The organism is Qipengyuania sp. L-5Y (assembly GCF_056859455.1).
Genome location: NZ_JBSXOM010000020.1, coordinates 56234 through 107627, shown reverse-complemented (window position 1 = coordinate 107627; position 51394 = coordinate 56234). Strand labels below are relative to the sequence as shown.

49 protein-coding genes (1 of these 49 only partly in view) are annotated in these 51394 nt (G+C 59.5%); 27 read left to right on the top strand and 22 right to left on the bottom strand.

The annotated features are described in order from the left end of the window. Positions 1-138 precede the first annotated feature (138 nt). The 5 genes from AC13F2_RS03110 to hppD all read right to left on the bottom strand — a co-directional run bounded on the left by AC13F2_RS03110 (position 139) and on the right by hppD (position 6100). Entirely contained in the window at positions 139-2016 is a 1878-nt protein-coding gene (locus AC13F2_RS03110; protein WP_482964264.1) for a sensor domain-containing phosphodiesterase, read from the bottom strand. A gap of 180 nt (positions 2017-2196) precedes the next feature. Continuing rightward, positions 2197-3375: an MFS transporter gene (locus AC13F2_RS03105; protein ID WP_482964263.1), complete on the bottom strand. Its 1179-nt coding sequence runs from the start codon at positions 3373-3375 to the stop codon at positions 2197-2199. A gap of 75 nt (positions 3376-3450) precedes the next feature. Further along, complete coding sequence (locus AC13F2_RS03100) at positions 3451-4329, bottom strand: mechanosensitive ion channel family protein (RefSeq protein WP_482964262.1); 879 nt, start codon at positions 4327-4329, stop codon at positions 3451-3453. 80 nt (positions 4330-4409) lie between these two features. Next, complete coding sequence (locus AC13F2_RS03095) at positions 4410-4982, bottom strand: VOC family protein (RefSeq protein WP_482964261.1); 573 nt, start codon at positions 4980-4982, stop codon at positions 4410-4412. Beyond that, on the bottom strand, positions 4979-6100 hold the full coding sequence (hppD, locus tag AC13F2_RS03090; RefSeq protein ID WP_482964260.1) for a 4-hydroxyphenylpyruvate dioxygenase: 1122 nt from the start codon (positions 6098-6100) through the stop codon (positions 4979-4981). The genes AC13F2_RS03095 and hppD overlap by 4 nt, the downstream gene beginning before the upstream one ends. A gap of 249 nt (positions 6101-6349) precedes the next feature. Between hppD and AC13F2_RS03085 the strand changes: the two genes are divergently transcribed. From AC13F2_RS03085 to AC13F2_RS03065, 5 genes are all read left to right on the top strand, one after another. After that, on the top strand, positions 6350-6586 hold the full coding sequence (locus AC13F2_RS03085) for an FtsB family cell division protein (RefSeq protein ID WP_346729454.1): 237 nt from the start codon (positions 6350-6352) through the stop codon (positions 6584-6586). 126 nt (positions 6587-6712) lie between these two features. After that, positions 6713-7789, top strand: a complete 1077-nt coding sequence (gene pdhA, locus AC13F2_RS03080; protein ID WP_482964259.1) for a pyruvate dehydrogenase (acetyl-transferring) E1 component subunit alpha — start codon at positions 6713-6715, stop codon at positions 7787-7789. 3 nt (positions 7790-7792) lie between these two features. Next, positions 7793-9178, top strand: a complete 1386-nt coding sequence (locus AC13F2_RS03075) for a pyruvate dehydrogenase complex E1 component subunit beta (RefSeq protein WP_482964258.1) — start codon at positions 7793-7795, stop codon at positions 9176-9178. Between the two features lie 16 nt (positions 9179-9194). After that, positions 9195-9857, top strand: coding sequence for a hypothetical protein (locus AC13F2_RS03070; RefSeq protein WP_482964257.1), 663 nt, complete (start codon positions 9195-9197; stop codon positions 9855-9857). Positions 9858-9886: 29 nt separating this feature from the next. Then, on the top strand, positions 9887-10345 hold the full coding sequence (locus tag AC13F2_RS03065; protein WP_196846107.1) for an EF-hand domain-containing protein: 459 nt from the start codon (positions 9887-9889) through the stop codon (positions 10343-10345). Here the strand turns inward: AC13F2_RS03065 and trmFO are convergent. Continuing rightward, positions 10342-11709 (bottom strand): methylenetetrahydrofolate--tRNA-(uracil(54)-C(5))-methyltransferase (FADH(2)-oxidizing) TrmFO, encoded by a 1368-nt coding sequence (trmFO, locus tag AC13F2_RS03060; RefSeq protein WP_482964256.1) that lies wholly within the window; start codon positions 11707-11709, stop codon positions 10342-10344. The genes AC13F2_RS03065 and trmFO overlap by 4 nt on opposite strands. A gap of 53 nt (positions 11710-11762) precedes the next feature. Between trmFO and AC13F2_RS03055 the strand changes: the two genes are divergently transcribed. Continuing rightward, positions 11763-12431, top strand: a complete 669-nt coding sequence (locus tag AC13F2_RS03055; protein WP_482964255.1) for a lysoplasmalogenase family protein — start codon at positions 11763-11765, stop codon at positions 12429-12431. 256 nt (positions 12432-12687) lie between these two features. On the opposite strand, the gene gyrA is transcribed toward AC13F2_RS03055, so the two are convergent. After that, a complete protein-coding gene (gyrA, locus tag AC13F2_RS03050; protein ID WP_103025063.1) occupies positions 12688-15528 on the bottom strand; it encodes a DNA gyrase subunit A in 2841 nt (946 codons plus the stop codon). A gap of 302 nt (positions 15529-15830) precedes the next feature. Between gyrA and AC13F2_RS03045 the strand changes: the two genes are divergently transcribed. Further along, the gene (locus tag AC13F2_RS03045) at positions 15831-17117 is read left to right on the top strand and encodes a tetratricopeptide repeat protein (protein ID WP_103025062.1); all 1287 of its coding nucleotides are present in this window, start codon (positions 15831-15833) and stop codon (positions 17115-17117) included. A gap of 56 nt (positions 17118-17173) precedes the next feature. Here AC13F2_RS03045 and AC13F2_RS03040 read toward each other — a convergent pair whose 3' ends face one another. Continuing rightward, a complete protein-coding gene (locus AC13F2_RS03040; RefSeq protein WP_482964254.1) occupies positions 17174-17902 on the bottom strand; it encodes an NYN domain-containing protein in 729 nt (242 codons plus the stop codon). 36 nt (positions 17903-17938) lie between these two features. Next, positions 17939-18577, bottom strand: coding sequence for a carbonic anhydrase (locus AC13F2_RS03035; protein WP_196846110.1), 639 nt, complete (start codon positions 18575-18577; stop codon positions 17939-17941). 98 nt (positions 18578-18675) lie between these two features. Here AC13F2_RS03035 and lipA point away from each other — a divergent pair, with 98 nt between their 5' ends. Together lipA and AC13F2_RS03025 are read left to right on the top strand one after the other, a co-directional pair. Further along, a complete protein-coding gene (lipA, locus tag AC13F2_RS03030; RefSeq protein ID WP_482964265.1) occupies positions 18676-19617 on the top strand; it encodes a lipoyl synthase in 942 nt (313 codons plus the stop codon). Then, positions 19617-20072 (top strand): type II toxin-antitoxin system RatA family toxin, encoded by a 456-nt coding sequence (locus AC13F2_RS03025; protein ID WP_482964253.1) that lies wholly within the window; start codon positions 19617-19619, stop codon positions 20070-20072. Before lipA ends, AC13F2_RS03025 begins: the two co-directional genes overlap by 1 nt. On the opposite strand, the gene AC13F2_RS03020 is transcribed toward AC13F2_RS03025, so the two are convergent. The 3 genes from AC13F2_RS03020 to AC13F2_RS03010 are packed head-to-tail and all read right to left on the bottom strand — an operon-like array spanning position 20069 to position 22261. After that, positions 20069-20569, bottom strand: coding sequence for a CinA family protein (locus AC13F2_RS03020; protein ID WP_103025058.1), 501 nt, complete (start codon positions 20567-20569; stop codon positions 20069-20071). The genes AC13F2_RS03025 and AC13F2_RS03020 overlap by 4 nt on opposite strands. Next, positions 20569-21114 (bottom strand): hypothetical protein, encoded by a 546-nt coding sequence (locus tag AC13F2_RS03015; protein ID WP_221598390.1) that lies wholly within the window; start codon positions 21112-21114, stop codon positions 20569-20571. Before AC13F2_RS03015 ends, AC13F2_RS03020 begins: the two co-directional genes overlap by 1 nt. A 4-nt stretch (positions 21115-21118) precedes the next feature. Continuing rightward, entirely contained in the window at positions 21119-22261 is a 1143-nt protein-coding gene (locus AC13F2_RS03010) for a bifunctional 2-C-methyl-D-erythritol 4-phosphate cytidylyltransferase/2-C-methyl-D-erythritol 2,4-cyclodiphosphate synthase (RefSeq protein ID WP_482964252.1), read from the bottom strand. 81 nt (positions 22262-22342) lie between these two features. Here AC13F2_RS03010 and dusB point away from each other — a divergent pair, with 81 nt between their 5' ends. From dusB to hflX, 7 genes are all read left to right on the top strand, one after another. After that, positions 22343-23362 (top strand): tRNA dihydrouridine synthase DusB, encoded by a 1020-nt coding sequence (gene dusB, locus AC13F2_RS03005; protein WP_301642906.1) that lies wholly within the window; start codon positions 22343-22345, stop codon positions 23360-23362. Beyond that, entirely contained in the window at positions 23359-24423 is a 1065-nt protein-coding gene (locus AC13F2_RS03000) for a two-component system sensor histidine kinase NtrB (RefSeq protein ID WP_482964251.1), read from the top strand. The genes dusB and AC13F2_RS03000 overlap by 4 nt, the downstream gene beginning before the upstream one ends. Before the next feature lie 6 nt (positions 24424-24429). Continuing rightward, entirely contained in the window at positions 24430-25842 is a 1413-nt protein-coding gene (locus tag AC13F2_RS02995; protein WP_482964250.1) for a sigma-54-dependent transcriptional regulator, read from the top strand. A gap of 85 nt (positions 25843-25927) precedes the next feature. Continuing rightward, a complete protein-coding gene (locus AC13F2_RS02990) occupies positions 25928-28147 on the top strand; it encodes a sensor histidine kinase (RefSeq protein ID WP_482964249.1) in 2220 nt (739 codons plus the stop codon). Positions 28148-28164: 17 nt separating this feature from the next. Continuing rightward, the gene (gene ntrX, locus AC13F2_RS02985; RefSeq protein ID WP_103025052.1) at positions 28165-29550 is read left to right on the top strand and encodes a nitrogen assimilation response regulator NtrX; all 1386 of its coding nucleotides are present in this window, start codon (positions 28165-28167) and stop codon (positions 29548-29550) included. 166 nt (positions 29551-29716) lie between these two features. Continuing rightward, complete coding sequence (gene hfq, locus AC13F2_RS02980; RefSeq protein WP_103025051.1) at positions 29717-30256, top strand: RNA chaperone Hfq; 540 nt, start codon at positions 29717-29719, stop codon at positions 30254-30256. A 17-nt stretch (positions 30257-30273) separates the two neighbouring features. Next, entirely contained in the window at positions 30274-31569 is a 1296-nt protein-coding gene (gene hflX, locus AC13F2_RS02975) for a GTPase HflX (RefSeq protein WP_272020537.1), read from the top strand. Here the strand turns inward: hflX and mazG are convergent. From mazG to AC13F2_RS02960, 3 genes are all read right to left on the bottom strand, one after another. Further along, positions 31566-32330: a nucleoside triphosphate pyrophosphohydrolase gene (gene mazG / locus AC13F2_RS02970; RefSeq protein WP_482964248.1), complete on the bottom strand. Its 765-nt coding sequence runs from the start codon at positions 32328-32330 to the stop codon at positions 31566-31568. The genes hflX and mazG overlap by 4 nt on opposite strands. Positions 32331-32389: 59 nt before the next feature. Beyond that, positions 32390-34366 (bottom strand): DNA topoisomerase IV subunit B, encoded by a 1977-nt coding sequence (gene parE, locus AC13F2_RS02965; protein ID WP_103025048.1) that lies wholly within the window; start codon positions 34364-34366, stop codon positions 32390-32392. 64 nt (positions 34367-34430) lie between these two features. Further along, positions 34431-35591 carry a penicillin-binding protein activator gene (locus tag AC13F2_RS02960; RefSeq protein ID WP_482964247.1) on the bottom strand — a complete coding sequence of 387 codons (1161 nt, stop codon included), beginning with the start codon at positions 35589-35591 and terminating at the stop codon, positions 34431-34433. A gap of 37 nt (positions 35592-35628) precedes the next feature. On the opposite strand from AC13F2_RS02960, the gene rsmI reads away from it, so the two are divergent. From rsmI to AC13F2_RS02940, 4 genes are read left to right on the top strand one after another with little or no spacing between them, the layout of a single operon-like run. Next, positions 35629-36483, top strand: a complete 855-nt coding sequence (gene rsmI, locus AC13F2_RS02955; protein WP_482964246.1) for a 16S rRNA (cytidine(1402)-2'-O)-methyltransferase — start codon at positions 35629-35631, stop codon at positions 36481-36483. Next, complete coding sequence (locus AC13F2_RS02950; RefSeq protein WP_482964245.1) at positions 36480-36830, top strand: YraN family protein; 351 nt, start codon at positions 36480-36482, stop codon at positions 36828-36830. Before rsmI ends, AC13F2_RS02950 begins: the two co-directional genes overlap by 4 nt. Positions 36831-36864: 34 nt before the next feature. Continuing rightward, a complete protein-coding gene (gene gshB / locus AC13F2_RS02945; protein ID WP_482964244.1) occupies positions 36865-37833 on the top strand; it encodes a glutathione synthase in 969 nt (322 codons plus the stop codon). 32 nt (positions 37834-37865) lie between these two features. Next, positions 37866-38471, top strand: coding sequence for a DedA family protein (locus AC13F2_RS02940; protein WP_196846125.1), 606 nt, complete (start codon positions 37866-37868; stop codon positions 38469-38471). Here the strand turns inward: AC13F2_RS02940 and AC13F2_RS02935 are convergent. Continuing rightward, entirely contained in the window at positions 38468-39364 is an 897-nt protein-coding gene (locus tag AC13F2_RS02935; RefSeq protein WP_482964243.1) for a tyrosine recombinase XerC, read from the bottom strand. The two genes, AC13F2_RS02940 and AC13F2_RS02935, sit on opposite strands and share 4 nt — an antisense overlap. Further along, complete coding sequence (gene hemW, locus AC13F2_RS02930; RefSeq protein WP_482964242.1) at positions 39361-40515, bottom strand: radical SAM family heme chaperone HemW; 1155 nt, start codon at positions 40513-40515, stop codon at positions 39361-39363. Before hemW ends, AC13F2_RS02935 begins: the two co-directional genes overlap by 4 nt. Before the next feature lie 214 nt (positions 40516-40729). Between hemW and AC13F2_RS02925 the strand changes: the two genes are divergently transcribed. Continuing rightward, complete coding sequence (locus AC13F2_RS02925; protein ID WP_234003276.1) at positions 40730-41140, top strand: CAP domain-containing protein; 411 nt, start codon at positions 40730-40732, stop codon at positions 41138-41140. 3 nt (positions 41141-41143) lie between these two features. Here AC13F2_RS02925 and rdgB read toward each other — a convergent pair whose 3' ends face one another. Beyond that, a complete protein-coding gene (gene rdgB, locus AC13F2_RS02920; RefSeq protein WP_482964241.1) occupies positions 41144-41770 on the bottom strand; it encodes an RdgB/HAM1 family non-canonical purine NTP pyrophosphatase in 627 nt (208 codons plus the stop codon). After that, positions 41767-42483: a ribonuclease PH gene (rph, locus tag AC13F2_RS02915; protein ID WP_482964240.1), complete on the bottom strand. Its 717-nt coding sequence runs from the start codon at positions 42481-42483 to the stop codon at positions 41767-41769. The genes rdgB and rph overlap by 4 nt, the downstream gene beginning before the upstream one ends. An 84-nt stretch (positions 42484-42567) precedes the next feature. Between rph and hrcA the strand changes: the two genes are divergently transcribed. From hrcA to AC13F2_RS02895, 4 genes are all read left to right on the top strand, one after another. Further along, complete coding sequence (hrcA, locus tag AC13F2_RS02910; RefSeq protein WP_475210643.1) at positions 42568-43611, top strand: heat-inducible transcriptional repressor HrcA; 1044 nt, start codon at positions 42568-42570, stop codon at positions 43609-43611. A 12-nt stretch (positions 43612-43623) separates the two neighbouring features. After that, complete coding sequence (gene grpE, locus AC13F2_RS02905; RefSeq protein ID WP_103025037.1) at positions 43624-44217, top strand: nucleotide exchange factor GrpE; 594 nt, start codon at positions 43624-43626, stop codon at positions 44215-44217. Between the two features lie 24 nt (positions 44218-44241). Then, positions 44242-45993, top strand: coding sequence for a DUF885 domain-containing protein (locus AC13F2_RS02900; protein ID WP_482964239.1), 1752 nt, complete (start codon positions 44242-44244; stop codon positions 45991-45993). 107 nt (positions 45994-46100) lie between these two features. Then, positions 46101-46391, top strand: coding sequence for a glycine zipper domain-containing protein (locus AC13F2_RS02895; RefSeq protein WP_196846133.1), 291 nt, complete (start codon positions 46101-46103; stop codon positions 46389-46391). A gap of 25 nt (positions 46392-46416) precedes the next feature. Here AC13F2_RS02895 and AC13F2_RS02890 read toward each other — a convergent pair whose 3' ends face one another. Next, positions 46417-46806, bottom strand: coding sequence for a vgr related protein (locus tag AC13F2_RS02890; RefSeq protein ID WP_482964238.1), 390 nt, complete (start codon positions 46804-46806; stop codon positions 46417-46419). 146 nt (positions 46807-46952) lie between these two features. After that, on the bottom strand, positions 46953-47432 hold the full coding sequence (locus AC13F2_RS02885) for a copper chaperone PCu(A)C (protein ID WP_482964237.1): 480 nt from the start codon (positions 47430-47432) through the stop codon (positions 46953-46955). A 177-nt stretch (positions 47433-47609) separates the two neighbouring features. Here AC13F2_RS02885 and dnaK point away from each other — a divergent pair, with 177 nt between their 5' ends. Together dnaK and dnaJ are read left to right on the top strand one after the other, a co-directional pair. After that, positions 47610-49544 carry a molecular chaperone DnaK gene (gene dnaK / locus AC13F2_RS02880; RefSeq protein WP_221598411.1) on the top strand — a complete coding sequence of 645 codons (1935 nt, stop codon included), beginning with the start codon at positions 47610-47612 and terminating at the stop codon, positions 49542-49544. 68 nt (positions 49545-49612) lie between these two features. Further along, complete coding sequence (dnaJ, locus tag AC13F2_RS02875; RefSeq protein ID WP_482964236.1) at positions 49613-50731, top strand: molecular chaperone DnaJ; 1119 nt, start codon at positions 49613-49615, stop codon at positions 50729-50731. 9 nt (positions 50732-50740) lie between these two features. Here dnaJ and AC13F2_RS02870 read toward each other — a convergent pair whose 3' ends face one another. Then, on the bottom strand, positions 50741-51394 hold the end of the coding sequence (locus tag AC13F2_RS02870) for a patatin-like protein (protein WP_482964235.1). Its footprint extends 1665 nt past the window's final position; only the last 654 of its 2319 coding nucleotides appear in the window; its start codon lies off the right edge, out of view; the stop codon is at positions 50741-50743.

Genomic DNA, 51394 nt, shown 5'->3' with positions numbered 1-51394 from the left:
CCTCCGCCACCCGATAGCCGCGCTCGGTGATCTGCGCCACTGCATCGCGCTTGAACTCGTCGCTGAAATTAGCCTTGCCCATCGTCGCCTCCTGTCCTCAAAATTAGGAAAGAAAGCGTCCACAAATCTAGGGGCTATTCAAAGCGATGCAAAGCCGGTTCCGAAGTCATCAAAAGCTATGTTGATTCCGCAATCCCGTAGCTCACTCAATGTTGTCAAAATTTGATCGTCCGAGCGCAGCGCGATCGTTTCCGTGATTTCTATTTCGATGTCTGATGGCGAGAGAGCGTGTTTCTCCAATGCATGACCAATCGTCTTCCCCAAATTGCCGTTAGTGAATTGGGCCGCGAACAGGTTCAATGCCATGCGCTGCACATCCAGGCCCTGCATCCGCCAGACCGCCATTTGTCGGCACGCTTCATCTATGACCCACTCGCCGACCTCATGAGCGACGAGATGTGTTTCGAGGGTGTTCAAAAAGTCCGCCGGGAAGAGCAGCCCGCGTTCCGGGTGCTTCCAACGCAACAGCGCTTCCACACCGATAAGCTCCTGATCGGACAGCCGGACCTGAGGCTGATACGTGAGTTCCCATTCCCCGCGCTCGGTCGCTAGGCGCAGCTCGTCTTTGAACGCTCGTCGCGCAAGTAATTGGTTGGCAATCGGAGGGTCAAAGACGCGGATGTTGTCCTGGCCGATCTTCTTCGCCTCGAGAAGGGCAAGATCGGCCCTCAGCAATAGTTCTTCGGCATCTTCGGCATGAAGGGGCGCGAGGCCAATTCCAATGCTCAGTCCGATTTGCATACGGTGTCCCGACAACACAAAGGGCTCTTTAAAGGCGTCATTCAGTAGCTTTGCCGTTGCCGTCGCACTGCTTTGTGCGCCATTCCCCGGAAGCAGGATTGCGAATTCGTCTCCCCCCAGACGTGCAACTGTTGCGCCAGGTTCGAGTAGGCCAACGAGGCGAACGGCGACGCCTTGGAGCAAAGTGTCGCCAACCGCATGACCGAACGTGTCATTGACTTCCTTGAAGCGATCAAGATCGATGGCGAATACCGTAGCGTGTCCGCGAGAGATCACCGCTTCCAGCTTTTTGGAGAAGCCATTGCGATTGGCTAGACCGGTAAGCGCATCATGATGGGCAAGGTGTTCCAGTCGAAGTTCGCGCTCCCGACGGTCGGTGATGTCGTGGATTTGGGCGCCGATTTCGATCCCATCGGGACCAAGCCAGCTCGCAAGTCTCATTTCGACAGGAAATTCACTTCCGTTCTTGCGAACAGCGACAAGCTCAATCGTCTTGCCCGACAAATTGGAGACACCGGTCGTGGAAACACGCTTCATTCCCGCGACATGATGTTCACGGAACCTTTCCGGGATGATGATTTCGATGGGTTTACCGATGGCTTCCGATGCCGAATGTCCGAAGATATCCTCTGCGGCGGGGTTCCAGTAAGTGATTTTCCCAGCTGCGTTCGACGTTATCAACGCCAGCCCCATAACTTTCGCAAAACTGCTGATTGCACGATCTGGCAGACTGGTGCGGCTTTCCTCCACCAAGGCAGTGGCTAGCGCGGCAAGATCTTCAAGCTTCTCACATGTGTTGGCATCAAAGCTTTCGCGCGGGCGGGTGTCGCCGATGCATAACACACCCAGGGGGTGACCACTCGAATTGAGGAGCGGGACCCCGGCAAAAAAACGTAGTTCCTCCTCGCCGTCAAAGGCTGGAGCGCCGGGGACGTGTTGATCGAAGCGGGCGTCCAGGACTATTAGCGGCTCGAGCGTACCGAGTACATGCGCGCACAAAGCGCGCGCCCTCTCAACGTTGTACATGTCGAGGCCATGGCCAGACTTGAACCCATGCTCATCTTCTAAAACAAGCGAAAGAATACTTATGGGAACGTCAAACACGTTCGAAGCGAATTTGGTGATCGCGTCGTAGGCGGGTTCCGATCCCGTTCCGAACTTCTCTTTGGAAGCGGGCGCTGCCAGACGCCTCTCTTCTATCGATTCTGCGACCACTGACGTTCCTAGTTTAAATGAGATCGTCGGAGCTTAACCTGCAGCATGTTAAGAGCGCGCTACTGCGGAACCGCACCGTTATACTTAAAAGTATGGTCAGGTCAGAACGTGGGTGCTCATTGAGTGGGACGGGTCCGGGTGTACGTGATCGGATGCGAGATCCAGAGGCGCCGTGACCATTTATCGGCCGAACCTTCTGGCAGCGGTCGCGAGAGAAGCTAGTGCAAGCGAGCACAGAGCAAGTAGGCCACAGGTTCCTGCCCATCCGAACGCGTCGTAAACGGCCGTGCCAGCATAGCTGCCGATGCCGCCACCGATGAACATCATGACAACGTAAACCGTGGTCAACCGCGTTCGAACACCCGGATCGAGTGCGAGGAAAGTCATTCGACCGGTTACATCGACACCCGGGCCCACGAAATTCGTGATCATGAGTGGGATTATGAGGGTCCAGAGCGAGCCGCCAAGGGGCCAGAGGAGCAAGATGCCCGCGAGTTGACAGAACGCGAAGATTGCCCGCGCCTTGCGGGCGCCGACTTCGTCGGCCCATCGGCCAAGCCGGGGCGTGGAAAAAATGGAGATCGCAGCAAGGCCCGCAAGATACCCGACCGTGTCCGTCCCATACCCCATTTCGGGAGAGGTCAAATAAAGTGCAAGGCCGAGCCATACGGCAATGAACTGACCGAAGTTCAGCGCCTGGATCGCGCCCGAAAACAGTATCTCCCGATGCTTGCCTATCAATGGGAATACTGAGACTAAGAGATTAAGATAGGACTGCCGGTCTCGTGCAGATCGTTCCCCACCTTCCATAAGTCGCGGCAAGGCGAGTGTGACAGCCAACATCAGTGCCGCTGCGATCCAATAGATCATTCGCCATCCGAAATGCTCGGCAACCACACCAGCACCCACCCGTGCAATAAGGATCCCGAGAATAACGCCCGCAGCCAATTTCGCCGTCACCTGACCCAGTCGTTCCGGCGCAACACGCTTCGAAGCGTAGGCCGGCAAAAGATAGGGCGCTATGGTGAAAAAGCCGAGCATCGTGGACCCGATGACGAACAGCGTGAAACCTTGGGCGATGGCCATCAGGGCGATCGAAGCGGTCTGACCAGCAGCAAAGGTGATCGTCAGCCTGCGGTTCGAAATACGATCGCCAAGCGGAAGGAGCAGGAAAATGCCTACGGCCAGAGCGATCTGGTTGAGTGCCGGGACTAAACCGATTCGGGAATGACTGACCCCGAAATAATCGGCCACTTCGGCGATTATCGGATGGATGTAGTAAGCGTTAGCAGTGACCACTGCCGCAGCAATTGCCAGTGAAGTTTCCTGAGCGCCGGTCAGTCGCGTAGGCTGGCTCACGCCCAACGTCCTGGTGCATGGGTCACCGATATTTCCCTGAATCTGACCGCGAAAGCCGGTCCTGTGTTCGGACCTTTATGGCGTCTTTTGCGTCGTGTCACCCAACTGACTGACAGGCACCGTCTCTTTGAAAGTATGCGTCACATAGGGGAAAGGAATTTCGATCCCGGCGTCATCCAGCGCGGCCTTGATCGCCCGGATAACCTTGTCCTTGCTTTCCCAACCCGCACGCGGCGTCGATCCGGCCCACCATCGGACGAGAAAGTCGACGGAACTGGAATTGAATTCCTGCGCAAAGATATCAACGCCCTTGCTGGCGAGCACATCATCGACACCTTCGACCGCCCGGCGGATGATATCGGCAGCATGATCAAGCTGCGTATCGTATGACACGCCGACTATGACCTGATGCCGACGCTGATCGACATCGGTAAAGATTTCGACCGGGTTTTTAAAGAGGATGGAGTTCGGCACGACTGTGAGTTCACCGGACAGTTTGCGCACATGCGTCTCACGTAATGTGATATGTTCGACCTTGCCGGTGATATCTTCGCATTCGATCACGTCGCCGATGCGCATTTTTTCCCGCAGCATGATCAGCACGCCTGCTAGGAAATTCTCGAAAATGTCCTGAAAGGCAAAACCAATCGCCACGGCTCCGATACCGAGCCCGGCAAGCAGGCTGGCCGGCGTGAGATCGGGGATGACCACCACCGCCGCGATAAAGATGCCGAGGGTCCAGATTCCGAGCCTGACGAGCGTATCGATAAGGTTCTTAAGGCTGCTGCGTATCTCGGTGCGTCCGACGACGGCGTCGGAAATGCGCACGGCGAATCGCGCAACGATCCACGTCATAAGGATGATGAAGAATGCAATCGCGAGGCTGGGTAGCGCCTCTACGAAGCCTTTGCCCATGGTTTGCAACTGCGTGCGCAGCGTTGCGATATAATTCACGTCGCGGAAAACTCCCTTTGCGAGGCAACGGGAGGCTTGCACAAAGGGTTCCGAATTGCCGGCTATGTCCTTTTGAAAGTCTAGCTTCCGGCGTGTTCCTTGCGAGCGATTTCATGCAGCCAATCCGCGTGCCTCGGAGCTTTCTTGGTCTGGCTCCATTCGTCCAGCATCATGGGGGCAACACGCTTCAATTCGGCGTACTGTTCATCGGTGCCGATATCCGTGGCTAGTTCTACCCGATGGCCATTCGGATCAAAGAAGTAGATCGATTTGAAAATGCCGTGGTGAGTTGGCCCCAGAACCTCGATGCCCAAGCTCTCGACATGCTTCTTGGCCGCGAGCAATTCTTCTTCGCTGCCAAGTTTGAAAGCGAGATGCTGGACCCAAGCCGGGGTATTTTCGTCCCGGCCCATGTCTTTCTGATTTGGCAGTTCGAAGAAAGCTAGGATATTGCCATTACCCGCATCGAGGAAAACGTGCATGTAAGGGTCGTAATCGCCCGTGGATGGCACGTGATCCTCTGCAAAGGCCGTCGTGTAATCCATGCCGAGTACTTTGCCGTACCAATCGACCGTTTCCTTGGCATCCTTGCAGCGATAGGCCGCATGGTGGACGCCAGCCAGCTTCACGGGATGAACAGGTGCTTCGCTCATTCTGCGGGCTCCGTCTCGACTGTCTTGGCGTCCTCAACGCTGAGGGCGCCGCGCTTAATCTGGTCGCGCTCCATGCTTTCAAACAGCGCCTTGAAATTTCCTTCACCGAAACCTTCGTCACCCTTGCGCTGGATGAATTCGAAGAACACCGGACCGACCTGCGCTTCGGCAAAAATCTGCAGCAGCAGACGCGGGTGCCCGCCTTCTGTCGTACCATCGAGCAGGATCCCGCGGGCTTTCAATTCATCCACCGGCTCCCCGTGATCGGGCAAACGGTCGGGCAGCATTTCGTAATAGGTCTCGGGCGGGGCGGTCATGAAGGGAACGCCAAGGCTCTTTAGATTATCCCAGGCCTGCACAAGATCGTCACAGATCAAGGCGATGTGCTGGATACCCTCTCCGTTGAATTCCTTGAGGAACTCTTCGATCTGGCCCTTACCACCTTCACCTTCCTCGTTAAGTGGAATGCGAATTTTCCCATCAGGCGCGGTCAAAGCCTTGGATGTCAGACCAGTATATTCACCCTTGATGTCGAAAAAACGGATCTCGCGGAAGTTGAAGAGCGTCTCGTAATAATCCGCCCAGTATTTCATGCGTCCGTTGTAGACATTGTGCGTCAGGTGATCGATCACGTTGAAGCCGGCTCCAACAGGCCACTTTTCGACACCATCGAGATACTCGAAATCGATATCGTAGATGGAAAGGCCGTCGCCTTCTGCATCCGCATAACGGTCAATCAGATAAACGATAGCACCGCCGATGCCGCGGATGGCAGGGATACGAAGCTCCATCGGGCCGGTTTCCACCGCGACAGGTTCTGCGCCTTTATCGAGAAGTTCTTCATAGGCTTTCTTCGCATCGCGAACTCTGAAACCCATGCCGCATGCGGAGGGGCCGTGCTCGCGCGCAAAAAACCATGCGGCGCTTCGCGGTTCGTAGTTGAGGATGAGGTTGATCTGACCCTGACGCCAGAGATCCACGTCCTTCGATCGGTGCGTGGCTACATGGGTAAATCCCATGGCCTTAAAGACCGGTTCGACGACGCCTTTTTCAGGAGCGCAGAATTCGACGAACTCGAATCCGTCGAGTCCGATTGGATTTTCGAAGAGATCGGTCATTTCAATCCTCTGGGATTTGCTAGGTGGTTTCAAAAGTAACTAATCACAGTCGCTCGTAAGCTGTCAAGTTTTCAACGGCCGTGCATGGCGGCCAGTTCCTTCCATGCGTCAAACGGATGTCGGCGATGAATTGTACTTGCGCGAAGCGGTTAACTGTGATTCTGTCGCCTCATGCGCCGCACAAATTCCCTAGCTTCGATCCGCCGAGTCAGGACCTCGCAGCATGCCGCTCTTGCTGCGCTCCTGGTCATGGGCGGATTGGCAATTGCAGGTCCATCCGGACTGCTTGCCTGGAGTGAGAATTTGCGGCTGCTCGATCAGCGTGAGGCCCAGTTGGCAAAACTGCAGGCCGAACGGCATGCGCTAGAGAACCGGGTCGCCTTACTCGATCCCAACGCCGCTGATCCCGATATGGTCGGCGAGCTGCTGCGTAGTCAGCTCAATGTCGTGCATCCGAACGAAGTCGTCATAAAACTGGAAGACTGAACGGAGCGAAGCCATCGCTTGCCGTAAGGGTTTTCGTATGCACATGCGCTCTGCCGTTGCGCGGGTCGCAAGCCTGTGCCTATAGGCGCAACTGACATCCTCCCCGGAAGAACAAGGACACAAGTCTTGGCCAAAGCCCCCCGGAGCAAGAAGCAGCCCACCAAATCGCCTGCAGAAGATCCCGACTTCGCTCTCCACTCCCTGCAAGAGGCATTGGAAGAGAATCGCCATTACGATGCCAGCAAGGAGCAGATGCTCCATTTTTACGAGCAGATGCTGCTCATCCGTCGCTTCGAAGAGCGCGCGGGCCAGCTGTATGGTCTCGGCCTGATCGGCGGTTTCTGTCACCTTTACATTGGGCAGGAAGCTGTTGCGATCGGCCTCCAGTCCGCGCTCGATGGTGACAAGGACAGCGTCATCACCGGATATCGCGACCATGGTCACATGCTCGCCTACGGCATTGATCCCAAAGTCATCATGGCCGAACTGACCGGCAGAGAAGCCGGCATTTCGAAGGGCAAGGGCGGGTCGATGCACATGTTCTCGACCGAACATAAATTTTATGGTGGTCACGGCATCGTAGGAGCCCAGGTTTCATTGGGCGGTGGTCTCGCGCTGGCTCACCAGTACAACGACGATGGCGGTTTCTGCCTGGCCTACTTCGGCGACGGTGCGGCCAACCAGGGCCAGGTATATGAAACGATGAACATGGCGGCGCTCTGGAATTTGCCGATCGTCTTCGTGGTCGAAAACAACCAGTACGCCATGGGAACCGCGGTCGGTCGCAGCTCTGCTGAAACAGAATTCCACCGCCGCGGCACAGCCTTCCGTATTCCGGGAATGGACGTGAACGGCATGGACGTTCTGGAAGTCAGGCAGGCTGCCGAGATCGCTTTCAAGCATGTTCGCGAAGGCAAGGGTCCGGTCTTGATGGAATGCAATACCTATCGCTATCGCGGGCATTCGATGTCCGACCCGGCAAAGTACCGTACGCGCGAAGAGGTCCAGGATATTCGCGACCACAAGGATCCGATCGAAGGGATCAAGAAGCTGCTACTCGAAAACGGCTCGACCGAGGAAGAATTGAAAGCGATCGACAAGGATATTCGCAAGACCGTCACCGAAGCTGCGGATTTTGCCGAGAACTCGCCAGAGCCCGAAGCGAGCGAACTCTACACCGACGTACTGGTGGAGGGGTATTGAGCCATGGCTATCGAACTGAAAATGCCCGCGCTGTCGCCCACTATGGAAGAAGGCACATTGGCCAAGTGGCTGAAGTCCGAAGGTGACGAGATCGTTGCGGGCGATATCATAGCCGAAATCGAAACCGACAAGGCTACGATGGAATTCGAGGCAGTCGATGAAGGGACCCTAGGGAAAATCCTCATCGACGAAGGTACCGAAGGCGTGAAGGTCGGGACTGTGATCGCCATGCTGGCTGGCGAGGACGAAGATGCTTCCGATATCGAGGCGCCCACTGAAAAGGAATCGCCGGAATCAGACAAGAGCGGCGGCAAAGAGAAATCTACCGATGCCAGCGAAGCGCAGCTGATGAAGACGCCGCGCAAGGTCGACGTGAAGGATCCGGAGGTTCCCGAAGGCACCAGCTTCACATCGGTTTCCGTCCGTGAAGCTTTGCGCGATGCCATGGCCGAAGAAATGCGCAAGGACGAACGCGTCTTCGTCATGGGCGAGGAAGTGGCCCAGTATCAGGGGGCGTACAAGGTCACGCAAGGCCTGCTGGATGAATTCGGGGCCAAGCGGGTCATCGATACTCCGATTACGGAATATGGATTTGCAGGCATCGGCACCGGCGCCGCAATGGGTGGTCTGCGCCCGATCGTCGAATTCATGACCTTCAATTTCGCCATGCAGGCGATCGATCATATCGTAAATTCCGCGGCAAAGACCAACTACATGTCCGGTGGTCAGATGCGCTGTCCGGTCGTGTTCCGCGGCCCTAACGGTGCAGCAAGCCGCGTAGGCGCACAGCATAGCCAGAATTACGGAGCCTGGTACGCGAGCGTACCTGGTTTGGTAGTTATCGCACCATACGATGCTGCGGATGCCAAGGGTCTGCTCAAGGCCGCCATACGCAGCGAAGATCCCGTCGTATTCCTAGAGAACGAGCTTGTTTACGGCCGAAGCTTCGATGTTCCCGATCTGGATGACTACGTGCTTCCGATCGGCAAGGCGCGGATCATGCGCGAGGGTTCGGACGTGACGATCGTTTCTTATTCGATCGCTGTGGGGCTTGCACTCGAGGCAGCGGAAGAGCTTTCGAACGAAGGCATCGAAGCGGAAGTCATCGATCTGCGTACCTTGCGCCCGCTAGACAAAGAAACAGTACTTACCTCGCTTGCCAAGACCAACCGACTGGTCATCGCCGAAGAAAACTGGCCGACCTGTTCGATTGCTTCGGAAATTGTGGCGATCTGCATGGAAGAAGGCTTCGACCATCTCGACGCGCCGGTCACCCGCGTTTGCAATGAGGACGTTCCGCTGCCCTATGCTGCGAACCTCGAGAAGCTTGCGCTGATTGACACGCCGCGGATCATCGAGGCCGTCAAGAAGGTCTGTTATCGCGACTGACGGGGAGGGCGCTTTCATGGAGAGTGCCGAGCTGCTCGACGAATGTCCCGAAGTGACGCGCGTCGCTCTGTCGAGCGCGAGCGCGCATCGGGACATTTGGCTGGCCGCCTTTGCCCTCGATGGCCGCGTCGGTCGGATGGTTCTTGGCGCAAGCGAGCCGATGCTCGGGCAAATGCGGCTCGCATGGTGGCGCGATCAGCTTGGCAAGGCGGTCCACGATCGGCCGCGGGGCGACCATTTGCTTGACCTGATCGGGAAGAACTGGAACCGGAACGAAGCCGCGTTAGTCGATTTGATCGACGGGTGGGAAGCATTGCTCTCGCCGCGACCGCTGGCAGAAACGGCGATCCTGGAGTTCGTAGCCGGTAGAGTAAGCCTGTCGCTGGGTTTGGCGAATCTGGTCGGAAAGATGGACAACGAGCGCGACGTGCGCCGCGCCGGAACGCTATGGGCGCTGGCTGACCTTGCCATCAACGCCCGCGACGAAGCCGAACTGACGAGCGCGGTGAAGCTGGGAGCCGCAGAGGGTGCGAATGGGCTGCGGCTTTCGCGCGACATGCGGCCGCTCGCTGTCATTGCCGGACTCGCGCGGCGGTCCCTGCATTTCCGTGGACGACCCATGCTGGGTGATCGCGCCAGCCCCTTGATTGCCTTGCGGTTGAGCCTGATTGGACGCTAGGCTCGCGCAGGGTTCAAGGGGGGCATTGAATGAACCGGATCGTGTTGGGGGCCTTGATCGCACTCGCGCTCACTGGATTGGGGCTGTTCTGGTGGCAGGGCAGGGCGGAAGTGGAACGCGGAGCGCCGCCACCGCAGCCTGCAGAAGCCTCGGCCAACCTTCCGGAAATTCCGGCTTCCGACCCGGGCGACATGGTGGGACCCGCGCCACCCGAGGCGACCGAGCTTACCAAGGAGCAGCGCCGCTTCTTCCGTTATGACCGTAATCGCGACTGGCGCATCACGCGCACGGAAATGCTGTCCAGTCGAACGGAGGCGTTTCGCAAGCTCGACAAGGACGGCAACAATCTGCTCGATTTCGAAGAATGGGCGGTTGCCACGGTGGAGAAATTCGAATCTGCGGATGCGAATGGCGACAACGAGCTGACCCCGGCCGAGTTCGCGACCACGGCACCCAAACCAAAGAAGAAACCGCGCTGCGCCTGCTAGGCGGGAACCGCTTCCATGCCGGCGAGCCATTCCCCGAAATCGGCCTTCGCGCGATTGGTATAGGCTTCTTTTCGCACTTTCTTTCCCACGTCGTGCAAGGGCGGGAATAGCCCGAAATTGACGTTCATTGGCTGGAAGGTGGACGCTTCGGCATCGCCGGTGATGTGCGACAGGAGCGCGCCGAAAGCTGTAGTACGCGGCGGCGGCGCCCATTCGCGCCCCGCAAGCTGAGCGGCCGTCATGAGCCCGGCCATCAAACCCACTGCCGAACTTTCGACATAGCCTTCACAGCCGGTGATCTGCCCGGCGAACCGGATGTGATCGCCACCCTTCAAACGAAGTTGACGGTCGAGAACGAGGGGTGAGTTGATGAAGGTATTGCGGTGCAATCCGCCGAGACGGGCGAATTCCGCATTCTCGAGGCCGGGTATCGTCCGGAAGAGTTCGACCTGTGCACCATATTTGAGCTTGGTCTGGAAACCGACCATGTTCCACAAGGTGCCGAGCTTGTTATCCTGACGGAGCTGGACGACGGCATAAGGCCAGCGACCCTGCGGAAACTCTTCCGATGTATCGAAGGGGTTATCGAGCCCGACCCCCTTCATCGGACCATAGCGAAGCGTTTCGACGCCGCGCGCAGCCATGACCTCGATCGGCATACAGCCGTCGAAATAGGGAGTGTCGGCTTCCCATTCGCGAAATTCGGTCTTTTCTCCGTCCATCAAGCCCTGGTGGAAGGCGAGATATTGCTCCTTCGTCATCGGGCAATTGATGTAATCGCCATCTTCGTTCGATGCTTCGGTGCGTTTGTTCCACCGGCTCTGTATCCAGCATTTGGACATATCGATGCTGTCGTGATGGACGATAGGTGCAATCGCATCGAAGAAAGCGAGGCGGTCCTGCCCGGTTGCCCCCACGATGCTTTCGGCCAGCGACTGGGCCGTCAGTGGCCCGGTAGCGACGATGGTCGCACCGGAGGTGGGAAGGGCATCGACCCGTTCGCGAATGACGGTGACATTTGGATGTTCGGCGAGGGTGCGCTGAACTTCGGCGGAAAACACGTCGCGATCGACTGCCATTGCTGATCCGGCGGGCACGCGCGCGACTTCGCCTGCGCGCATGATCAGGCTGTTGAGGCCGCGCATTTCATGATGGAGTAGCCCGACCGCATTCTTCGTGTCGTCATCCGAGCGGAAGCTGTTCGAGCAGACGAGTTCGGCCAGGCCGTCGGTCTGATGGGCCGGCGTCATTTCGCCGCTGCCGCGCATTTCCGACAAGCGCACCTTGAAGCCGCGCCTGGCAAGTTGCCAGGCGGCTTCGCTTCCGGCGAGGCCGCCGCCGATTATGTGGATATCATGGGTCATCGAGCGCGCCCTAATGCTTGCCAGTGGCTTCCGGCAAGGCCTAGCGTCGCCGAATGTCGCGCCGCGCCCTTTCCGAACATCGCCCCTGGCTGCTTGCCAGCCTGATTGCAGGCGTCAGCTACTTCTTCGTAGCCGACGATCCCATCGGCGGAGTCTGGCTGATGCTCTGGAAAGGGGCAGGCGTCGCCTTCCTTGCGACCTATGCCGCCTTTCGTGGAAGAGGGACCGATGGCCTGCTGATCGCCGCAGTCATGCTGTTCGGGGCATTGGGCGATGTTGCCCTGGAGATCAGCTATGTGGTTGGCGGCGGTCTATTTGCCGTTGGGCACCTGATAGCCATAGCGCTTTATCTTCGGAATCGCCGAGAGAGGACCAGTTCGAGCCAGCTTATGGCGGCACTTGCCCTGCTGATTCTGACGCCACTGATTGCAGCGTTGATGACGTTCCCGCTGGATAACTGGATGCTTGCGGCGGCGTATTCTGGCGTTGTCGGCGCGATGGCGGCGACAGCATGGCTGAGCCGGTTTCCGCGTTACCGGGTCGGCCTGGGTGCCGTGCTATTCGTGGTGAGCGACCTGTTTATTTTTTCCCGCGAAGCCGGTGTCTTGCCCGAATCGATAACGAGCTGGCTGATCTGGCCGCTTTATTTCGGCGGGCAGTTCTTGATCGCGACCGGGGTTGTCCAGACGTTGCGGGGCAAGAGCTTCACGCAGCGAGGTTGACGCAAACCAGCGGTGTTTTCAAAACTGCGCGTCCTCTCTGGAGAGGGGCTGGCAGTTAGAAAAGTCTAACGATATTAGCGGTGTATGATATCGAGCACGGGCGAGGCGACGCGCTGACGTGTCACCTTTCAAATATCTTTGAAAACCGAGAGAACGGGCTTCGGTGCGATCGGTTTGGGCTGGCGACGATGTGAAAGAACCGAAGGAGCCTTAGCCCCTCCGGTTCATGTAGGAAAATCAATCCGAGCGCGAAGCGTCAGTCGCTGTCGGGCTCGCCTTCGATATTGTCGTCCGAGTGGAAGGTGGTGTGCGGCGTTGTGCGATCGAGCCCACCGCGATCGGCAATCTCGTCAGCCACAGCTTCTTCTGCGGAGTTTTCGGGTTCTTCGGTTTCGTCGATCCTTGCCGCTTTGACGATCTGTTCGCCCTTGGCGACATTGAAGATGCGCACGCCCGACGATCCGCGACCGGAGATCGAGAAGCCGGTGTGGCTGTCGAACCCGCCATCAATCAGATGACGGAACTGCAGCGGCATACGGATAAGCTTGGCCTGATCGGTGACCAGCATGAGCTGCATGCCGTGCCGTACAGGGAAGCTGGCGACGACATGGCCGTTGCGGTTCGGATTGCTGGACGGTTCGCCGATATTGGTGAGGCCCTGACCGCCGCGGCCAGTGGTCCGATATTCGTATGCCGACGAGATCTTGCCATACCCATTGGCTGTGAGCGTGAGAATGAACTCTTCCGCTTCGGCCAGTTCGGCAACCTTTTCGGCATCGAGCGTCGGTTCGTTATCGTTGTTCTTCCATTCGGCGGCCCGAAGATACTGGTCGCGCACTTCCGTATCGCGCTCCCCAGCGTCAAGAACGGCCATGGACACGACCTTCTGATCGTCCCGAAGCTTCATGCCGCGAACGCCGATACCGGTGCGGCTCTTCGTTTCGCGGGCATCGCTGGCAGCGAAACGGATTGCCTTGCCGCTATCCGAAGCGAGGAAGATCTCCTGCCCTTCGCTGAGGAGGCGCACGCCGATCAGACGGTCGCCACTGCCTTCGACAAAGCCCATCGCGTATTTGCCGTTGCTGGGCACGTTAGTGAAGGCATCCATGGAATTGCGGCGGACCATGCCCTGTTCCGTGGCGAACACGATGTTGAGCTTGGACCATTCGCCTTCATCCTCTGGCAGAGGCAGGACGTTGGTAACACGCTCATCATCGCCCAGCGGAAGGAGGTTGACCATCGGGCGTCCCTTGGTCTGCGGGCCACCTTCGGGCAGCTTCCAGACCTTCATGCGATAGACGCGGCCGGTATTGGTGAAGAACAGCACCGGATTATGCGTCGAGGTGACGAACATTTCGACGACTGCGTCTTCATCCTTCGTCGCCATGCCGCTGCGGCCCTTGCCCCCGCGTGCCTGGGCGCGGAAGGCATCGAGCGGGGTGCGCTTGATATAGCCGCCATGGGTGACCGTAACGACCATTTCTTCGCGTTCGATGAGGTCTTCGTCTTCGATACCATCCCAGGCCGGCGCGATTTCGCTGATGCGCGGCGTGGCATAGGTATTGCGGATTTCCTCGAGCTCTTCGCGCATGACGCGATAGAGCTTCACGCGATCTGCCAGGATCGAGAGATATTCCTCGATCGCGAGGCTGAGTTCTTTAAGCTCGTCGCCGATTTCGTCGCGCCCGAGAGCCGTGAGGCGGTGCAGGCGGAGTTCGAGAATCGCCTTCACCTGACGTTCGGACAGGCGATAGGTGCCGCCCGTCTGTTCGTCGGTCGGTTCGATCGCTTCGACCAGCGCGATATATTGCGCAATGTCGCCAATCGCCCATTCCTTGGCGAGCAGTTTTGCGCGCGCAGCAGCAGGATTGGACGAGCCCCGGATCATTGCCACGACTTCGTCGAGGTTCGAGACGGCGACCACGAGGCCGAGCAAGATATGAGCGCGCTCACGCGCCTTGTTCAGTTCGAACTTGGTCCGGCGCGTGATGACTTCTTCGCGGAAACCGATGAAGGCCTGGATGAAGTCACGCAGGGTGAGCACTTCGGGGCGGCCACCGCGGATCGCCAGCATATTGGCCGGGAAGCTGGCCTGGGCCGGCGTATAGCGCCAGATCTGGTTGAGCACGACCTCCGGCGAGGCATCCCGCTTGAGATCGACGACGACGCGCACACCTTCACGCGATGATTCATCGCGGATGTCGGAGACGCCTTCGATGCGTTTTTCTTTTGCGGCTTCCGCGATCTTTTCGACCAGCCCGCTCTTGCCGACCTGATAGGGAATCGAAGACAGGACGATCGACTGGCGATTGCCCTTCGTCTCGACCTCGTGGCGCGCGCGCATGAGGATCGAGCCGCGACCCACGGTATAGGCCGCGCGTGCCCCCGATTTGCCGAGGATGAGCGGTGCGGTCGGGAAATCCGGACCGGGAATGATTTCGAACAGTTCTTCCGACGTGATCGCCGGGTTGTCCATGAACGCGAAGCAGCCGTCGATCACTTCGCCAAGGTTGTGCGGCGGAATGTTGGTCGCCATGCCGACCGCGATACCGCCTGCGCCGTTGACCAGCAGGTTGGGGAAACGGGCCGGAAGCACGGTCGGTTCGCGGCGCGACCCGTCGTAGTTGTCGGTGAAGTCGACCGTATCCTTATCGAGATCGTCGAGCAGGGCATTGGCGACACGTGCAAGCCGCGCTTCGGTGTAACGCATGGATGCCGGCGGATCCGGGTCCATCGAGCCGAAGTTACCCTGACCATCGATCAGCGGCACGCGTAGCGACCAGTCCTGAGTCATCCGGGCGAGGGCATCGTAAATCGCGGCATCGCCATGAGGGTGATAGTTACCCATGACGTCGCCGACGATCTTGGCGCTCTTGCGGTAGGGGCGGCCTGCAACGAAGCCACCCTCGTTGCTGGCGAAAAGGATGCGCCGGTGAACAGGTTTCAGACCGTCGCGCACATCTGGCAGGGCGCGGCTGACGATCACGCTCATCGCGTAATCGAGATAGCTGGTCTTCATTTCATCGACGATGTCGATGCGGGCGTATTCTTCACCGCCGGGGGCGGGGGTATCCAGAATTTCAATATCGTCGGACAAAACGTATTTCCGTACTGCCAAAGGCTTTATGTTCTAGGTGTGCAGAGCCTAGGGGAAAGGGTTGGGGAGCGCCACTCGCGCCGGGAACCAAAGCCCGGTTTCGAGCGCTTTTTCCACATATGGGTACTGCAAGCGAGGATGGTAACCATGAACGGTGAGCCAGACAGGCATTCAATACCCATTCAGCCCACTTTCCGTAGAAGAATTTGCAATGAGAGCCCACACGCGGCATGTGCCGCCAAGCCAAATCTGAACAGGCGCAGAGGCGCTCAGCCCCCTATCCACTCTTGGGAGTTTATCATATGATTTTCACTCGTCTTGCCCGCAAGAACAACGCGGCCTCGACCCTGGCCCTGGCTGTTTCGATCGCCGCAGGCGGCCTGGTCGCAGCCAGCGCATTCGAAGCGCCGGCGTTTGCCCAGAAAGAAAAGAAGAGCCAGCCGAAATATTCGAAGGCATTCATCGAAGCGTACAAGCCGCTTGAAACGATGGCATCGGCCGAACCGGTGGATTACGCGTCGATCAAAGCGGCTGTCCCGGGCCTGGTAGCCGCGGCTGAAAACAACGACGATCGCTTCGCCGCAGGTAGCTTCATCTATGCGACGGCCGTGAAGGCAGAAGATCAGCCAACCGCGCTGCAGGGCATGGAAATGATGCTGCAGAGCGGCAACGTTCCGGCTGAAAATCTTGGCCAGTACAACTTCGTTGCCGGCCAGCTCGCCTATGCGGCGAACGATTATGCAAAGGCGCGGCCCTATTTCGAAGCGGCAGCCGAAGCAGGTTATACGGAACGTGATCCGTTGATCTTCGTGGCGGAAAGCTACTTTGCCGAAGATCAGGCCCAGCAGGGTCTGAACTATCTGAGCCAGATCATTGAAAGCAAGGTCGCTGCCGGCGAGCCGGTCGATGAAGCGTGGCTGAAGCGCGGGCTTGCACAAGCTTACAACAACAACCTTAAGGAAGAGGCCAACAAGTATTCGACCTGGTATGTCAGCCAGTATCCGAGCAGCGAAAGCTGGGGCGATGCGGTGGCGATCCAGTTGAACACTGGTGGCTACCAGCAGCCGGAAACGCTCGATCTGCTGCGCCTTGGTCAGCGCGCGGGGGCCCTGCGTGATGGCAATGTGTACCGCGAATATGTCGATGCGGCAGACTATCGTCGTCTCCCCGCCGAAGTGGTTGCCGTGATTGATGAAGGCTATGCCAAGGGCTCGCTCGACAAGACCGACCCGTACATCACCGACACTCGCGAGCAGGCCGCTAGCCGTGCAGAGGCCGACCGTGCCGATGCGGACAAGCTGATCGCGGATGCGAACAAATCCGGTGCCACGCTTTCGACGGTCATGGCTGCTGGCGACACCATGCTCGGCCTGAAACGCCCGGCCGATGCGGAAGCGATGTATACCAAGGCTCTGTCCATGCCGAGCGCTGACAAGGGCATGGTTTCGACCCGCCTCGGCATCGCGCAGTTCGACCAGGGCAAGTTTGCCGAGGCCGAAACGACCTTCAAGTCGGTCAATGGAACGCGCAAGCCGATCGCCGATCTTTGGGCTGCCTATGCAAGCCAGAAGGCAAGCGGCGGAGCGTAACACTCCAATCCAGCAGGTTAAGAGAGGGCGCGAACTCCGGTTCGCGCCCTTTTTTGTCAGCGGAGCCGTTTCACATAGAGATGATTGTTCTCGCGCCGTTCGACCTGGAATTGGTCGATGGACTGGAAGAGGTCCGATAGCCGCTTGAACCCATAGTTGCGAACATCGAAGCTGGATCGGTTGCCGGCGATATTGCCGACCTCGCTAAGCGACGCGAAGCCGTTCTCGTCGCGTTTCGCGGCTTTCCATGCGGTCCCGAGAAGCTCGACGAGTTCGTCCTCAATCCCCGATTTACCCGGAGCGGCCTCCGACTTGGGCGCATCCGGTTCGTCCGAGGCGCTTTTGATCAACGCATCGATGTCGATGAAGCGAGTGCACGCGCTCTTGAATGCGGCGGGCGTCTTGCTGGTACTGCCGAAGCCGTAGACGATCAGGCCGTCCTGCCTGAGACGGGTGACCAGCGGGGTAAAGTCGCTGTCCGAGCTCATGATGCCGAAGCCATCGACCTTCCCCTGATAGAGAAGGTCGACCGCGTCGATCGTCATGGCCATGTCGGTAGCGTTCTTGCCTGCTGTCAGATCGAACTGCTGCTGCGGACGAATTCCGTATTTGTGGGTAATCTTGTCCCAGTTGGCGAGGTTGTTCTTGGCAAAATTGCCATAGGCTCGCTTGATGTTGACCTGCCCGAGTTCCGCCATGACGGTAAGGACGGGATCGATCCCCTTGGGACTGGTGTTGTCCGCGTCGATGAGCAGGGCGATGTTCTTGAGGCCGGAATCTGACATGGCGCACACATGGCCGCCACCGGTGCCGGGCGCAAGTCAGGAGGCGGGGAGAAATTCCCCGCGTTTCTCGTCGAGCAGATGCAGCACGCCATCGGAAATTGCGAAATAGGCTCCGCGCAGTCTGAGGCTGCCGTCCGCTTCCTTTTCCTGCACGCAAGGGAAGGTCCGCAGATTGGCAAGGCTCACCTTGACGGCAGCCATTTCCATCGCGCGCTCGGCGTCGCGTCCGACGGTACCCTTTTCCGCCGCGATCGGTTCACGCACGTCGTCCAGCATGTCGATCCAGTGGGCCACGAAGCCGCCTTCGCCAAGGCGGTTGCCATGCAGATTCTGCGTCAGCGCCGCCTGACAGCCGCCGCACATGCCGTGACCCATCACGACGACTTCGCGGACCTTGAGGAACTGGACGGCAAATTCGAGCGCAGCAGAAACACCGTGCTGGCCGGGCGTCGTTTCGAACGGCGGCACCAGAGCGGCGACATTGCGCACCACGAAAATTTCGCCTGGATCCACATCGAATATCTGCGCCGGATCGACCCGGCTATCCGAACAGGCAATCACCATAACCTGGGGGGACTGGCCTTCCTTGAGCTGTTCCCACCGCTCGTGCTGACGCTTCCAGTCGCCGCTGCGGAAGCGGCCGTAGCCGTCGATCATTTCGTCGAAAGTCTTCATATCGCTCCGCTGCCCCGAATTCGTGAGCGATGCAAGAGGCCTCGCGCATAGCTATGCGGGTTGCGGGAGAGGGGGAGGGAGCCTAGATGGGCGCCGATATGAACGACCTTTCTTCCGCACCCCAGCCCGAGGGCGAACGCCCCAAAATGCAGCGCAAGCCCGATTGGATTCGGGTGAAGGCTCCTGTCAGCAAGGGCTATCAGGAAACGCGCAAGCTGATGCGAGAGCTCAACTTGCATACGGTTTGCGAAGAAGCGGCCTGCCCGAACATCGGCGAATGCTGGACCAAGAAGCACGCGACGGTGATGATCCTGGGCGACACCTGCACCCGCGCCTGCCGGTTCTGCAACATCAAGACCGGCATGCCGATGCCGGTCGACCCGCTTGAACCGGAACATACCGCCACTGCGGCGGCAGCGATGGGGCTCGAGCATATCGTGATCACTAGCGTGGATCGCGACGATCTGCCGGACAGAGGCGCGGGCCAGTTCGTCAAGGTGATCAACGCGCTGCGTCGGGAGACGCCGAATACCACGATCGAAATCCTGACCCCCGATTTCAAAGGGCGCATGAAGCAGTCGATCGAGGAAATCTGCGAAGCAGGGCCAGATGTCTTCAACCATAATCTGGAAACGGTGCCGCGGCTTTATCCGACCATCCGGCCTGGAGCGCGATATTATGCCTCCCTTCGTTTGCTCGAAGAGGTGAAAGCGCATAATCCGCTGATCTTCACCAAATCGGGCATCATGCTCGGTCTCGGCGAAGCGCGTCTCGAGGTGCATCAGGTGATGGACGACATGCGCAGCGCCGATATCGATTTCATTACCATTGGCCAGTATCTCCAGCCTACGCCCAAGCATGCCAAGGTCGAGGAATTCGTCACTCCGAAGCAATTCGCCGCTTATGGCTCGATCGCCCGGGCCAAAGGCTTCCTGCAGGTGGCATCGAGCCCGCTCACGCGGTCCAGCTATCATGCCGGTGACGACTTCGCCCAGATGCGCGCGGCGCGGGAAGCGAAGCTGGCCAAGCAGAGTGCGTGATGCCCGGCATTCGCGAAAAGCGGCGACTGCCGTATAGCCAGGAGCAGATGTTCGATCTGGTTGCCGACGTCGGCAACTATGGGAAGTTCCTTCCGTGGGTAGTCGCAACGCGGGTACGCAGCGACAGCGAAGCGGAAATGGTTGCGGACATGCTCGTCGGCTTCAAGGCCATTCGCGAAAAGTTCACCTCGCGCGTGCTGAAGCAGCGCCCTGATCACATCGAAGTGATTTACGTCGACGGTCCGCTGAAGGATCTGGATAACAACTGGACGTTCAGCCCGACCGAAGACGGCGGGTGCGAGATAGACTTCTGCGTCGATTTCACATTCCGAAATGCCGTGTTCGAAGCACTGGCCGGTCAGTATTTCGACCGTGCGTTCCGCAAGATGGTGCAGGCTTTCGAAGACCGGGCGGATGAACTCTACGGACGCGAGAACGCGGCGGCAAATCTCTAGGGAAGCAGCAGGTCCAGTGCGCAGAGTGTCGCTTCGCGGCGGATGCTGGCGCGTGAGATCGGTTCGAAAAGTTTAAGTTCGCCCTCGGGCTCGCTTTCCGTACCGCGTACGACCCGCGCGAACACGACCGTGCCCACCGGCTTAAGGTCGGTACCTCCATCCGGCCCGGCAACTCCGCTGATGGCGACAGCGATATCCGCGTGAGAGCGTTCGAGAGCGCCTTTTGCCATGGCCCATGCGCATGCGATCGAAACCGCGCCGAACGTTTCGATTATTTCAAGCGGGACGCCCAGGCTTTCCTGCTTGGCTTCGTTCGAATAGGTGACGAAACCGCGATCCAGCACGGCTGACGATCCCGGTATTTCAGTAAGTGCGGCTGCGACCAGCCCACCGGTGCAGCTTTCCGCCAGCACGACTTTACGGTTGGCAGCCCTGTTTTCTTCGACAACCCTGCGCGCCAGGCTTTCGATTTCTTCGGGGAGGAGCGCCGAAGACATTACCCGTCCACGTCGCATACTGCCGGCTGCCTGTTACCGGTCACATCCATTACAAACGTCAGCAATCCGCCGAGATTTTCCGGTGGAAGGGGCGAAAGCAGTTCCATTGCCCGTTCGATCTTGCCGCAGTCAGCCGGCTTGATGGATTCGCCCAACTTCTGTGCCAGGATCGCATCGACGAACGGACGCAGCGCTTCCGGCGGCAGGTTCTGTACCATTTCACGCATGCCGGCATCGTCTACCTGCTCCTTGCCGCTGGTGGCAAAAACCATGACGGCGCGCATGGCACCCGGCCAGCGCTCTGCCTGCATGGCTTCATAAGGGGCGACGAAAGCCTGCCCCTGGGTAGCGAAGAAGCCATTGGGTGAAAGCTGGGCTGAACATGATGCACGAAAGCCATTCGCAATGACCGGCACGGCGTAGATGGCAGCGTCGGTCAGATCCTGCGGAGCAATGCATTCCTGCGCCGAGGCTGCCTGAGCCTGTAGTAATGCTAGGCTGGCCACAGCCGCGGTGATCATTTTTCTGCCGGTCGCACTTTGCATGTTCTTATTCCTTGATGACTGTCGCTATTGCCTGCGCGGCTATTCCTTCGCCGCGACCCGTAAGACCGAGACGTTCCGTCGTCGTGGCCTTTACCGATACGAGCGCGATGTCAACGCCAAGCAGATCGGCAATTCGTGTTCGCATGGCGTCGCGATGCGGGCCTATCTTCGGTGCTTCGCAGATAATCGTCAGATCGACGTTGCCGACACCATAACCGGCTTCCCGAACAAGCTTGGCCGCATGTTCTAAAAACTGGTCACTGCTGGCACCTTTCCACCGGGGATCGCTGGGAGGGAAATGGCTGCCGATATCGCCATTCGCCACTGCTCCGAGCAGTGCATCGACGATGGCATGCAGGGCGACATCGGCATCACTATGGCCGGAAAGCCCTTTGGAATGATCGAGGCGGATACCGCCGAGCCAGAGTTCCTCACCTTCGACGAGGCGGTGGACGTCGAAGCCCATGCCGATCCGAATGCTCGGCTGTTGTACCATGAAATCCTCCGCGAAGGTCAATTTAGCGAGACGTTCATCGCCCTGAACATGAGCCACGATGCCACCATTCGCACGCAGGACCTGCGCGTCATCACCGGCACTGGCTTCGTCCTGCCAGGCCTGATGTGCACGGAAAATTGCATCAAAGCGAAATGCCTGCGGGGTCTGTACGCGCCGAAGCTGTTCACGTGGGGCGGTGCCGCTCATCACGCCGTCGTTCTCGACTGAGAGGCTGTCGATCACCGGCAGGACGGGTATTGCACCTGGGTGATGCTCCAGCGCGGCGAGCAGGCGTTCGATCACCGGGAGGGGCAGATCCGGCCGGGCTGCATCGTGGATCAGTATTCGTTCGGCGCTTTCGACGGCGGCGAGAGCCTTCTTCACGGATTGCTGACGCGTCGTGCCGCCCGTTACCAGTGCAAACCCTTCCAATCCCGCCAACGCGTCCAGCACCGCCTGTTCGCCATCCGGCGGGACAGCGATTACGAGCGGACGAGCCCCTGCATCGAGCAGCGTTTCGACAGAATGGCGCAAAACCGGTTTGCCGCGCCACATCGCGAACTGTTTGGGAAGCGGTTGACCGGCGCGAAGCCCCTTGCCGGCGGCAACGACTATCGCGGCGAACGAGGGGAGGGTGGGGGCGTCGTCCATAGGCAGCAGCGCGCTAGCGGCTTGCCGTTTTAGCTGCAACGCACTATGTGCCTGCCCAATATTTAGGCAATGATTTCCGGCATGACGATGACCCCTCTTCCTCCGGCTCCGCCGAAGCCCATTTTTGTCGGCGACGTGTCGATCGACACGCCGGTCGTGCTTGCGCCTATGACGGGCGTCACCGACTTGCCGTTCCGCAAGTTGGTGCGCCGTTATGGTTCAGGTCTCAACGTGACCGAAATGATCGCAAGCGAAGCGGCGATCCGCGAAACACGGCAAAGCGTTCAGAAGGCTGCCTGGGACGCGACCGAAGAACCTGTTTCGATGCAGCTTGTCGGGTGCGATCCTGTCAGCATGTCAGAGGCAGCCAAGCTTCAGCAGGACAATGGCGCTGCGATAATCGACATCAACTTCGGTTGCCCGGTGCGAAAGGTCGTCGGACAGTTGGCGGGCTCCGCCCTGATGCGTGAAGTGCCGCTGGCGACGAAGCTTATGGAAGCGACGGTCAAGGCGGTGGACGTCCCCGTTACGGTAAAAATGCGAATGGGTTGGGATCATGCAGATCTCAATGCCCCGGAACTCGCGCGCATTGCCGAGGATCTCGGCGTCAAGATGATCACCGTACACGGCCGCACGCGTAATCAGATGTACAAGGGCAGCGCAGACTGGGCGTTCATTCGCAAGGTCAAGGATGCGGTTTCAATTCCAGTAATTGCCAATGGCGACATCTGCACCATCGAAGATGCGGCGAAGGCGCTCGATCAATCCGGCGCGGACGGTATCATGATCGGTCGCGGGGCTTATGGGAAACCCTGGCTGCTGGGTCAGGTAATGCATTGGTGGCGCACCGGCGAAGTGCTGGAAAGCCCGAGTGTGGACGAACAGTTCGAAACGCTGATCGAACACTATCGTATGATGCTGGACCATTACGGCGAAGATGTCGGCACCAAGATCGCCCGCAAGCACCTTGGCTGGTACACCAAAGGCCTGCACGGTTCCGCCGAGTTCAGGAATTTCGTCAACTTCATCGACGACCCCATGAAGGTTCTCGAGGAAATCGAACGGTTCTACGAACCCATGCTGCAGCGAAGGGCCGCGTGAGCACGCCCGCTGGTGCGCCCGACGCGCGCGACCAGCTAGCGTCGCTAATCTTTGCAGTGCTGTTACTCGATGAAGACGACAAGATCGTCGAAGCCAACCATGCTGCCGAAGAAATGCTCGGTCGCAGTGCTCGCAAACTGTCCGAGAAACGCTTCTGGGACGTAGTGGGAATTTCCGATCAACGCCTGAGCGATCGGTTACAGTCGAACGATGCGCAGATCGTGGCGCGCGGTGCGACCATCGCCACTGCGATCGGCGATCGCCGGGTGAATATCAGCAGTTCGCCAATGCCTGGCGAGAACGGATGGCGGGTCCTTACCCTGTCCGATGCCGGGCAGCCGGAAAACGACGAAGACGAAACCGAACGCGTCGAATTGCGTGCCCCGGCAGTGCTGGCCCATGAAATCAAGAACCCGCTTTCCGCGATCCGCGGGGCAAGCCAATTGCTGGCGCGGCGGGTGGCGGGCAAGGACAAGCCGCTGGCGCAAATGATTTCTACAGAAGTGGACCGCATTGCGCAGCTCGTCGACCGCATGCAGCAATTGGGCGCGAAGCCGGTAGAGATCACGGGGCCGTGCAATCTCCACGCTGCGATCCGCAATGCCATGGCTACGGTCAGGGCAGCGCGCACCACGGCATGCGAACTGGAAGAAGAATTCGATCCCTCTTTGCCACCCGTCGCTGCCGATCAGGGCGCGCTGGAGCAGGTTCTGATCAACCTTATCGCGAATGCCTGCGACGCGTCTGCCGCAGTGGCAGAGCCGAAGGTTCGCGTACGTACGCGATTCGTCAGCGGGCTCGTTTTCAATACGATACGCTTCGGCAAGGCGACCAGGCTGCCGATCGAGATAACCGTGACCGACGGGGGCCCAGGGATCGATCCTGCGCTGCGCGATCATGTTTTCGAGCCTTTCGTATCGAGCAAGCCGCATGGTCAGGGACTTGGACTGGCCCTGGTCCGCAAGCTTCTTCGCGACATGGGGGGGCGCATTTCGCACGAGCGGGATGAGCGCGCGGGTGAAACGCATTTCCGCATCAATCTGCCGATAGCGGCAGGGTAGGGGACCATGAGCCACGCAGTTCTGCTGGTCGAAGACGACAAGAGCATCGCCACGGTCATTACCGAGGCGCTGCGCGAGGACGGGTTCGAGGTTACCGCCTGCGAGAGCATCGAACGGCGAGATGTGCTGCTCGGCCATGGTCGGTTCGATGTCATGCTGACAGATGTAATGCTGCAGGATGGCGATGGCCTGGCGTCGATCGACGCGGTCCGCCGCGCAGCTCCCGACATGCCCGTGATCGTCCTGTCGGCTCAGAACACGCTGGATACGGCAGTCCGCGCCAGCGACAGCGATGCGTTCGAGTATTTTCCCAAGCCGTTCGATCTCGATGAACTGATGCACGCGGTTGCGCAGGCGGTTGCAAACCGCCCGTCGGTAGAGGGCGTCGAGGAGCCGGAAGAAAGCGCGTTGCCACTGATCGGGCGCAGTCCCGCCATGCAGGGCGTGTTCCGGATGATCACCCGCGTCCTGAGGAACGATCTAACCGTCCTGATCACCGGCGAAAGTGGTACAGGCAAGGAGCTGGTGGCGGAAGCCATCCACGAGCTCGGTTCGCGCAAGACGGGGCCCTTCGTGGCGGTCAACATGGCAGCCATTCCGCACGATCTTCTTGAAAGCGAGCTCTTCGGTCACGAGCGCGGAGCCTTCACCGGAGCTGTCAGCCAACAGATCGGCAAGTTCGAGCAGGCGAATGGCGGGACGCTGTTTCTCGACGAAATCGGGGACATGCCGGCCGAAGCGCAAACGCGGCTGTTGCGCGCATTGCAATCCGGCAGGATTCGCCGCGTCGGAGGGCGGCAGGAAATCGGCGTAGATGTGCGCATCGTCGCGGCGACCAATCGTGATCTAGTGCCGATGATCGGCGAAGGGCGCTTTCGCGAGGACCTCTATTATCGCCTGAACGTGGTTCCCATCCATCTCCCGCCGTTGCGGGAGCGACCGGAGGATGTCGGCGCGCTGGTTCGCCATTTCCTTGGACAGGCCGCGAGCGAGGGTCTGCCTAACCGACAAGCGAGCTTAGGAGCGATCGAAGCCCTCGAGGCACGCGAATGGCGGGGAAATGTGCGCGAACTGCGTAATGCGATCTTTCGCCTTGCCCTGATGGCGCGCGAGGACGTGATCGATCGTTCTGCCGTCGACGATTTATTGCCAGCGGTTCGAAAGCCCGAGGGTGAAAGCGCCAAACATGGTCTTGAAGCGGCGCTCGAAGCATGGTTCGACGAAGCTCGTCCGGTGGATGGCGGTGTGTATCATGCGGCGCTCGCTGCTTTCGAAAAGCCGCTGTTCGAGCACACACTCCAGCGGACGCAGGGAAACCAGTTACGCGCGGCACGCATGCTCGGCATAAATCGCAACACCTTGCGAAAACGCCTTTCGGAGCTTGATATTACACCGGAAAATTTCGCGCGCCGGAGTTGATGCCGCGCGAACTGGCGACAGCCGGCCACAATTTGTCGAATTTATACTTGCAAATGTGCAACACTCCCGTTGTATGCCCGCCACGATGGCGTCAGGCGTAGAAGTACCAAGGAATCAGACTCCTCGCTGGTGGCGCAGATTCATTGTGACGTCGCGCCGCAAGAATATATTCGCCTATATCGAAATCGCTGCCGCGATCGCTATTGTGGTTATCGGGGCCAGCACTTGGGCCACTTTCACCAATGCACCGCCCGACGGCGCCTTGCTGCCGTCCCGGCAGGTCGCCGGGCTTCTGATCGGCATGCTGATCCCTTCGATGGCACTGCTGGTTCTGGCAGGCCGCAGGATTGCGTTGCGGCGAGCGGCGGGAAGTACTGCGCGGCTTCACGTGCGGCTGGTGTTCTTTTTCTCGATGATTGCCGCCGTTCCGACATTGATGGTCGCCGGCTTCGCCGCGTTCCTGTTCCAGTCGGGAGCCGATTTCTGGTTTTCGGACGATTCACGTGGCCTGATGGAAAACGCCAATAGGCTCGCCGACAGCTACTATGAGGAAAACCAGCTTGATCTGGCCAATGAAACGATTTCGATGGCTATGGACATGCGCTCCATTCTTGGACGCGTCGAGTTGACTGATCCGAATTTCGCCTTGGTTTATCAGTACCAGGCGGAACCTCGCGATGTGATGGAAAGCGCAATTCTGCAGACGATGCCCGACAGGTCGATGCGGACTGCGGTTGTCTACGGACTAAATGAGGACAGCGACCCTCGAGCGTTTGCGCAGCAATCGTTCGCTCGACTTAACGCCGGAGAACAGGTTGCGGTCCGGGGAAGTCCTCAACGGATCGAAGCAGTTGCACCGATCGATCGCGACACGGGTATCTATCTCTATACCGCGCGCAATGCCGAAGCCGGGACCTTTCGCAGTTGGCAGACCGCTCGCTCGATTTCTAGCAAGTACAACGAACTGACGAAGCGGGCCCGGGCCCTTCAACTGCGCTTTAATCTCGCGCTGTTTTTCGTGTCCCTTGCCCTGGTGGGCCTCGCCGTCTGGTTCGCGCTTCGCTTTGCCGACCGACAGGTCGAGCCGCTTACCGATCTGGTGGCGGCCGCGCGCAAGGTCGGGGCGGGTAATTTCGCGCTTCGCGTCGAGGGACGGACGGGCGCCGATGAGATCGGGTTGCTGAACCGCGCTTTCAACCGGATGACCGCTCAGTTGGAGAAGCAGACCGATGCGCTGCTCTCTGCAAATACCGAACTGGAAGAGCGGCGTAGCTTCATCGAAGCGGTTCTTGAATCGGTGAGTGCGGGCGTGATTTCAGTCGATACCGACCTGAATGTGCTCCTGATGAACGCACCGGCGCAGGCTATGCTGGAAAACGATGCCTCACCGCAGGAGTTGCCCAGCACGCTCGATGATCTTGCACCGCAGATTGGCGCAATGGTCAGGGCCGGCCTGACCAGAGGCGTCGTGTCGCATAACCGCAGGGGCGAATTGCTGACGCTGGCGGTCAAGATCGGTCGCGAAAGTGACGGACATGTCATTACGTTTGAAGACATTACCCGGCAGCTTCTCGATCAACGGCAGGCCGCATGGTCCGATGTTGCCCGCAGGATTGCTCACGAGATCAAGAACCCGCTGACCCCCATTCAGCTCGCGACGGAGCGATTGAAGCGCAGATACCGCAAACAGATCGCACAAGATGGCGAGTTGTTCGACGAATTGACCAGCACGATCGTTCGGCAAGTAGGTGATCTGCGGAAGATGGTGGATGAATTCTCCAGCTTTGCGCGACTGCCCAAACCAAGTTTCCGCCCTGAGGACATGCTCGATCTGGTCAGGCAGTCGCTGTTCCTCCAGGAAGTCGCGCACCCCGATGTCGATTACCGGTTGGAAGCGCCACATGATGGCCCGATACGCATGCAATGCGACAGGCACCAATTGGGCCAGGCGCTGACCAATACGCTCAAGAATGCTTACGAAGCGATTGAAACCAAACTCCAGTCGTCCGACGTCGATTACCGCGGCAAGATCCTGATCGCGGTCGAGCCGGGCGAAGATTCGGTAATCGTCTCGGTGCAGGATAACGGAATTGGGTTGCCGCAGGACCGGGTCAACATTCTCGAACCTTATGTGACCACGCGCGAAAAAGGCACCGGTCTGGGTTTGGCGATCGTCAACAAGATCGTCGAGGAACATGGCGGTGAAATGACGTTCACCTCGGTCGAGACCGGCGGCACGCGCGTTACAATGCGATTTGCACGCGATCCGCTCGCCAAGAACGGCGACGGACAGCACACAGGATAGATGAAGGATGAGGCCGTATGGCGTTAGACATTCTGATCGTCGATGATGAACGCGACATCCGCGAACTGGTCGCGGGAGTCCTGAGCGATGAGGGCTACGAGTGCCGCACCGCGGCCGATAGTACTTCTGCGCTCGAAGCGGTCGACACAAAGCGACCCAGCCTGGTGCTTCTGGACGTCTGGTTGCACGGTAGCCAGATGGATGGGCTCGAGGTTCTCGATGCCATCAAGGTGCGTGAACCCGATTTGCCCGTCATCATTTTCTCCGGTCACGGCAATATCGATACGGCCGTCAGTGCCGTCAGTCGCGGCGCCGTCGACTTCATCGAGAAGCCATTCGAAGCGGAACGTCTGCTTTACCTGGTAGAGCGAGCAACGGAGACGGAAAGGCTTCGCCGCGAGAATACGCGGTTGCGCGAGAACGAGTCGCAGATCGACGAGTTCACCGGCAATTCGGCAGTCATAAATGCTGTGCGGGCCACGCTGAAGCGCGTCGCAAGCACTGGCAGCCGTGTTCTGGTGACCGGACCCGCAGGGGCCGGCAAAGAAGTGGCTGCGCGTCTGCTCCACAGCTGGAGCCCGCGGGCGGACAAGGCCTTTGTCATTGTCAATTCCGCGCGCATCACCCCCGAACGGTTTGAAGAGGAACTGTTCGGGGAAGAGGCAGATGGCAAGCTGGTGCGCCCAGGCCTCCTGGAGACTGCCGACGGAGGCACGCTCTATCTGGATGAAGTCGCGGACATGCCGCTTTCCACACAGGCGCGCATTCTACGTGTTCTGACAGAACAGAGTTTCGTGCGGGTCGGGGGGACTCGTCAAATCGGTGTAGACGTCCGCGTCGTCTCATCGACGTCGCGCGACCTCGCAAACGAAATGGAAGAAAAGCGGTTTCGCGAAGACCTCTTCTATCGTTTGAACGTGGTGCCGGTGGAAGTCCCATCCCTGGCCGAGCGCCGGGACGACATCCCGTCGTTGGCCGACGGGTTTTTCGCGCGTTATGCAACTGAACAGGGATTGCGCCCGCCGACCATCAGCGAGGAAGCCATGGCGGCTCTGCAAGCATACGACTGGCCGGGCAATGTGCGCCAATTGCGCAATGTCGTCGAGCGGACAATTATCCTGACACCGCGGGAAAACCTGGAGCAGATCGAGGTCGATATGCTTCCGGAAGAAGTACTTGGCGGGAAAATCGGTGCGAACGGCGGTGTCGGAGCAATGATGGGCGCCCCATTGCGCGAGGCGCGCGAGAACTTCGAGAGAGAATATCTCACCGTCCAGATTCGCAGATTTTCAGGCAATATCTCTAAGACGGCGACTTTTATCGGGATGGAGCGATCGGCTCTGCACCGGAAACTGAAGCTGCTGGGTATGGTCGAACGCAAGGGATCCGATCGTAAGAGTTGAACAGGATCGCAAAGTTGCGCGATTTTATTCGAAACTAGGATTGCGTTGCGTTGTTATGAGTATTCAACCACATTAGGTTTGTTCGCGAAGAACTTGCGGACACCCCGGGCGTGGTGGGCGCCCAGATTGCGGTTCTAAGACGGGCCGCCAAAAAACGGGAAAGAATATGTCCGGCGAACGAACACTCTCTGCGCGGCCACGACCCAAGCCGCCTCAGCCCGAACAGCGGGCTCGTCCGCAAAACCTGCAGGACGCCTTTTTGAACCTCCTGCGAAAGAACAAGTCTCCCGTGACCATGTTTCTGGTCAAGGGAGTCAAGCTTCAGGGTATCGTCACGTGGTTCGACAATTTCTCCATCCTGCTTCGTCGGGATGGGCAGTCGCAACTGGTCTACAAGCATGCGATCAGCACGATCATGCCAGCCCAGCCGGTGGATACGGAACAGTTCGGCAGCCAGAGTTCTGGCGCGAAGCAGCGTCTGCTTCAGGATGTTTTCCTTAGCCGGGTCAGCCAGGCCGAAGCGCAGGTGACGATGTTCCTCGTCAATGGCGTGATGCTGCAGGGCAGGATTGCCGCCTACGATCTGTTCTGCATGCTGTTAGAACGCGACGGGTATGTTCAACTCGCGTATAAGCATGCCGTGTCGACGATCCAGCCGGCGACGGCGGTCGATCTGACGGAAGAATGGGAAGAGGACGACTCCTGAGTTTCGACGATGATCTGATGGGAGAGGTATCCCGCGGAGCGCGGGCACTCGTGGTGTGCCCGGACATCCGTGGGATGGCCTACGATCTGGATGCCCAATCCCGGTTAGCCGAGGCTGAAGGCCTTGCGCTTGCGATCGGTATTACGATCGCGGAAAGCTTCGTGCTGCCTGTAAGGGAGGTGCGACCCAATCTGTTGTTCGGGGCCGGGCAGGTCGACAACATCGCCATTGCTTGCGAACAGAACGAAGCCGAACTGGTGGTGGTGGACGGGGCCCTTACCCCGATCCAGCAGCGTAATCTCGAAGACAAGCTTTCCCGCAAGGTCATCGATCGAACCGGCCTCATCCTCGAAATATTCGGGGAGCGTGCTGCGACCGCCGAAGGGCGTTTACAGGTAGAGCTGGCGCATCTGGACTATCAGCAGAGCCGGCTCGTACGTAGCTGGACTCACCTCGAACGCCAGCGCGGTGGCTTCGGTTTTCTCGGCGGTCCGGGCGAGACGCAGATCGAAGCCGACCGGCGAATGATCCGCCAGCGTATGGGCCGCTTGCGCAAGGAACTCGAGCAGGTTCGCAAGACCCGCGGCTTGCATCGCGAAAGGCGCGAACGGGCTCCTTGGCCAGTGGTCGCCCTTGTCGGATACACAAACGCCGGCAAATCGACGCTCTTCAACCACCTCACCGGCGCCACAGTCATGGCGGAAGACCTGCTGTTCGCGACACTCGATCCGACAATGCGGGCAATAGCCTTGCCGGGCGTCGAAAAGGCGATCCTGTCAGATACAGTGGGATTCATATCCGATCTTCCGACACAGTTGGTCGCCGCTTTCCGCGCTACGCTGGAGGAAGTGACTTCGGCCGACGTCATCTGCCATGTGCGGGATATTTCGAACCCCTCGACGGCCGCGCAGAAGGCGCAGGTCCTTGATGTATTGCGCGATCTTGGCGTAATCGATGGGGAAGGAGATACGTCGATCCCGATCCTTGAGGTCTGGAACAAATGGGACCTGCTGAGCGTCGACGACGCGGAAGAACTGGGCGAGCAGGTCGAAGCTGACGACGACATTGTCGCCATGTCTGCGTTGACCGGAGACGGTGTCGATACTTTGCTCGATCGTCTCGGAAGCATGTTGACCCGCAACGCTACTCTCCGAAGCTTCGAGGTGCCCGCCAGCGATGGCCGCCGCATTGCCTGGCTGCATGCGCATGGCGAAGTGCTAGAAGATGTCGAAGCGGAAACCGACGGTTCCAATCGCCTCATCACTGTTCGGCTCAATCCCAAGGAAATGGGCCAGTACGAGGCGCTCGATTAACCGATCTGTGCTTTTGCACGTTGCCAGTAAAGTTCCTGCGTATCGAGATCGAGTTCGGCGAAATCCTTGCCGTCGCCTCGAGCCAGTTCTTCCATCTTCTTGAACCGACGTTCGAACTTGCCGTTCGATGAACGTAGAGCCTGTTCCGGATCGACCCCGTATCGGCGCACGATGTTGACCGCTACGAACAGCACATCGCCGGCTTCCATAAGCCTGTCCCGTTCGGTTTCGGCAAGCGCCAGTTCGCCCAATTCTTCATGAAGTTTCTGGATCGGACCCTCGATATCGGGCCATTCGAACCCGACACGCGCCGCCCGCTTCTGAAGCTTGTCCGAGCGGAGTAGCGCGGGCAGGGCAAGCGCTACGCCGTCCATCGCGCTGGTCGATCCGGCAGCAGCGCGTTCCGCCGCCTTGATCTCTTCCCAGCGACTGTCTTCCATGATCCCGCCTTCGTCGCCGAAGATGTGGGGATGACGTGCCTCCATCTTGTCGGAGATGTCTCGCGCGACGTCTTCATAAGAAAAGTCGCCTAATTCCTCGGCCATTCGCGCGTGGAAGACCACTTGAAACAGCAGATCGCCGAGTTCGCCCCGCAGCTGGTCCATGTCGGCCCGTTCGATGGCGTCGGCGACCTCATAGGCCTCTTCGATGGTATAAGGCGCTATCGTCGAGAAGGTCTGCGCCCTATCCCACTCACAGCCGGCCTTCGGGTCGCGCAGTCGCGCCATGATCCTTAATAGTTGGTCGGTCTGATGGGACATGGGCCAATCCAAAGGCTAGGGTTTTGGGCTGATCGATCCTGCGGACCGGACCCGCGCATTTACGCGTCGATCATCTCGCGATCGAATTCGCCGGCATTGTTCTGGATGAAATTGAACCGGTGTTCTGGGTTGCGCCCCATCAACTGATCGACGAGTTCCTTCACCACTGCACGCTGTTCGAATTCGACGGGCAGGGTAATGCGGATCAGACTCCGGCTTTCAGGGTTCATGGTCGTTTCGCGCAGCTGGGCTGGATTCATCTCGCCTAGACCCTTGAAGCGACCGACTTCGACTTTCTTGCCCTTGAAAACCGTTTCTTCCAGTTCCTTGCGATGCGCGTCGTCACGTGCATACCGGCTCTCCTTACCGGCTGTCAGGCGATAGAGCGGAGGCTGCGCAAGGTAGAGGTGCCCGTTGCGCACGACATCGGGCATTTCCTGGAAAAAGAACGTCATGAGCAACGTGGCGATGTGTGCGCCGTCGACGTCGGCATCGGTCATGATGATGATGCGGTCGTACCGCAATTGTTCGGGATCGCAATCCTTGCGTGTGCCACACCCCATGGCGAGTGAGAGATCGGCGATTTCGCTGTTTGCACGGATCTTGTCGGCGGTGGCGGATGCGACGTTCAGAATTTTACCGCGGATCGGTAGGATCGCCTGAGTCTTGCGATTGCGCGCCTGCTTGGCGCTGCCGCCTGCGCTGTCGCCTTCGACGATAAAAAGTTCGGTCTCACCGTCGCCTTCGCCCGAACAGTCGGTGAGCTTGCCCGGCAGGCGCAGCTTCTTGGCATTGGTTGCGGTCTTGCGCTTGATCTCGCGCTCTTGCTTGCGACGCAGGCGCTCGTCCATTCGCTCCATGACCTGCCCGAGTAGGGCTTTGCCCCGATCCATATTGTCGGAGAGGAAATGGTCGAAATGATCGCGAACGGCGTTTTCCACCAGTCGCGCGGCCTCTGGCGAAGTAAGCCGGTCCTTGGTCTGGCTCTGGAACTGGGGGTCGCGAATGAAGACACTGAGCATGACCTCGGCGCCAGTCATTACGTCGTCGGCAGTAAGGTCCTTGGCCTTTTTCGCCCCTGTCAGTTCGCCGAAGCCACGCAGTCCCTTGGTGAGCGCCGCGCGGAGCCCCTGTTCATGCGTTCCGCCATCGGGGGTGGGCACGGTGTTGCAGTACCAGCTTGTCGATCCGTCCGAATAGAGCGGCCATGCGATGGCCCATTCGACACGGCCAGCCTCGTCGGGGAAATCCTGATTGCCCGCGAAAGGCTGCGTAGTAACGCATTCACGTCCGCCGAGCTGTTCGGCAAGATGATCGGCCAGACCGCCGGGAAACTTGAACACGGCTTCTGCCGGCACGTCTTCGCTGGCCAGACTTTCGGCGCATTTCCAGCGGATTTCGACGCCTGCAAAGAGATAGGCCTTTGAACGGGCGAGCTTGAACAGACGCTTGGGACTGAACTGGCGGTCGCCGAAGATTTCGATATCGGGGACGAAGCTGACCGTCGTCCCACGCCGATTGGGGGTGGGGCCGAGTTCTTCCAGCGCGCCCAAGGTCTGCCCCTTGGAAAAGCTCTGCGCGTAAAGCTGCTTGTCACGCGCGACCTCGACCCGCGTATCGCTGGACAGGGCGTTCACGACCGAAACGCCGACGCCGTGCAGGCCGCCGCTGGTGGCGTAGGCCTTGCCTGAGAATTTGCCTCCGGAGTGCAGCGTTGAGAGGATGACCTCGAGCGTGGATTTGCCCGGGAATTTGGGGTGCTCGCCTACCGGCATTCCACGTCCATTGTCCGACACGGTTACGCGATTGCCTTCGTCGAGCCGCACCTCGATCCGCGTGGCATGCCCGGCCACTGCCTCGTCCATCGAATTGTCGAGTACTTCGGCGACAAGATGGTGCAGCGCGCGGTCGTCGGTCCCGCCGATGTACATGCCGGGTCTGCGGCGAACGGGTTCGAGGCCTTCCAGAACCTCAATCGAGGAAGCGTCGTAATCGCCGCTGGAGGTGGGCGTGTTTTCGAACAGATCGTCGGACATGGCTGCTGCTATATCGCGCCGACCTGTCCGCCTACAAGCGCCCCGGACAGGTTATCCGCCCTACTTAGAACCGGGCAGGCGCGTTATCGACCACGACGACCGAGCCATTGCGTACTTCGCGTACTTCAAAAGCACGTTCGACCATTCCGTTGCGACCGAAGCGAAATGCCCCATCGAGCCCCAGAAAACCGTCCGACGCGAGCAACTCGTTTTCGGGGAAATCCCGCCCGACACGCCAGTCGCGCGCAACCCGCAAGGTCAGTAGAACGGCATCGTACCCAAGTGTTGCGATGCGATATGGTTGGCTACCGAAGCGCGCCTCGTAACTGTCCACAAACCGTTTGTAACGCGTGTCCGATATGGCCGAGAACCATGCGCCGCCCAATGCCGAGGCCCGAGTGACCGCGCTTTCTCCGCTCCACAATTCGGTGCCGAGAAGGCGGGTCTTGTCGGCGCCGCCCGAAGGATTGAGCACGCCAGCCGCCTGTGCCGCGAGCCGCGCGCCGTCAGCGATCAGGACCGCATCATAGCCCCCATGCGATTTGAGGCGTTGGGCCGCGCTGACGATGGAGGTATTGCCGCGGGCATACCGTTCGGTCCAGACCACTTCTCCGCCATAGGCGGACACGGCCTGGCGCATGGCATTTTCTGCTCGGGCGCCATATTCCCCATCGGGCGCGATAACGGCAAACCTCTGGGCGCCCTTGCTGCGCGCGTACTGGATGGTGCGCATGATCGACTGGTCAGGGATCTGACCCATGATGAACACGTCGGGGCCCGCAGCGCTGATATCGTTGGAAAAAGATATGACCGGCACATCAGCCGCGCGGGCAGAGGCAACGACCGACCGGATGTTCGAACCCAGTAGTGGGCCGAGGATCAGCTTGTTGCCTTCCGCAATAGCCTGCTGCGCAGCGGCCTCCGGGCCTTTGGCTGTATCATAGGTCGTGATGCGAAGGTTGTCGGCGTTCGTGTCGAGCAGCGCCATGGTGGTCGCATTGGCAATCGACTGGCCGACCGGGCCGTTCTGGCCGGTCATCGGCACGAGCAATGCGATGCGGTGCCGCGTTTCATCGTTTGGCAGGCTTTCGGTCGGTTCGGGTGCGGGCGTCTGGGCCACCGGGCCGGGGCGTTCTGCACCCTTTGGAATCACCGCGCAGGCGCCCAGCAATGCTGCCAGCCCCACGGTAACCATTGCCCGACGGTCGATAGTCCAGCGCTTCATCTTGCCGCATCCCTCATTCTTGGTTCATGGGTGAACGGTGTCCGATGCAACTTCACCCGAAAACCGATCCCTTACACCGGGGCTCTATATCGTCTCCACCCCGATCGGCAATCTCGGCGATATTACGCTGAGAGCGGTCGAAGTGTTGCGACAATGCGACGGCGTCGCGTGCGAGGATACCCGCGTAACGGGCAAGCTGCTAAAACATCTGGGTATTTCGAAGCCGATGTGGCGCTATGACGATCATAGCGAACATCGCGACCGAACGCGCCTGGTCGAATCCATGCGATCGAAAGCGGTCGCACTGGTCAGCGATGCAGGCACGCCGATGGTATCGGATCCGGGCTATCGCCTCGTAAACGACTGCCGGGCCGAGGGCATTCCGGTGACCGCCCTTCCCGGGGCTTGCGCTGCTATCAGTGGCCTGGCCCTGTCCGGATTGCCGAACGACCGGTTCCTGTTCGCCGGTTTCCTGCCGAGCAAGGAAAAGGCGAGGCGGGAGACCTTGGCCGAGCTTGCGGCAGTAGACGCCACACTGGTATTCTACGAAACCGCGCCGCGACTGACGAAATCTTTGGCGGCGATCGAAGCGGCACTGCCGGATCGTGAGATTGCCGTGGCCCGCGAAATCACAAAGCTTCACGAGGAGCTGCGCCGCGGGCTGCCATCCGGTCTGCTGGCATATTATGATGCCAACCCGCCCAAAGGCGAAATCGTGTTGTTGGTCGGCCCCCCGCCGGAAAGCATTGCCAGCGAAGAAGATGCCGATGCTATGCTTCGGAATGCGTTGAGGACGATGAAAGCCTCGCAGGCCGCGGCTCAGGTTGCCAAAGCAACCGGGATGGACCGCAAGACGTTATATGCCCGCGCGATGGAACTCCGCTCGGCATGAAGCGCCGATCGGCGGAGAAGAATGGCCGTGACGGTGAGGCGCGAGCCGCGTTCTGGCTCCGGGCGAAAGGATGGCAGATCCTCGACCAGCGGGTCAGAACGCCCGTCGGAGAGATCGATCTGGTCGCCAAGCGCGGCTCGATCATCGCCTTTGTGGAGGTGAAATGGCGCAAACGGGGCGTCGACCTCGATCATGCGATCGACGAATATCGTCTTTCCCGCGTCGCCGCAGCGGTCGAAGCGGCGGCGCATCGCTATGCCGTGAATGGCGAAGACATCCGGATCGACGTAATCCTCCTTGCGCCCGGTAGCTTCCCTCGCCACATCGCCAATGCCTGGCAGCCCTGATCGCTGAATGGGCGCCAGATGATCGGAGAATAAAATGTCGCTACGCGTCGCCGTCCAGATGGACCCGCTCGAGAACATCAACATTGCGGGCGACAGTTCCTTCGCCCTGATGCTGTCGGCGCAGGCGCGAGGGCACGAACTCTGGCATTATGATGTGACCAGCCTTGCCTACGAAAGCGATAGGACACCGCATGGCCGGATTACCGCGCATGCCGCGCCGGTAACAGTGCAGCGCGATGCAGGGAATCATTTCAGCGCAGGAGAGCGCCGTCGCATCGACCTGGCGCAAGACATCGACGTAATCCTGATGCGCCAGGATCCGCCCTTTCATCTCGGCTATATCAGTGCGGCGCTGCTGCTCGATCGCCTGAAGGGTAAGACGCTGGTTGCCAACGACCCGCGAGAAGTCGTGAACGCCCCCGAGAAGATGTTCGTGCTGGACTATGCGCAATATATGCCGCCGACGCTCGTCGCACGTCACGTGGATGATCTGCGAGCATTCCAGAAAAAACACGGATCGGTCGTGGTGAAGCCTCTTCACGGCAACGGTGGCAAGGCGATCTTCCGGATCGACGAGTCCGGTACGAATCTCTCGGCCTTGTCCGAGGTCTTCGATCAAACCTGGCCGGAACCGCACATGGTGCAGCCTTTCCTTCCTGAAGTGAGCGAAGGCGACAAACGCATCGTACTGGTCGATGGCGAGTTTGCCGGCGCAATCAACCGCTTCCCAGGCGAAGGGGAGTTTCGTTCCAATCTTGCTCAGGGCGGTCATGCCGAAGCGACGGAGTTGACCGCGCGGGAAGAGGAAATCTGCGCGGCGATGGGGCCTGAGCTCAAGCGGCGCGGGCTCGTCTTCGTTGGCATTGATGTGATCGGAGGCAAGTGGCTGACGGAGATAAATGTCACATCGCCAACGGGGATCGTTGCGATCGACAGATTCAACGGCACCGATACGGCCGCGCTGATATGGGATGCGATCGAACGCCGTCATGCCGCAATGTAGGACCATCCGACAGAGTTGATCGTTAGCGGCCCATGCACGAACTTATCATCCGCGCGATAGAGCAGGGCGGCCTTGTCGGCATCTTCCTTCTCATGGCACTGGAGAACATTTTTCCGCCGATCCCTTCCGAAGTCATCATGGGGCTTGGCGGAGTGGCGGTGTCCCGCGGGACGATGGATTTCTGGCCATTGATGATCTCCGGGACGGTCGGATCGACTCTCGGGAACTACGCCTGGTATTGGCTGGGGGACCATTGGGGCAGGACGAGGCTCGAACCCTTTGTCGAGAGATGGGGGCGCTGGCTGACCATGGAATGGGAAGATGTCGAAAAGGCACGCGGGTTTTTTCGGAGGCATGGGCCATGGGTGGTGTTCGTCTTCCGGTTTACGCCGATCTTCCGCACCATGATTTCGCTTCCGGCAGGCTTGGCTCACATGGGCGTCTGGCGGTTTCTTGCATTTACCTTTGCGGGGGCGTTCATCTGGAACCTTCTCCTGGTCGAAGGCGGGCGGAGGCTCGCCGACTGGCTGGAAGAATCGCAGCACATACTTGGCTGGATCATCCTCGGTTTCATCGGTCTCGCGCTGGTCGGATATCTGTGGCGGGTGGTTACGTGGAAACCGCGCGACAAGCGCTAGCTGCCTTCGCGTGGGTGTGCCTTGCGATAAATATCCAGCAGGCTAGCGGCGTCGACCTTCGTATAAATCTGCGTGGAGCCGAGGCTGGCATGGCCGAGCAATTCCTGCAGGCTGCGTAGATCGGCGCCTGCGCCAAGAAGATGGGTCGCGAAGCTGTGGCGCAATGCGTGGGGTGTTGCGGTGTCTGGCAGCCCCAGTGCCTTTCGAGCCCGAGCGGTCGCCTTCTGCACGACACCTTGGGTCAACGGCCCGCCCTTGGCCCCCCGGAATAGGGGCTCATCTTTGCTCAGCGTCCAGGGGCATCGAGCGACGTAATCAGCCACCGCTTCCCGCACGACGGGCAGGATAGGCACCACGCGCTGTTTGCCACCCTTGCCGGTGACGGTCAGTCGTTCACCCAGCGGGATCGCAGCCCCTGAAACAGAGAGTGCCTCGGCGATACGAATGCCCGCGCCATAAAGCAGGAGGAGAACCGCACGGTCCCGCGCGCCTATCCAGTCTTCACCTGCGATAGCCTCCACGGTATCGGCAAGCCCTATCGCATCGTCAGGCGTGACGGGGCGGGGCAAACCCTTGCGGATTTTGGGGCCTCGCATTCGGGGAGGGTCGGAAAGTTCATGGCCTGCCTGTGCCCGGGCGAAAGCGATAAACCCCTTGAGCGCAGACAACTCACGCGCCGCAGAAGCATTCGATAATCCGTCCAAACGCCGCGAGGCGAGATGGGACCGCAATTGCGCAGCCGTGATATCGGCCACCTGGTCCCAGGAATTGAGGTTGAGCTGAGCGAGAAGGGTTGATGCGGCCTTGTCGTAAGCCCGAACCGTATGCGGTGAACGCCTGAGCCCCAAAGCGAGGTGATCGTGCCAAGGACTCAGCAGCTCGGCCCGGCTCATGATGCCACCAGATCTGCCTGAACCAATTCGCCCAGCAGCGCATCCAACAATGGCATGCCTTGCGGAGTGACGCCGATCTCTTCCGCTTTCGCCCACACGAGGCCGAGATCCCGATAAAGGGTCATCCTGCTAGCATCGATCAGGTCAGAGGCTGTGACGTCGAACCGGCCCCCGATCGCAGCGAGGTCGATCCCCTCGTCGAGTCGAAGCCCCATCAGGAGTGCTTCGGAAGCCTGTTCGCGCCGATCGAGCATGCGTGCTTCGGCAATTCCGTGCGAGTGATCTGCGACTGCCGAAAGATAGTTTTCCGGTTTCTTATGCCTAACTGTTGCCTCATTTCGACGCCGCCCATGGGCGCCGGGTCCGATGCCGATATAGTCCTGATATCGCCAGTATGTGAGGTTGTGCCTGCTTTCCTGCCCGGGGCTGGCATGGTTGCTGACCTCATATGCCGGTAGCCCCGCTGCGTCTGTCATGCTGCGCGTGAGAGCGAAGAGATCGGCGGCATTGTCGTCGTCCAGCGGGTCGAAGATGCCGCGACGGACATCGGTCGCGAACCGGGTCGTCGGTTCGATAGTGAGCTGGTAAAGCGACATGTGATCGGTGCCCAGCGCGAGAGCTTCGGCCAGTTCCATGCTCCAGTCATTTTCCGATTGCTCCGGGCGTGCATAGATAAGATCGATCGACACGCGTGAGAAATGGCTTTGCGCCACCTCGACGGCTTTTACCGCTTCGTCCGCGCCGTGAAGGCGGCCGAGGAAGCGCAGTACGTCGTCGCGCAGGCTCTGCACGCCGAGCGAAACCCGGTTAACTCCGGCAAGGGCAAGATCGGCGAATTTGGCAGCTTCTACCGAACTGGGATTGGCTTCCAGCGTGATTTCGATTCCGGGTTCGAAACCCCAGAGGCGTTCGGCCTCGCCTAGAAGGGTCGAGACCAACGCTGGGGGCATCAGGGAAGGGGTTCCACCACCGAAAAAGATGCTCGTCAGCGGCTCATCGGAACAGGCTTCGCCGTGCTCATGACGCATGTCTGCCAGCAGGGCTGTTTTCCACAACGTGACATCCGTGGTCTGCCGTACATGACTGTTGAAATCGCAATAGGGGCATTTCGCAAGGCAGAACGGCCAATGAATGTATAATGCGCGGGCCAATATCTTCAGCTTATCTTAACTGTGGATGCGGAATCTGCCCGCCATGGACGGGTCAAGAAGATGGACTGCGCCTATCGTCGGCGCTTTAGCGATGCTTTGTGCCACGGGGACTGCCGTGGCTGCAAGCGGATCGTCTAACTCGAGCTATGCGATGCCTGGGGAGCGAACGTCGCCATCAGGTTCCAGGGTCCAGGTCGCGGCGCGCATTCTCGGTATGCACAATGCAGAACGAAACCGCCTCAGTCTCGAGCCGCTGAAATGGAATGTCCATCTCGAACGCGAAGCAGAACAATGGGCGCGCGTCCTCTCCGAAAAAGGCGTTTTACAACACGCCGATCGTTCCACACGCAACGGTACGGGTGAGAACCTTTGGATGGGAACAGCCGGCAATTGGCCGATCGAAACCATGGTGGGCATGTTTCTCGAAGAGAAAAAACATTACCGGCATGACAGTTTTCCAAACATCTCGCGCACCGGCAGTTGGAGCGACGTGGGCCATTACACTCAGATAGTGTGGCGTGACACGAAAGAGGTTGGATGCGCGGTGGTTACGGCGCGCGGCAATGATGTCCTTGTCTGCCGGTACTGGCCTGCCGGGAATGTCTGGGGCCGAAAGGCCTACTGAGATTCAGCCGAACTGCTCGGCGACCAGCTTTCCAAAGGCATCCGCGCGGTGGCTGATGGCGTGCTTATCTGAAGGATCGAGTTCAGCGAAAGTCTGTTCGCGTCCCTCGGGTACGAAAACCGGATCGTATCCGAATCCCAGAGTGCCCCGCGGAGGCCAGGTGAGCGTGCCCTTTGCGGTCCCTTCGTAGATGGCCTGTTCCCCATCGGGCCACGCCAGAGCGAGCACGCAATGAAAGGCGCTGGAACGATCGACGTTCGTCCCTTTCTGCTGAAGCATGCCTTCCACCTTGCCCATGGCCATGAACCAGTCACGACCGGGATCGCCTTCGAACCACTGCCGTTCTGCCCAATCCGCGGTATAGACGCCGGGTCGCCCGTCGAGCGCGTCAACCGACAGGCCACTATCGTCCGCCAGAGCTACCAGACCCGAAGCCTCCGCTGCCGCCCGCGCTTTCAGAAGCGCATTCTGGACGAACGTGGTGCCGGTTTCTGCAGGTTCAGGTAGCCCGAGAGAGCCTGCCGAGATGCATTTGACACCATACGGTTCGAGCAGCGCGGAAATCTCCTTGAGCTTTCCCGCATTATGCGTGGCAATCACCAGCGTGCTCGAACCGATACGGCGTGTCATTTGCGCGTTGCCTCGTCCTGAGCCTTGAAGATCTGTGCGCAGCCAATCTGGGCAAGGCGCAGGAGCCGCAGGAAGCCCTCCTCGTCATAGGGCGCGCCTTCGGCGGTGGCTTGCGCCTCGGCAATCTTGCCGCCTTCGATGAGGACGAAATTAGCGTCGGCATCGGCGCTGCTGTCCTCGGGATAGTCGAGGTCGAGAACAGGTGTGCCTTTGTAGATGCCGCAGGAGATCGCGGCGACTTTGGCGGAAATGGGATCCTGCGTGACAGCGCCCGATTTCATCAGGCCATCGACTGCCAGGCGAAGGGCAACCCAAGCGCCGGAGATAGAGGCCGTGCGAGTACCGCCGTCGGCCTGTAAAACGTCGCAATCAAGCGTGATCTGATGCTCGCCCAGCTTCTTCAGGTCCACGACCGAGCGCAGGCTGCGGCCGATCAAACGCTGGATTTCCTGCGTCCGCCCGCTCTGCTTGCCTTTGGCCGCTTCGCGCTGGCCGCGGGTATGCGTCGCGCGCGGGAGCATTGAATACTCACCAGTGACCCAGCCTTCGCCTTTGCCGCGAAGCCAAGGCGGGATTCGATCTTCGACCGAAGCGGTGCACAGAACACGCGTCTCACCGAAACTGATCAGGCAGCTGCCCTCAGCATGCTTGGTGTAGCCGGTTTCGATGGTGATAGCGCGCATTTCGTCGGGCGCACGGCCGGAAGGTCGCATAGGTTTCTCCATTGCAGTCGAATCTCGGGGATGCCTGTGGCGCAAGGGTCTTGAGGCCGCAAGGGGAGTGGTTAGATAGGGAACATGAATTCACCGCCACTCACAGATTTGTCGGATCGCGCACGGGACATTTTCCGGCTCGTGGTCGAAGGGTATCTGGAGAGCGGCACACCCATGGGCTCCAAGGCGCTCGCGCGGGAAGGGGGGGTGAGCCTCTCGCCGGCGTCGATACGTTCGGTGCTGGCCGAACTCGAGCAGCGCGGACTGTTGGCGGCACCGCATACCAGCGCGGGTAGAATGCCGACGGAAACGGGCCTTCGTCTTTTCGTCGATGCGATGATGCAAGTCGCTGAGCCGACCCGCGAAGAACGTGCCGCAATCGAGCAGCGCCTTGCGGAGCCGGGACCGATCGAGCGAGCATTGGAAGAAACCAGCGCCTTGCTGTCCGATCTTTCGGGCGCGGCAGGCATGGTGATGGTGCCGACACGCGAACCCAAGCTGGCACAGATATCCCTCACCGCGTTGGATGCAAACCGAGTGCTGGCTGTTCTGGTGGGCGAAGACGGACATATCGAGAACCGGATTATCGCCCTTCCGGTCGAGGCGCTCGGCACGTCGCTTGAGCAGGCGAGCAACTATCTCACCGCGCGATGCTCCGGACGGACCTTAGCGCAGGCCGCGAGCATGGTCGAAAAGGAGATTGCCAGCGGCAAATCTGCCCTCGACGAAGCCAGTCGCGATTTGGTCCAGCGGGGGCTCGCGGTGTGGAGCGAAGATGCCAGCAATCGCCCGGTCCTGATCGTTCGGGGGCAGGCCAACCTGCTCGACGAGACCGCACTGGGCGATATCGAACGGGTTCGCTCGCTGCTCGACGATTTGGAAAGCAAGCAATCGGTGGCCGGCTTGCTGGAACGTGCCCGGAGAGCTGACGCGATGCGCATATTCATCGGCAGCGAGAACCGGCTTTTCTCGCTTTCGGGGTCTTCCGTGATCGCTTCACCCTACCGGGACCGCGAGGGTAAGGTTGTCGGTGTGCTGGGTGTCATTGGCCCAACTCGGTTGAATTACGCGCGAGTCGTCCCCATGGTGGATTTCACCGCCCGATCCTTGGGTAAACGAATTGGCTGACAGGGTTTTCCAGTGAACGACGAGAACAAGAACGAACCGCACGAAAAAGCGGTCGATGCAGATCTGGCACGTGAGATGGAAGGTGTGCCCGAACATCTTCGCGACGATTCAGATGACGACGCCGATACTCCGATCGATGATGCGCTTGCGAAACTGAAGGGCGATCTCGAAACGGCGATGCAGGACGTGCTGTATGCGCGTGCGGAAACACAGAATGTGCGTCGCCGGCTCGAAAAGGATGTTCAGGACGCCCGCAATTATGCAGCGACGGGTTTCGCACGCGATATTCTCAGTGTTGCCGACAATCTTGCGAGGGCGCTCGACCACGTTCCCGAAGAACTCCGCGAACACGAAAAGGCGAAGAATTTCATTGCTGGCATCGAAGCCACTCAGCGTGAGTTGGAGAAAGTCTTTAACAGCAATGGCATCACTCGCATTGCCGCCAAGGGCATGCCGCTCGACCCGAACCAGCATCAGGCAATGATGGAAGTGCCGACCGATGATGCAGAGCCCGGCACGATCGTGCAGGAAATGCAGGCCGGGTATATGATCAAGGATCGCCTGCTGCGTCCAGCAATGGTCGGCGTGGCCAAGAAGCCCGATTAACTCCGTCAAAGCAGGGGAATGACGATGAGGACTGCCATTTTCGGAGCGGCGGTTCTTGTCGCCTCCGCCTTCGCTACACCGCTTGCTGCTCAGGATAGCGCCGACGATGAACTGTCGGCGCTGGCTGATGCATATTACGACTACCAGCTCGAACAGTTCGGCATGAGCGAGGCGGCGAACGGTAGCACCGAGCAGGGCGATACTTTGTGGTCGGTTACCCCCGACGCGCAGCGTCAACGCGCCGCGCAATACAAGTCCTATCTGACACGCCTCGACCAGATCGATCGCGAAGCATTGAGCGAGAAGGCAAGGACCAATGCTCTAGTGCTGCGGTCGTTGCTGGAATCTGATATCGGCGACGCGCAGTTCGCCGAATGGGAAATGCCGTTCGACAGCGATTCCAATTTCTGGTCGTATCTCGCGCCCTCGCGCGGTTTCACCACGGTAGAGGAATACGAGAACTACATCGGCCGGATGCAGGACATTCCGCGATATTTCGCCGAGCAGACCGCTAACGCAAAAGCAGGCCTCGCGCGGGGGTTCTCGGTGCCGCGGGTTACGCTGGAAGGCCGCGATGTCTCCATCGCCTCCTATGTCGTGGACCGGCCGAAAGACAGCCCGTTCTGGAAGCCATTTGCCGACATGCCGCGCAGCATTCCCGAAGCCGAACAGGAACGTCTCAGGGCAGCCGGCCGTGCAGCGATCCGCGACGATGTCACGCCGGCCTATGCCGACTGGCTCGCCTTCTTTCGCAACGAATATCTCCCGCAGACCCGCACCACCCTCGGCGCCAGCGAATTTCCCGATGGCGAGGCCTATTACGCGCAGCAGATCCGGCAATATACGACGCTCGACCTGACGGCAGAGGAAATCCACCGCATCGGTCTCGACGAGGTGGCGCGCATTACCGCCGAGATGGAGAAGGTAAAGGAGAGCGCCGACTTCGACGGCACGCTGGCGGAGTTCGTGAACTTTCTGCGCACCGATCCGCAATTCGTTGCGCGCACGCCCGATGAACTGATGGGCGTATCTGCCTATGCCGCAAAGCGTGTCGATGGGCGGCTGGCCGACTATTTCGGCTTCCTGCCCCGGCACCGGTTCACCATCCGGCCGGTCGATCCTGCCATTGCTCCGTTCTACACGGCGGGACGGGGCGGGCTCGATGCCTGCCAGATGAACACCTACGACCTGGCGTCCCGACCACTCTACAATATCCCTGCACTTACCCTGCACGAATGCGTCCCGGGCCACAGCTTCCAGGGTGCCGTCGCGTTGGAGCAGGAAGAGGCGCCGCGCTTCCGCCGCCAGACCTATTTCTCCGGTTTCGGCGAAGGCTGGGGTCTCTATGTGGAATATCTCGGGGAAGAGATGGGCATCTATCGCACCCCCTACGAGAAGTTCGGCCGCCTGTCCTACGAGATGTGGCGCGCTGCCCGGCTGGTTATCGATACCGGTATCCATCACTACGGCTGGAGCCGGGAGCAGGCGGTCGACTATCTTGCGAGCCATACTGCGCTGTCCGAGCGGGAAGTGGGCACCGAAATCGACCGCTACATCAGCTGGCCGGGGCAGGCGCTGGCCTACAAGCTGGGGGAACTGACCATCCGCCGGGTGCGCGAGAAGGCCGAAAACGAGCTCGGTTCCTCCTTCGACATTCGCAAGTTCCACGATGTGGTGCTGTCGCTCGGCTCGGTTCCGCTTCCCGCACTCGAAGCGCGGATCGACGCATTCATCGCCGATGGCGGGCAGGGGTTGCCCGGGGTTACTTACGACTGACGACTTCCGAAATCGTGGCGCGGGATACGGTGCGGGCAGCGGGTGCCAAGGAACAACATCCGGCGCCGCCCGTAGATGGCCAACGCTAACAATTTCGGAGAATCGCGATGAACGCCAAGCTATTTCTTGCACCTGCCCTGGCCGTTTCCACCCTGGGCCTCGGGGCGTGTGCGCAGAACTATGGCGTTGAAGGCGCCGGGCTCGGTGCCGCAGCCGGTGCGGGTCTGGGCGCCATTCTGGGCGATGACATCACCACCTACGCTCTGGCCGGCGCCGCCATCGGCGGCGTGGTCGGTTATGCCACGGACAAGAACGACGAGTGCGACGGCTATTATGGCGATGGCCGTTATGTCGACGACGATTGCCGTTATGACGACCGCTACGCCCGATACTGGTAAGCAGGCTTCGTACCCCGGTGCCGGATCAGCTTTCGGCGCCGGGGAAGCGGACCAGCATTTCGTAAGCAGCGGGATCGGCGACGCCGGCGATCTTCATGCCTCGGCGCAGCCAGAAAGCATGTTTCACGATCTCCGCCTGTTGCTCGATACCATATCGTTCGAGTGGCCAACCGGGCTTGAGTGAATAATCGTAACGCGCCCACGGCATGCGACGCGTTACCAGAAACCATTCGCCCTTCGCCTGAACCTGCCAGACATGTACCAATTCGTGTATGAAAAGGCCTTGGCGCCGTAGATCGACCTTCGAGAAATCATCGCAGTACGTTTCACCGCGAGGATGGAAATGCAGGTGCCCGCGCGGGGCCATGGTGACCTGACGAGGTTGAAACGGAAACCATTTTTTCCGCCTGATCATTATTCGGCTGTAATCGATTGCGTGACCGAACACGGTTCGCGCAAGCTCTATCTCGCCTGACGTGAGGGGCCGCTCGCCCCCAATCGGACACCCGGGCACGAAACCATCCCCCATGATTTTCGCGCCCGGCATTTGCTGCCCGTCGCTCAGCGCTCGTCACCTGCGGCGCGGACTTCGACAGGGAAAGTCTTCTTCTTGCCGCCAACGACGGTGAGCGTCATGTCGGTCGATGTGCCAGCCTGCACCGAAGGATCGAGATCGAAAACCATCACGTGAAAGCCGCCGGGCTGAAAGCTCTGCGAACCACCCGATTCGACAAGGACCTGTCCGACGCTGTCCATCATCATCTGGCCGTCGACTACCAGCGAACCGTGAAGTTCCGCATTGCCCGCCCCTTTCACATCTGCGCGACGGATCGCGTAATTGCGATCACCGGTGTTCTCGACATCGAAATAGATGGCACCCGGGTTGCCGGATACTGCCGGTAGCATCAGCCGCGCATTGCTGACTTCGAGGGCCACTTCGTCCGCTGCAGGCGCAGTGGTTTCTTCGGCAGGGCTCGAACATCCCGCCAACGTGAGCGTCGTCAAAGTCAGGGCGGCCGGTGCTAAATGTGTAAGTTTCATCAATTTGTCCCCTCTACGTACTGGCCGAAAAACTAGCCGACCCCCTCCCTTGTGCCAAGAAAAACCACACCTATATCGCCCGAGTAATACACCACCGGATAGAGCCGCCGACCGGTTTCGCCAGGATCGGGGAACCAATGATGCGGTGTCCAACGACTTGAAACAGATGGGGAAACCATGAGCAAAGTTATCGGTATCGACCTTGGCACAACCAACAGCTGCGTCGCCGTTATGGACGGCGGCAAGCCCAAGGTTATCGAAAATTCGGAAGGCGCGCGCACGACGCCTTCGATTGTCGCCTTCACCAAGGACGGCGAGCGCCTGATCGGTCAGCCGGCCAAGCGTCAGGCTGTCACCAATCCTGACAATACCCTGTTCGCGATCAAGCGCCTTATCGGTCGCCGGTTTGATGATCCGCTGACCAAGAAGGATATGGGTCTCGTCCCTTACGACATCGTCAAGGGCAAGAACGGCGACGCGTGGGTCGAAGCCGGCGGCGAAGATTATTCGCCCAGCCAGGTATCCGCCTTCATCCTGCAGAAGATGAAGGAAACGGCAGAGGGCTATCTCGGCGAAACCGTCACGCAGGCCGTCATCACCGTTCCCGCATATTTCAACGACGCGCAGCGTCAGGCAACCAAGGACGCCGGTCAGATTGCCGGCCTCGAAGTGCTGCGCATCATCAACGAACCGACGGCTGCAGCACTTGCCTACGGCATGGACAAGGAAGACGGCAAGACCATCGCCGTCTATGACCTTGGCGGCGGTACGTTCGACGTTTCGGTCCTCGAAATCGGCGATGGCGTCTTCGAAGTGAAGTCGACCAATGGCGACACTTTCCTGGGCGGCGAAGACTTCGACAGCGCGATCGTCGAATATCTCGCGGACGAGTTCAAGAAGAAGGAGAACATGGATCTCCGGACCGACAAGCTCGCTCTGCAGCGTCTGAAGGAAGCCGCCGAAAAGGCGAAGATCGAACTGTCGAGCTCCGCACAGACCGAAGTCAATCTGCCCTTCATCACCGCACGCATGGAAGGCGGCAGCTCTACCCCTCTGCATCTCGTCGAAACGATCAGCCGTTCGAAGCTCGAACAGCTCGTCGGCGACCTGATCAAGCGCACGCTCGAGCCTTGCAAGAAGGCGCTCGCTGACGCTGGCGTGTCCAAGAACGAGATCGACGAAGTCATCCTGGTCGGCGGTATGACCCGCATGCCCAAGGTTCGCGAAGTGGTGGAAGAATTCTTCGGCTCGAAGCCGCACACCGGCGTGAACCCCGATGAAGTCGTTGCGATGGGTGCCGCCATTCAGGCCGGCGTTCTTCAGGGCGACGTCAAGGACGTGCTGCTGCTCGACGTGACCCCGCTTTCGCTGGGTATCGAAACGCTCGGCGGCATCATGACCAAGATGATCGATCGCAACACGACGATCCCGACCAAGAAGACGCAGACCTACTCGACCGCGGAAGACAACCAGAATGCGGTTACCATCCGCGTCTTCCAGGGCGAGCGTGAAATGGCGCAGGACAACAAGATGCTGGGCCAGTTCGACCTGGTCGGTATCCCTGCCGCACCGCGCGGTGTGCCGCAGATCGAAGTTACCTTCGACATCGATGCCAACGGCATCGTGAACGTGTCCGCCAAAGACAAGGGCACGGGCAAGGAACAGCAGATCCGCATCCAGGCGTCGGGCGGTCTGTCCGACGACGACATCGAAAAGATGGTTCAGGACGCGGAGAAGTTCGCCGACGAGGACAAGAAGCGTCGTGAAGGTGCGGAAGCGCGCAATCAGGCCGACAGTCTCGTTCACGCAACCGAAAAGCAGCTTGAAGAACATGGCGACAAGATCGACGCTTCGTTGAAGAGCGAAGTTGAAGAGAAGGTTGCCGCCCTCAAGACGGCGCTCGAAGGCGACGATGCAGCCGACATCAACGCCAAGGCTCAGGACCTGTCGCAGAGCGCGATGAAGATGGGCCAGTCGATTTACGAGCAGGAGCAAGCCAAGGCCGCTTCCGACGCTCCGACCGACGGCGCGGCTGCCGGTAGTGAAGGCGGCTCGGAAGAAGAAGTCGTCGACGCCGAATTCTCCGAAGTCGACGAAGACGCGAAGAACTGATCGGACGATGAGAAACCAGTCGCCGCCGGTGCCGCAATGCACCGGTGGCGATTGAGTATTGGGAAGCCATGTCAGCGACCGAAATTGATTTTTACGAACTCCTCGGAGTGAGCCGCGATGCCGATGGGGCGACGATCAAGTCGGCCTATCGCAAACTGGCGATGAAGCACCATCCGGATCGCAATCCTGGATGCGGGGAAAGCGAAGGCAAGTTCAAGGCCGTGAGTGCCGCCTATGAGGTTCTCAAGGATCCTCAAAAACGTGCCGCCTACGACCGTTATGGCCACGCAGCTTTTCAGCAAGGCGGACCGGGCGGTGGTCAACCCGGTGCCGACTTCGGCGACATCGGGGATATATTCGAAACGATCTTTGGTGGTGCATTCGGCGGCGGAGGACGTGCACGTCCCAGGCGCGGTGCGGATCTGCGGTACGATATGCAGATCGATCTGGAAGAAGCCTTTCACGGTAAATCGACCGAGATCGAGATCGAAGTTTCACAGAATTGCGAAACCTGCCACGGGTCCGGCGCTACGCCAGGTACTCGCGCGCGAACTTGCAACCTTTGCCACGGGCAGGGACAAGTTCGGGCCAAGCAAGGTTTTTTCGTGGTCGAGCGACCATGCCCCAATTGCCATGGCAGCGGTGAAGTCATCACCTCGCCCTGTCGCGACTGCCGCGGGGAAGGGCGCATAGACGTTCCTCAGGCGCTTGCCGTCGAAATTCCGCCGGGCGTCGATACCGGGACGCGGATTCGGCTTTCGGGCAAGGGTGAGGCTGGGCCCCGTGGTGCTCCTCCCGGTGACCTTTATATTTTCGTGCATGTGAAGCCGCACGAGATTTTCCAGCGCGAAGGGACAGCTCTTGCAACGCGCGTTCCGATCAGCATCACGACTGCTTCGCTAGGTGGATCGATCGACATTCCCAATCTGGATGGCGAAGACGTCACGATCGAAATTCCCGCAGGCATTCAGTCGGGCAAGCAGCTGCGTCAGCGTGGTGCTGGCATGCCCGTTCTGCAAGGGCGGGGTCGCGGCGATCTCGTTGTCGAAATTGCCGTGGAAACTCCGACCAGGTTGAGCAAGGAACAGCGTGCATTACTGGAACAGTTCCGCGAACTGGAAACTGGCGACGAATGCCCTGAAAGCCGTGGTTTCTTCGATAAGCTGAAAGGTGCCTTCGGCGGGTGATCCCGTTTGCTAGTCAGGCAAACGCTCCGACACTTCGCGGCGAATTTCCTCGATCAGCTTTCTCGAACAGCGCTTGGCATCCTGCTCTTCGTCAAGAATGGCATTGAAGGCTTCCCGCTTGAAGCTGCGGCGGGTATCCTCCGCAAAGGGCTTGCTTACGGTTGAGCACACGAGGTCGATCATACGTTCGGCCCCGTGCAGCCGCCCCCATAAGTAATCGTTCTCGCGATAAGCCCGGCTGAAGAACGCCCCGAAGTTGTAAAACTCGATTCCGCGCAAGGTGGCCCGTGTCCCACCTTCGCGAATGCTACGCGCGTCATCGGGGCTTATGCGGTCCACTTTGACCGGGTCGAACTCGGTCAGCCCTTCATTACGCAGGAGCGGCAGGGTCGCCACGTCGTAGAACGGGAATCCCAAATAGGTCAGCAGCATCCGGCGCCGCAGATTCTTTGGCATCTGCTCAAGCGCAGCGGCAAGCATCTCCTCCGCCCGTTCGTCGAGGTCTGGCAACAGACGTTTCGCCTCGATCATGTCGAGTAGGCATCCGGGATCTTGCAGGACACTTTCGGCCAGTGGCTCAAATGACGAGCCGAGCGCCGCGACGCCTTCCTTTTCGAAATAAAGGGCAAGTATCTCGAACACCGCATCGCGCCCCTTTTCCAG

What these genes read in the sequence shown, in the direction of transcription:
- lipA (WP_482964265.1), top strand. Translation starts at nt 18,676, where the DNA reads ATGAACGACCTTTCTTCCGCACCCCAGCCCGAGGGCGAACGCCCCAAA.
- AC13F2_RS03065 (WP_196846107.1), top strand. Translation starts at nt 9,887, where the DNA reads ATGAACCGGATCGTGTTGGGGGCCTTGATCGCACTCGCGCTCACTGGA.
- AC13F2_RS02900 (WP_482964239.1), top strand. Translation starts at nt 44,242, where the DNA reads ATGAGGACTGCCATTTTCGGAGCGGCGGTTCTTGTCGCCTCCGCCTTC.
- parE (WP_103025048.1), bottom strand. Translation starts at nt 34,366, where the DNA reads ATGTCCGACGATCTGTTCGAAAACACGCCCACCTCCAGCGGCGATTAC.
- AC13F2_RS02960 (WP_482964247.1), bottom strand. Translation starts at nt 35,591, where the DNA reads ATGAAGCGCTGGACTATCGACCGTCGGGCAATGGTTACCGTGGGGCTG.
- mazG (WP_482964248.1), bottom strand. Translation starts at nt 32,330, where the DNA reads ATGTCCCATCAGACCGACCAACTATTAAGGATCATGGCGCGACTGCGC.
- AC13F2_RS03085 (WP_346729454.1), top strand. Translation starts at nt 6,350, where the DNA reads ATGGGCGGATTGGCAATTGCAGGTCCATCCGGACTGCTTGCCTGGAGT.
- AC13F2_RS03045 (WP_103025062.1), top strand. Translation starts at nt 15,831, where the DNA reads ATGATTTTCACTCGTCTTGCCCGCAAGAACAACGCGGCCTCGACCCTG.
- AC13F2_RS03025 (WP_482964253.1), top strand. Translation starts at nt 19,617, where the DNA reads ATGCCCGGCATTCGCGAAAAGCGGCGACTGCCGTATAGCCAGGAGCAG.
- AC13F2_RS02890 (WP_482964238.1), bottom strand. Translation starts at nt 46,806, where the DNA reads ATGATCAGGCGGAAAAAATGGTTTCCGTTTCAACCTCGTCAGGTCACC.
- AC13F2_RS02990 (WP_482964249.1), top strand. Translation starts at nt 25,928, where the DNA reads ATGGCGTCAGGCGTAGAAGTACCAAGGAATCAGACTCCTCGCTGGTGG.
- AC13F2_RS03070 (WP_482964257.1), top strand. Translation starts at nt 9,195, where the DNA reads ATGGAGAGTGCCGAGCTGCTCGACGAATGTCCCGAAGTGACGCGCGTC.
- rph (WP_482964240.1), bottom strand. Translation starts at nt 42,483, where the DNA reads ATGCGACCTTCCGGCCGTGCGCCCGACGAAATGCGCGCTATCACCATC.
- hfq (WP_103025051.1), top strand. Translation starts at nt 29,717, where the DNA reads ATGTCCGGCGAACGAACACTCTCTGCGCGGCCACGACCCAAGCCGCCT.
- AC13F2_RS03015 (WP_221598390.1), bottom strand. Translation starts at nt 21,114, where the DNA reads ATGCAAAGTGCGACCGGCAGAAAAATGATCACCGCGGCTGTGGCCAGC.
- AC13F2_RS02950 (WP_482964245.1), top strand. Translation starts at nt 36,480, where the DNA reads ATGAAGCGCCGATCGGCGGAGAAGAATGGCCGTGACGGTGAGGCGCGA.
- hrcA (WP_475210643.1), top strand. Translation starts at nt 42,568, where the DNA reads ATGAATTCACCGCCACTCACAGATTTGTCGGATCGCGCACGGGACATT.
- hppD (WP_482964260.1), bottom strand. Translation starts at nt 6,100, where the DNA reads ATGACCGATCTCTTCGAAAATCCAATCGGACTCGACGGATTCGAGTTC.
- rdgB (WP_482964241.1), bottom strand. Translation starts at nt 41,770, where the DNA reads ATGACACGCCGTATCGGTTCGAGCACGCTGGTGATTGCCACGCATAAT.
- ntrX (WP_103025052.1), top strand. Translation starts at nt 28,165, where the DNA reads ATGGCGTTAGACATTCTGATCGTCGATGATGAACGCGACATCCGCGAA.
- AC13F2_RS03010 (WP_482964252.1), bottom strand. Translation starts at nt 22,261, where the DNA reads ATGGACGACGCCCCCACCCTCCCCTCGTTCGCCGCGATAGTCGTTGCC.
- AC13F2_RS02885 (WP_482964237.1), bottom strand. Translation starts at nt 47,432, where the DNA reads ATGAAACTTACACATTTAGCACCGGCCGCCCTGACTTTGACGACGCTC.
- AC13F2_RS03040 (WP_482964254.1), bottom strand. Translation starts at nt 17,902, where the DNA reads ATGTCAGATTCCGGCCTCAAGAACATCGCCCTGCTCATCGACGCGGAC.
- AC13F2_RS03035 (WP_196846110.1), bottom strand. Translation starts at nt 18,577, where the DNA reads ATGAAGACTTTCGACGAAATGATCGACGGCTACGGCCGCTTCCGCAGC.
- AC13F2_RS02895 (WP_196846133.1), top strand. Translation starts at nt 46,101, where the DNA reads ATGAACGCCAAGCTATTTCTTGCACCTGCCCTGGCCGTTTCCACCCTG.
- dusB (WP_301642906.1), top strand. Translation starts at nt 22,343, where the DNA reads ATGACGATGACCCCTCTTCCTCCGGCTCCGCCGAAGCCCATTTTTGTC.
- trmFO (WP_482964256.1), bottom strand. Translation starts at nt 11,709, where the DNA reads ATGACCCATGATATCCACATAATCGGCGGCGGCCTCGCCGGAAGCGAA.
- gshB (WP_482964244.1), top strand. Translation starts at nt 36,865, where the DNA reads ATGTCGCTACGCGTCGCCGTCCAGATGGACCCGCTCGAGAACATCAAC.
- AC13F2_RS03055 (WP_482964255.1), top strand. Translation starts at nt 11,763, where the DNA reads ATGTCGCGCCGCGCCCTTTCCGAACATCGCCCCTGGCTGCTTGCCAGC.
- AC13F2_RS02925 (WP_234003276.1), top strand. Translation starts at nt 40,730, where the DNA reads ATGCACAATGCAGAACGAAACCGCCTCAGTCTCGAGCCGCTGAAATGG.
- AC13F2_RS02940 (WP_196846125.1), top strand. Translation starts at nt 37,866, where the DNA reads ATGCACGAACTTATCATCCGCGCGATAGAGCAGGGCGGCCTTGTCGGC.
- dnaK (WP_221598411.1), top strand. Translation starts at nt 47,610, where the DNA reads ATGAGCAAAGTTATCGGTATCGACCTTGGCACAACCAACAGCTGCGTC.
- AC13F2_RS02995 (WP_482964250.1), top strand. Translation starts at nt 24,430, where the DNA reads ATGAGCCACGCAGTTCTGCTGGTCGAAGACGACAAGAGCATCGCCACG.
- AC13F2_RS03095 (WP_482964261.1), bottom strand. Translation starts at nt 4,982, where the DNA reads ATGAGCGAAGCACCTGTTCATCCCGTGAAGCTGGCTGGCGTCCACCAT.
- dnaJ (WP_482964236.1), top strand. Translation starts at nt 49,613, where the DNA reads ATGTCAGCGACCGAAATTGATTTTTACGAACTCCTCGGAGTGAGCCGC.
- AC13F2_RS03020 (WP_103025058.1), bottom strand. Translation starts at nt 20,569, where the DNA reads ATGTCTTCGGCGCTCCTCCCCGAAGAAATCGAAAGCCTGGCGCGCAGG.
- AC13F2_RS02935 (WP_482964243.1), bottom strand. Translation starts at nt 39,364, where the DNA reads ATGAGCCGGGCCGAGCTGCTGAGTCCTTGGCACGATCACCTCGCTTTG.
- hflX (WP_272020537.1), top strand. Translation starts at nt 30,274, where the DNA reads ATGGGAGAGGTATCCCGCGGAGCGCGGGCACTCGTGGTGTGCCCGGAC.
- AC13F2_RS03075 (WP_482964258.1), top strand. Translation starts at nt 7,793, where the DNA reads ATGGCTATCGAACTGAAAATGCCCGCGCTGTCGCCCACTATGGAAGAA.